Raw genomic sequence first — 56467 nt, 5'->3', positions numbered from 1 at the left:
GGTGGCCGCCGGGCGCTGCGGCAACGCCTTCCTCGCGGCCATCGACGTCGCGCTGGCCATCCACCCCAAGGATCGCCCGCAATCCATTGCCGAGTTCCGGGCCCTGCTCACCGCCGACGACACGCAGACCATCGACCTGCTCGAATTCGGCCTGCCGTCGGGCACCCAGACGCTGCTGATGCCGGACTTCGATCCGTCCCAGCCGACGACGGGCAGCCCCCAGCTCGCGCCGCGCGAGCCGGCACCGCCCAAGACGCAGCCGCAGCCGAAAACCCAGCCGCAGCGCACCGCCCCCGCTCCCTTGGTCCCGACGGCGGTGCAGGCCACGGTCCCGGTGCTGCCCGCTCCGCCGCCTCACACGGCACCTGCCGCGGCGCCTGTGCAAGCGCCCGCGCCAACAGCTGCAGAACTGCCTGCGCAACTGCCTGAGCAGGCGCCTGCGCCGCCCAAGTCGCGCCGCACGCTGGTGTTGGGCCTGGGCGGTTTGGGCGGCCTGGCCGCATTGGCCTGGGGCGGTTATCGCCTGCTCTCTGCGCCGACCCCCTCACCGCTGCCGCCAGCCCCCTTGCCGGCCCCCGCAGCGGGGCCGGCCGCCTCCAGCCCTCAGCCAGCCGCAGCGGCCGCCAGCGTGCCGGTGCAGCCCGCTTCCACGCCCGCGTCCATGCCGGCCGCTGAACCGGCATCTGCGCCAGCACCCGTGCCGGCACCAGCACCAGCACCCGCAGCCTCGGCCCCGGCCGTACTCAAGCCGCGCCCTGCCGTGCCAGCCCCTGCCCCCGCGCAGGCCAGCACGAAAGGCGCGAGATGCAGTGATATTCTGCAAAAGGCCTCGCTGGAACCGCTGACTGCGAGCGAGGCCGCTTACCTGAAGAAGGAATGTCGATGAGTAGCGCTGGCCACACGAATCGCATCAATTTTTCAGTGCAGCTGGCGCGTGCCGCCATGCTGGGCTGCATGGCATTGCTCGCAGGCTGCCTGGAGACGGCGCCCAAGCAGCCCACCGTCTCGACCAACGAGCTGTCCTTCAGCGAGGCCATCGTCGTGGCGACCGACGGCCTGGTGGGCCAGACCCAGAAGCTGCCCGCCTTCCTGGCGAAGATGGAGTCCAAGATCGTCAGGAAGAACGTCGTCGTCGACCCGATGATCGACGCGACCAGCGGCCAGCAGACCCAGACCACGCAACTGCTCGAGCGCCGCATCGGCGACCGCCTCGCGGCGCGCAAGGAGGGCGGCTTCGATCTGCTGCCCTTCAAGACCGAGAACCTGTCCAGGGTCCAGTACCTGCTGACCGGCACGCTGACGCGACTGTTGGGCGTCCCGGGCAAGAAGTCCTTGCAGATCAACCTGGCCCTGGTGGAAATCAAGACGGGCCAGGTGGTGGCCCAGGCCTCGGCGCTGGCGCGCGACGACGGTCTCAACCACACGCCGCTGGCGATCTACCAGGACAGCCCGGTGCTGGTGAAGGACAAGGTGGTGGACGGCTACATCAGCACGGCGTTGACGGCACCGGGCAGCTCGGCCAACAGCCTCTACCTTGAACGCGTCGCGGTGGCCAGCGTCATCAACGAGGCCGGCACCCTCTACAACTCCGAGCGCTACCAGGAATCGCTGGCCAAATACCAGGAGGCCCGCACCCAGGCCGGCGGCGAACAGCTGCGCACCCTCAACGGCATCTACCTCAACAACGTCAAGCTCGGGCGCACTGCCGAGGCCGAGTGGGCCTTTGGCCAGATCGTGGCCTATGGGCTGCGTGCCAACAAGCTGGACGTGAAATTCCTCTTCAACCCCGGCAGCACGGAGTTCTGGTCCGACCCCAAGGTCAGCGGCGCCTATCCGATGTGGATCAGGCAGATCGCCAAGGAGGGCTCCGGTGCCCGGGTCTGCATGGTCATCGTCGGCCACACCAGCCACACCGGCTCGGAGCAGACCAACGACGCGCTGTCGCTGCAACGCGCCACCTTCATCCAGCAGCGGCTGGCGGCGGAGGCTTCGACGCTGAGCCAGCGCGTCAAGGCCAGCGGCATGGGCTGGCGCGAGAACCTGGTGGGCAGTGGCAGCGACAACGCGGTGGACGCCCTGGACCGGCGCGTCGAGTTCCGCGTCGAGCCCTGTAACTAGGTGCCCCTCGTCCAGCCGCACTCCGCTGAACGCGGTGCGTCTGACCGGTCTTGCAGACCGCGCAGTGGGCCGGCCCACTGCTCTTCGGCAGGCACGGCGAGTCCACAGGAGTCACCGTGTCCGGCCTCAGCCCCCGAGGGGACGGCGATGCTCGCGGCATTGAGCCGCAAGCACATCGCCAGCGCGGGCCGGCTAGGGAGCGGCCCGGCGCTCGGCCCGAAAGACGGCATCCCTAACTCCGGCGAGACTCGCGCTGCATAATCGTTTTCGACCTGCAGTCCCCGAGTCCGCACCGATGCTGATCCAGTTCTTCTACACGCTGCGTGCCGCCAAGCTCAAGGTGACGGTGCCCGAGTACCTGACGCTGCTGGAAGCCCTGCAGGCCGGCGTCATCGGCGGCCCCGACAACGGCGGCACGGCCAGCATCGACGACTTCTACCACCTGGCCCGCACCAGCCTCGTCAAGGACGAGACCCAGTACGACAAGTTCGACCGCGTCTTCTCTGCCTACTTCAAGGGCGTGGAGATGCTGACCGACTTCACCGCCGAGGTGCCGCTCGAGTGGCTGCGCAAACAGCTGGAGATCGAGCTCTCGCCCGAGCAGAAGGCCGCCATCGAGAAGATGGGCTGGAACGAGCTGATGGAGACGCTGAAGAAGCGTTTCGAGGAGCAGAAGGAGCGCCACGAGGGCGGCAACCGCTGGATAGGCACCGGCGGCACCAGCCCCTTCGGCAACTCGGGCTACAACCCGCAGGGCATCCGCATCGGCGGCGCCGGCGGCAACAAGAGCGCGGTGAAGGTGTGGGAGCAGCGCGCCTACCGCGACTACGACGACACGCTGGAGCTGGGCACGCGCAACATCAAGGTGGCCCTGCGCCGGCTGCGCCGCTTTGCGCGCGAGGGCTCGGAGCTGGAGCTGGACCTGGACGGCACTATCCACGGCACCGCCGCCAACGCCGGCATGCTGGACATCCGCATGCAGCCCGAGCGCCACAACAAGGTCAAGGTGCTGCTGCTGATGGACGTGGGCGGCACGATGGACGAGCACGTCAGCCGCGTCGAGGAGCTGTTCAGCGCCGCCAAGACCGAGTTCAAGCACCTCGAGTTCTATTACTTCCACAACTGCGTCTACGACTTCGTCTGGAAGAACAACCGGCGCCGCTTCGCCGAGAAGCTCAACACCTTCGACCTGATCCGCAAGTACAACCGCGACTACAAGCTCATCTTCGTCGGCGACGCGACCATGAGCCCCTACGAGATCCTGCAGGCCGGCGGCAGCGTCGAATACAACAACGACGAGCCCGGCGCCGAGTGGATACAGCGGCTCACCCACGCCTTCCCCAAGTACGCGTGGATCAACCCCGAGCCGCAAGGCGTCTGGCAGTACCGGCAGAGCATCGCGCTGATCCAGCAGCTGATGCAGCAGCGCATGTTCCCGCTGACCCTTTCCGGACTCGAAGGCGCGATGCGGCTGCTCAGTAAATGACGCGTCTCCTCGCGTTGCTGCTCGTGGTGGTACTGAGCGGCTGTGCGACACCCGCTCCACCGCAGCCCCCCGCACCCAAGGCCCCGGACATCCCGGCCGACGCGCCCGCCGTCTACAGCCTGGACATCCGCATCGACGGCGACAGCCGCGACGCCGCAGCGCTGCGCACGCTGCTGGCCCAGAACCTGGACATCGCCCGCTACCGCGCCAGCGAGGCGGCGCTGAGCAAGGTCGAGCTGGCCCGCCTGGCCGCGGCAGCGCCGGCCCAGGCCGAGGGCCTGCTGGAGACCGAAGGCTATTTCAACGCCAAGGCCGCCGTGGACCGTGACCCTGCGGACGAGACGCGGCTGCTGCTCGCCGTCAAACCGGGTCCGCTGACGCGGGTCGGCAAGCTGGACATCGAGTTCACGGAAGGCCTCGCCGATGAAGGCGCCCAGCCCTTGCGCGACGCGCTGCGCGGCGCGTGGCCACTGAAGAAGGGGGCCGCCTTCACGCAGGCCCAATGGGCCTCGGGCAAGAGCGACCTGCTGCTGCGCGCCCGCAATGGCGGCTACCCGCTGGCGCGCTGGGCCGAGACGGGGGCGCGCGTCGATCCCGAGGACCAGAGCGCCGAACTCCATCTCGTGCTGGCCAGCGGCAACCGCGCCCGGCTTGGCGCGCTGCGCATCGAAGGCCTCAAGCGCCAGGACCGCGACGCCATCGAGCGACTCGCCGGCTTTGACAAGGGCGACGGCTATACGGAGCAGAAGCTGGCCGAGTTCCAGGAGCGCCTGGCCAAGACCCAGCTCTTCGACGCCGTGCGCGTGCAGCTGCTGCCCGAGGCGCCGGACGCCGATGGCACCCTGCCCGTGCAGGTCACCGTCACCGAGTCGGCCCTGCAGCAGGCCACGGTCGCCGTCGGCTATCACAGCAACACGGGACAGAGCATCAGTGTGGAGCACCTGCACCGCCGGCCCTTCGACCTGCCGGTGCGAGCCCGCACCAAGCTGCAGCTCAGCCGCGACCTGCGCGGCGCCGAGCTTGAGCTCAGCTCCCACCCCCAGCCCGACCTGAAGCGCAATCTCGCCTCGYTGCAGTTCGAACAGGACCGCACCGGCGACACCATCGCCACCAACCTCGGCGTGCGCCTGGGCCGGCTCTATGAATCGACGAAGGACGAGCGCCTCAGCTATGTCGAGCTGCTGCGGGCGCGCGAGACCGCCGGCAGCGAGGTCAACACCAACCTGGCCGTCTCCATCAACCAGCAATGGATACGCCGCCGCCTGGACAGCACCCTGCTGCCCACCGACGGCCATCAGGCCCTGGCCCTGGTCGGCTTTGGCTACGCCAAGGGCGGCGGCAGCGATGACAGCGGGCCTTTCGGCCGCATGCAGTTCAAGCTGGGCGTCTACAAGCCCTTCGGCGGCTGGTTCGCATCGGCGCGTGCCGAGGTGGCCCAGGTGGTCTCGAAAGAGCAGGTCGGCGTACCCGAGAAGCTGCTCTTCCTGGCCGGCGGCGACGAGTCGGTGCGAGGTTATGCCTATCGCAGCCTGGGCCCGGAGAAGAACGGCCTGACCGTCGGCGGCCGCGTGCTGGCCACCGGCAGTCTGGAGATTGCGCACCCCATCATGCCCAGCTTCCCCGCCCTGTGGGGCGCGGTGTTCGTCGACGCCGGCAATGCCGCCCGGCGCTGGCAGGACTACCGCGCCGTCGTCGGCTACGGCGCCGGCGTGCGCTGGCGCAGCCCGGTCGGCCCGCTGCGCGTTGACGTGGCGCGCGCGCAGGAGACGGGCAAGTGGCGGCTGCACTTCAGCGTCGGGATCACGCTGTGAGAAGGTCGCTTCGCATCCTGCGCGCCGGTCTGATCGCGCTGACGCTGGTGCTGGTGCTGATCGTCGGCTTCGTCGCCTGGCTGCTGCAACGCCCATCTGGTGGTGCCTGGCTGATGGCCCATCTGCCAGGCGTGCAGATCGAGGCGCCCGAGGGTTCGCTGATGGGCGAGTTCAGCGCCCGCCGCCTCGTCATCAGCTGGGCCGGCGGCTCGGCCGAGTTGCGCGGCCTGCGCTGGAAGGGGCTGGGTGTCAGCCCCGGCGCCGGCCTGCTGCTGGCGCGCGAGCTGGCCGTGGACGAGGTCGTCATTCGCAGCCAGGCCAGCGACAAGCCCCTCGTCCTTCCGCCGGACCTCACACTGCCGCTCGGTGTGCAGATCGCCAGCCTGCGCATCGCCAAGCTGAGCTGGGCGCCCGATCAGGCGCCGTTGCTCGGCCTGGACGCCCAGCTGGACCTGCCCCGCCGCGGCACCCATCGCATCGAGCTCAAGGCTGCGCGCTGGCAACACCTGACGCTGGCCGGCAAGGCCCGCATCGAGAGCGCCGCGCCGCTGCAGACCGACGCGACGCTGCGCGTGCAGCAGACCGAGGCCACCGACCTGCCGTGGTCGGCCATCGCGGCGGTGACCGGGCCGCTCGCCAAGCTCAAGGCCAAGGCCGAACTGGAAGCTGCGCAGCAAACGCTGAAGGCCGATGGCGAGATCCAGCCCTTCGCGCCCTGGCCCGTCAACGCGCTGCAACTGAAGGCCGACAAGCTCGACCTGGCCGCGCTGATGCCGGGCCTGCCGCGCACGGCGCTCAGCGGCGAGGCCCAGCTGAAAGCACCCGCCCGCGATGCCGAGGCCACGCTGCAGGCCGATTTGCGCAACGGCGCCGCTGGCCGCTGGGACCAGGGCGCACTGCCCGTCAATCGCCTTGTCATTGCACTGGCCGGCCGCCCCGACCAGCCCGCCAGCCTGCGCCTGACCGCCCTGGACGCTGAGCTGCCCGGCGGTGGTCGCGTGCAGGGCAAGGGCCTGCGCGAGGCCGACGGCCGCTGGCAGCTCGACGCCCGCGTGCAAGGCCTGCGCCCCGAGGCGCTGGACGCCCGCGCCACGCCGGCGCGCCTGGACGGCCCGCTCACCCTCGCCGGCAGCAAGGCCGGCCCTTTGAATGCCAAGCTCGACCTCAGCGGCACGATCGAGAACCGCCCGCTGCGCCTGAAAGCCCAACTGCAGGGCCAGGGCACGAAGTGGCAGATCGAAGACGCCCGCCTGGCCAGCGGTGACGCCACGCTGCAGGCCAGCGGCCGCGTCGATACCGCCGGCGCCGCCCAACTGAAAGCCCAGCTGCGCCAGTTCGATCCGCACCTGCTGTGGCGCGGCGCGCCCGGTTCGGCCTGGGCCCGCCTCCCCGGCCCGACGCGGCTCAATGCCGAGGCCGACGTGGACGTGCGTGGCAAGACCCTGGCCACCCTCAGCGGCAACGCCTATGTGCGCCTGCTGCCCGGCCAGTTCGCCGGCCTGCCGCTCGAGGGCCGCATCAAGCTGCAGCGCGAGCGCGCGGCCGACGCGGCGGCCTTCGACATCGACGGGCGCCTGGGCAACAACCGCGTGCAGACCAGCGGCCAGGCCCGGCCCGAGGCCGTCACCGGCACAGCGACGCTCAGGGCCGGCGCGCTGGCCGAACTCAACCCGCTGCTGGCGCTGTTCGACCAGCAGCCCATCGCCGGCCAGGGCGAGGGCGAAGGCAGCTACCAGCTCGTGCGCGGCGCCAAGGGTTGGCAGGCCGGTGGCAGCGGCCGCCTGTCCCTGGCCTCGGCCAAGGCCCTGGGCACCAGCATCGCCAATGTGAAGGCACGCTGGGAACTGCCCCTGCCCGGCGCCGACGGCGACGGTCCTGTCGCGCTGAACCTCGACATCAGCCAGCTGCGCGACCCGCTGGCCCAGCTCGCCAGCGCCAAGGTCGACCTGAAGGGCCGGCGCAGCGCGCATGAGGTCAAGGCCCAGGTCAGCGGCAAGATCACCCGTGAATCGCAAGACCTGGCCCTGAACGCCCAGCTCGAGGCCCGTGGCCGCTGGGACGGCCAGGCCTGGACCGGCCGCGTCGCGCGCCTGGACATCGGGCCACTGCGTCCCAACACGCCACCGCTGCTGGCGGCCAAGGACATTGGCCTGCGCTGGGCCAGCGATGGCCCGGTTCTCTCGGCCGACCCCGGCCGGGCCGAGGTCGGCGGCGCCTTCGTGCGCTGGCAGGCGCTGAGCTGGCGCGGCGGTGACCGCCCCGAAGCCCGCGCCGAGCTGCAGCTGGAAGACCTGGCCGCCGCTCCCTTGATGGCGCGCTGGCAGCCCGACTTCGGCTGGGGCGGCGACCTGCGCGTGACCGGCCATGCCTCGCTGCTGCTGAACGAGCGCCTCACCGCCGAGCTGCTCATCGAACGCCAGAGCGGCGACCTGCGTGTGACCGACGAATTCGGCCAGCGGGCCCTGGGCCTGACCGACCTGCGCCTGGCCCTCAATGTGCGCGACGGCGTCTGGCAGTTCGCCCAGGGCGTGGCGGGCAGCGAACTGGGCAGCTTCGGCGGCGCGCTGACGCTGCGGCCGGCGAAGCTGTGGCCCGATGCGCAGACGCCCGTGGAAGGCGTGCTGCAGGCCAATGTCGCGCAGCTAGGCACCTGGGGCAGCTGGGTGCCCGCGGGTTGGCGGCTGGGGGGCCGCGCGGCCGCCACCGTGCAGCTGAGCGGCCGCCTGGGCGCGCCCGACCTGACCGGCCGCGCCGAGGGCGAGAACCTCGCCTTGCGCCATCTGCTCTACGGCGTGGACGTGACCGAGGGCCGCTTCACACTGGACTTGAAGGGCCAGCATGCCGAGCTGTCCAGGCTGGAGGCACGCGGCGGCGATGGCTGGCTGCGCGCCAGCGGAACGGCCGAACTGGGCGCCGACCCCAAGGCCCACATCCAGATGACGGCCGACAAATTGCGCGTGCTGTCGCGCGTGGACCGCCGCCTCGTCGCCAGCGGCCAGGCCTCGCTGGACCTGGACGCCAAGGGGCTCAAGCTCGACGGCAAGCTGCGCGCCGACGAAGGCCTGTTCGACTTAAGCCGCGGCGATGCGCCCGCACTGGCCGACGACGTCACCGTGTTGCGCGGCCCGCGGCCCGAGAAGGACGGCGCGCCCACAGCGCCACCCGCGCCCAAGGCGGCGCGCGCCAGCAGCGTCAACGTGGCGCTGGACTTCGGCCGCGACTTCAAGGTGCGCGGCCGCGGCCTGGCGACGACGCTGCGCGGCCAGTTGCAGGTCAGCCAGAACAACGGCCCGCTGCGCGTGACGGGCAAGCTCGACGCCGACGGTGGCCAGTACGCCGCCTATGGCCAGAAGCTGGACATCGAGCGCGGCGACATCAGCTTCACCGGCGCCTACGACAACCCTTCGCTGGACCTCCTCGCGGTGCGCCCCAACCTCGATGTGCGCGTGGGCGTCTACGTCGGTGGCACGGCGCTGGCGCCACGCGTGAGCCTGTACTCCTCGCCCGAGATGAGCGACACCGACAAGCTCTCCTGGCTGCTGCTGGGTCGCGGCCCCGACGGGCTCGGCCGCACCGACACGGCCTTGCTGCAGCGCGCCGCACTGGCCCTGCTCAGCGGCGAGGGCGAAGGCCCGACGGGCAAGGTGCTGCGCAACCTCGGCCTGGACGAACTCTCGCTGTCGCAGAGCGACGACGACACCAAGGCCACCATCGTGCGCCTGGGCAAGCAGATCTCGCGGCGTTGGTATGTCGGCTATGAGCGCGGCCTGAACGCGACGACAGGGTCGTGGCAGCTGATCTATCGCATCGCCCAACGCTTCACGCTGCGCGCACAGGGCGGAGACGACAACGCGCTGGACCTCATCTGGCAATGGAAGTGGGATTGACTGGGTGCCCCTCGCCCAGTCCACCCTGCTGAACGCAGGCGGCCCAGTCGGTCCCCCGAGGGGACGGCAATGCCTGCGGCGTTGAGCCATAAGCACATCGCCTGACGCGGGCCGGCTTGGGAGCGGCCCGGCGCTCGGCCCGCAATGATTCGACGGCCAGCGGCGTCCTACAAAGCGACGCGTTGCGTCTCCCATCCGCCATCCCGGCCTGCCTACACATTTCGAATCTCATCGAGACCAAAGTTGTCTCATCAACTCCGTGTTGATCTCGATGGAGGTTCACATGACCCAGATCCAGCTCCAACCCGAAACTGCGCCCACGGCGCTGCCGGTTCCGCAGTCCGCATCCAAGACGACGCTCGCCAACGCCCTGCCGACTGACACCGAGCCCACCCATCTGCTGCACTTCGAGCCGCTGGCCTACCAGGGCTCCGGCCTGGACATCCCCTGCGACCCGCAGGGCCGCGTCGGCCTGGATGCGCTCGGCGACAAGCTGCGCAACGACTATTTCTTCGCGCGCGCGCTGATCGGTCGCCTGTTCGCCAAGCCCACCGTCAAGCAGGCCCTGCCGCTGATGCACGCCTGAGCGATCAGGCCCCGTCCTACAGCCTTGCCCTGGCCTGCCCGACAGCGGGCGCCGGGGCCCTCCCCGAGGATTCCGGCCATGTTCACAGAATCACTCTCCCCGCTGACGGTGCCGCATCTGCCGGTCGAAGCCGATCTGGTCGATGCCGATCTCGACGTCTCCCTCAGCACGCCTTCCACGCTGGTCGTCAACGCCAGCCTGGAATTGCAGACCAGCGAAGCCATGGACCTCTCCCTGGTCATCCCGCGCTCGCGCTGCAACGGCGAGCGTCCACTCGTGGCGGCCCTGCTGGACGCCGCCCAGGCCGCAGTGGCCCGCGCGACGCGCGGCGGTACCCTGCATCAGCCCCGTCGCGTGCTGACGCGCGTCGGCGGCCAGCCCCATCTGGTCACGCAGTTCTAAGCGCTTATTTCGAGCGCCCGTCGAACTCCGTGACGGGCACGGCCTTCAGGTCGATGCCTTCCAGGCAGCGGATGTTGATCGCCGCCATCGCAGAACCGTCCGGCCCCTTGCCTTCGCCATAAGGGTGCATGCCGCAGGTTGGGCAGAAGCGGTGCTGGATGACATGCTTGTTGAAGGTGTAGCTGCTGGCGTTGTCTTCTGGCGTCAACAGCTTCAGCGCGGCGCGCGGCACGAACCACAGCAGCGAACCCTTGCGCTGGCAGATCGAGCAGTTGCAGGACAGGGCCGAGCCGATCTCGCCCTCGACCTCGAACTTGATGCGGCCGCAGTGGCAGCTTCCGGAGTGAGTCATGTCGGGTGTCTCCTTCAGTAGGCGCATGCTGCCAGAAAGCCCGCACGACCCCATGAGAGAATGCGCGCCGCCTGTCCGGTGCCCCTGCCGCATCGACGGTGCTCTCCGTAGTTCAATGGATAGAACGGCCGCCTCCTAAGCGGCAAATGTGGGTTCGATTCCCGCCGGAGGGACCACGCAGTGGCTCTCAAGAACCGCGCGAGAGCGGGCCGAAGCGTTCCATGCGGCCCTGTTCCAGGCGTCGCAGCCGCCGTTCCAGATCGGCGAGATCCCAGGCTTCGCAGAGAAAGCGCTCGTCGTCATCCTGCGCCAATGCGTCCCACAGGCTTTGCAAGCTGGCGCGCCAGCGTGACGCCACGTCGATGACAGCGGATCGCGGGGACAAGGCGGCAGTGCGTCGCATGGTGCTCATCGTGAGGCTCGAAAACGATGAGTCACGATAAGCACCGCCTTCGCCGCTGCAAAGGCACAGCAGGTGCGCAAGTTCACTCGGCTGTATCAACGCCGGCGCCAGCACAACTGGACATCCGGGCCGCCGGACCAGACGACCGGGTTCAATGCATCCAGAGCGGGCGGCCGGGATCCGTCACCGGCTGCGGCTGCAGGGCGCCCCTGACGCGCTCGACCGCGTCCGGGGAATCCTTGTCGTCGACGGCCACGATCAGCCGCAGCCAGCACGCCTTGGCGAGGTCACCCTCCCGCCGCGTCCAGCACCAGACCTGCGCACCGGGTTCGCCAGACCGATCGGTCAAACAGACCTCATCGAAGTCCGCCCCTTGATAGGTGAGCAGCTGAGCCTCGTCTACGTAAGTGTTGAAGTAGTCCGGCATGCTTCAAGTCTAGGCGTTAGGCCGGGGCTGTCGCCAGTGAAGCGCTACGTTGACTGGCCTGTCGCTCAGGCGTAGGCGTTCAGGTCGCGTCCCAGCGAGCCTCCGGTCGCCTGCGTATGCTGCTGAGAGTCCTGGCGATGTCCATCCCGCATGTATCGGAAAACCCGATCAAAGCTTCTGGCCCAGGGTTATATCCACCCGCAAGTCGACCTGCCCGCGCACTTTTCCCTTGCCTCGGCCACCCACATCGCAAGAATCGCGTTTCCCCTTTACCGAGGAATCCTGATGCCCACCTCTGCCCTCCGCGCCTTGGGCGCTGTCCTCCTGCTCTGCACCACGGCTGCCACTTTTGCCGCTGACCAGGTCGTCACCCTGCCGCTGAAGGAGGCCTGGTTCGAGGGCGAGATCGTGCATTACGTCAGCACCGACATCTCCGACCCCGGCATCGCCAAGAAACAGGGCATCAACTACGTGCCGGCCCTGGCCGACACGGTCAAGCCCGGCATGCCCGTCGAAAAGGCCTACAAGTTCCCCGGCGACGAGCAAGCCACGGTACTGCCCTCCATCCCGCGGCCTGTGGGCGGCGCCAATGCAGACGCGAGCTACAGCCCACTGTGGGTGCTCGTCATGGTGCGCTGGAAGCCGGGCATCACGCCGCACACGCTGAAGTCTGAAGAGGCCGTGCTGGCCGCCGAAGAAAAGGGCGAGATCGAGCTGACCCGCACCAAGATCGTCGCGAACTGGCCCGTCGTCAGGGCCCGCGGCGCGGCGCTGCAGGGCGTGCGCTAACGCCCGTGCCGGAGCGCCAACAGCGCTCCGCGCATAAGCATCGCCGCTTTCCTTCGTTCCGCGAGGAAGGCGCTTTCCCTATCGTGCAAGGCATCCACCGAGTCCGGCCGCCATGCACATCACCAGCCTCTCAGCCAGCCCCAGCGAACGCTCGCGTTCGGCCTGGCTCACGCAGTTCGCGCTGACGCGCCTGGAAGGCCGCGGCACGCAGTACGACGACATCCTGGTGCGCCAGTTGCCCGCCGACGCGCTGCTGGCGGCCGATGTGCGGGACGTGGCGATCGCCGCCGCCGTGCAGTCCATCGAACAGGCCGACCTCGTCATCGTCGGCACGCCCATCTACAAGGCGGCTTACAGCGGCCTGCTCAAGGTCTTCCTCGACCTGCTGCCGCCCGATGCGCTGCGCGGCAAGATGGTGCTGCCGCTGGCCACCGGCGGCAGCCCGGCCCATTTCCTGGCGCTGGACTACGCCCTCAAGCCGGTGCTCTCGGCCCTGGGCGCCCGCCATGTGCTGGACGGCGTCTTTGCCACTGACGCCCAGTTGCGCCGTCATGAGGCTGGAGGCTTCGTGCCCGAGCCCGACCTCATCGCCCGCCTGGACCGCGCGCTCGCGCCGCTTGCACCGCGAATGCGGGAGCGGCTGGAGCCGGCGCTCAGCTGTTGAAGCCTGTCCCACCGCACACACCACCGCTTGTCTCCTCGCCTCCCGCACGGGATCGGCGACTTCATCCCGGCGCTCAACGGCGCTGATCGGGTGCGCCCGAGCGCCGGGATCTTTTTGCACAGGACATCACATGCTCTTCCGTTCCTTCCTCCGCTGGACCGCGCCGCTGCTCGTCGCCGCCGTCAGCGTCCATGCTTCCGCACAGTCGAACACGACCTTGCGCATTGGCTTCCAGAAATCCGCCAGCCTGCTGACGCTGCAGAAGTCTTCCGGCTCGCTCGAGAAGAAGCTCGCCCCGCTGGGCGTGAGCGTGAAGTGGGTTGAGTTCCCCGCCGGCCCGCAGCTGCTCGAAGGCCTGAACGTCGGCGCCGTCGACGTCGGCTTTGTCGGTGAGGCGCCGCCCATCTTTGCGCAGGCCGCAGGCGCCCAGTTCGTCTACATCGGTTACGACCCGGCCGCGCCCGAGGCCGAGGCCATCGTCGTGCCCAAGGATTCGCCCATCAGGTCGGTGGCCGATCTCAAGGGCAAGAAGGTCGCGCTGAACAAGGGCAGCAATGTCCACTACCTCATCGTCAAGGCGCTGGAGAAGCAGGGCCTGAAGTTCAACGACGTGCAGGCCGTCTACCTGCCGCCGGCGGATGCTCGCGCTGCTTTCGAGCGCGGCGCCGTCGACGCCTGGGTGATCTGGGACCCCTTCCTCGCCGCCGTCGAGAAGCAGAGCGGCGCGCGGGTGCTGGCCGACGGCCGCGGCATCGTCAACAACTACGCCTACTACCTGGCCGAGCGCGGCTATGCCGAGAAGCAGCCGCAAGTCATCAAGGCGCTGTTCGAGGACACGCAGGCGCAGGCCGCCACGCTGAAGGCCAATGTCAAGGCCGCCGCGGCCGTCATCGCGCCGCTGCAGGGCCTGGAGCCCGAGGTCGTCGAGCGCAGCCTGACGCGCTACCAGTTCGGCGTTAAGCCGCTGACGCCCGCCGTCGCCGCCGAGCAGCAGAAGATCGCCGACACCTTCCACAGCCTGGGCCTGATTCCCAAGCCCATCCGCGTGGCCGATGCCCTGCCCGGCACGGCCAAGCTTGCCGAGGCTGCCAAATGAGCGCGCAGACGACGCGACGCGCCGCCGTCGCCATCCTCGCGACGACGGCCTCCATCTGGACGCGGGCGCAGGCATCGCCCCAGCTTCGCATCGGCTTCCAGAAAGGCTCCTTCAACCTCGCGCTGCTGAAGAGCTATGGCCTGCTGGAGCAGCGCCTGCCCGGCACCCGCATCCAGTGGACCGAGTTCCCCGCCGGCCCACAACTGCTCGAAGCGCTGGCTCTGGGCAGCGTGGAGTTCGGCGCCACCGGTGATGCGCCGCCCGTGTTCGCGCAGGCCGCCGGCAAGGACGTCGTCTATGTCGGCGCCGAACCGCCCAAGCCCGACAGCTCGGCCGTGCTCGTCAAGCCGGATTCACCGCTGAAGACACTGGCCGACCTCAAGGGCCGCCGCATCGCCTTGCAGAAGGGCAGCAGCGCTCATTTCCTGACCGTGCGGGCGGTGAAGAAGGCCGGGCTCGCCTGGAGCGACATCCAGGCCGTCTACCTGCCGCCGGCCGACGCGCGTGCTGCCTTCGAGCGCGGCTCGGTGGACGCCTGGTCCGTGTGGGACCCCTACTACGCCGCCGCCGAAGTCAGCGGCGAACTGCGCGCGCTGGCCACCAGCCGCGGGCTGACGAGCAACAACACCTTCTACCTCGCCTCGCGCGTGCTGAGCCGCGATGCGGCCCTGCTGAACACGCTGTTCCAGGCCCTGACCGACACCGACACGCGCGCCCGCGCCGACCGCCGCGACGCCGTGCAGCGCTATGCCGACTTCGCCGGCCTGCCGCTGGCCACGGTCTACAAGATGGTCGAGCGCCGTGGTGCGGCGCCGGTCGGGCCATTGACGACCGACATTGCCAAGGAGCAGCAGTTGGTGGCCGACTCCTTTGCCGAGCTCGGCCTCATTCCCCGCCCCATCCGCGTGGCCGATGTCATCACCCAGGTGAAAGCATGAAAATCTTCTGGTTCATCCCCACCCACGGCGACAGCCGCTACCTCGGCAGCTCGCGCGGCGCGCGCGTGGCCGACCACGCCTACTTCAAGCAGATCGCCATCGCCGCCGACAGCCTGGGCTACGAGGGCGTGCTGCTGCCCACGGGCCGCAGCTGCGAGGACTCCTGGATCGTCGCGGCCAGCCTCATCGACGCGACGAAGAACCTCAAGTTCCTCGTCGCGCTGCGCCCCGGCCTCGTCGCGCCCTCGCAGAGCGCGCGCATGGCCGCCACGCTGGACCGCCTGTCGGGCGGCCGCCTGCTGGTGAACCTCGTCACCGGTGGCGACCCCGACGAGCTCGCCGGCGACGGCCAGTTCCTTGGCCACGCCGAGCGCTACGAACAGTCGGCCGAGTTCATCCGCATCTGGCGCGAGCTGCTGACCCGCTCACACACCGGCGAGGCTCTGGATCTCGACGGCGAACACCTCAGCGTCAAGGGCGGCAAGGTACTCTACCCGCCCCTCAACAAGCCCTACCCGCCGGTGTTCTTCGGTGGCTCGTCGGGCCCCGCGCACGAACTCGCCGCGGAGCAGGTCGACACCTACCTCACCTGGGGTGAACCGCCGGCCGAGGTCGAGAAGAAGCTGGCCGACGTGCGCGAACGCGCTGCGGCACGCGGCCGCGAGCTGCGCTACGGCATCCGCCTGCACGTCATCGTGCGCGAGACCGAGGACGAAGCCTGGCGCGCCGCCACCGAGCTGCTCTCCGAGCTGGACGAAGCCACCGTCGCGGCGGCCCAGGCGCGCTTCAAGACCATGGACTCGGTGGGCCAGCGCCGCATGGCCGAGCTGCATGGCGGCCAGTTCGACAAGAACAATGTGCGCGCCGGCCTGGAGATCGCGCCCAATCTGTGGGCCGGCGTGGGCCTGGTGCGCGGCGGCGCGGGCACCGCCCTGGTGGGCAGCCCGCAGCAGGTGGCGGACCGCATCAAGGAGTATGCCGACATCGGCCTGGAGTACTTCATCCTCAGCGGCTATCCGCATCTGGACGAAGCGCATCGTTTCGCCGAGCTGGTGTTCCCGCTGCTGCCGCTGAACGTGCGCGAGAAGCTCACGGCGCCGGCCCTGACCGGGCCTTTCGGCGAGGTCGTGGCCAACAGCTACGTGCCCAAGGCCGTGTCGGCCAGCTGAAGCCATGCTGAAGCGCCTCACGCCCTGGCTGCTGCCCGCCGCCATCCTCGTCGCCTGGGAGATCGCCTCGCGCAGCGGCGTGCTGTCGGCGCGCATCCTGCCGGAGCCCGCGGCCGTGCTGGCGGCCTTCTGGAAGCTGCTGCGTTCAGGTGAGCTGGCCCACCACGTCGCCGTCAGCACCGTGCGCGCCTTCTCCGCGCTGGCCCTCGGCGGCGGCCTCGGTCTGCTGCTGGGCCTGCTGACCGGCACCTGGCAACGCGCCGAAGCGCTGCTGGACACCACGCTGCAGATGCTGCGCAACATCCCGGCGCTGGCGTTGATCCCGCTCGTCATCCTGTGGTTCGGCATCGACGAGGCGGCCAAGCTCGTGCTCGTCGCGGTGGGCGTGTTCTTCCCGGTCTACCTGAACACCTTCCACGGCATCCGCAACGTCGACCGCGACCTCATCGAGATGGCGCGCAGCTATGGCCTGTCGGGCTTCCAGCTCTACCGCCAGGTCATCCTGCCCGGCGCCCTGCCCTCCATCCTCGTCGGCCTGCGCTTCTCGCTGGGCCTGATGTGGGTGCTGCTCATCGTGGCCGAGACGCTGTCGGCCGAGGCCGGCATCGGCTACCTGACGATGAACGCCCGCGAGTTCCTGCAGACCGACATCGTCCTCGTCGGCATCCTGCTCTACGCCGTCCTCGGCAAGCTGGCCGATGTCGTTGCGCGTGGCCTGGAGAGGGCCTGGCTGCCCTGGCATCGCGGCTATGCCGCAGAGGTGAAATGACATGTGGGTCACCGAATTCGACACGCCCGTGCTGCCCCGCGAACGCGCCCTGCCGGACGCTCCCCCGCAAGCCGCCTCGCCCGGCCTCGCGCTGACCTTGCGCGGCGTCGCCAAGTCCTTCGGCGCCCGCCATGTGCTCGCGGACCTGGACCTGTCCATCGCGCCCGGTGAATTCGTCGCCCTGGTCGGCCGCAGCGGCTGCGGCAAGAGCACGCTGCTGCGTCTCATCGCCGGCCTGGACACGCCGACCGCCGGCCGCGTCGAAGCGGGCGCGCCGGACGAGCGCCGCCTGATGTTCCAGGATGCGCGCCTGCTGCCCTGGCGGCGCGTGGTCGACAACGTCGCGCTCGGTCTCGAAGGACGCGATGCCAGGGACCGCGCGCTGGAAGCCCTGTCCCAGGTCGGCCTCGCCGGCCGCGGCGACGACTGGCCGGCGACGCTGTCGGGTGGCCAGCGTCAGCGCGTCGCCCTGGCCCGCGCCCTCGTGCACCACCCCCGCCTGCTGCTGCTGGACGAGCCCCTCGGTGCGCTGGACGCGTTGACGAGGCTGGAGATGCACCGCCTCATCGAGCAACTCTGGCGCCGGCACGGCTTCACCGCACTGCTCGTCACCCACGACGTCGCCGAAGCCGTGGCCCTCGCCGACCGCGTGCTGCTGATCGACCGCGGCGGCATCGCGCTGGACGCGACGGTGGCCCTGCCGCGGCCTCGCTCACGCACGGCGGCGGGGTTTGCGGAGCTGGAGGAGCGGGTGCTGCGGCATATCGTCGGCCACCCGGCCTTGGCGTAGGCGAGACAACTCGAGGACTGCCTCAGGACGGCAGCGATCCTGCACGAGCTTCGGACCTTGCGCCGATGGCCTCTGGAGCTCCTGTCGACCGCAGCCCCAGCCGCTGCTTGTCCCGCCCCGGCGGAGCGCCAAACAAGCGGCTGTATTCGCGGCTGAACTGCGAAGGGCTGTCGTAGCCGACGCTGTAGCCGATGGCCGCCACGTCGCCGGCGTCCGCCAGGATGCGCGCCCTTGCCTCCTGGAGCCGGATCAGCTTCTGGTACTGCAGCGGGCTCATGGTCGTCGCGCCGCGGAAGTGGCGGTGGAAAGAGGACTCGCTCATGGCCACCATGTCGGCCAGCATGGGGATGGAGATGGCTTCGGCGTGGTGGCTGCGGATGAAGCGGATGGCCCGCCCGATCTGCGACAGCCGGCTGTCGGCCAGGCCGATCTGCCTCACCATGGCGCCCTGGGCGCCATGCAGCAGCCGCCACACCAGCTCACGCTCCACCAGCGGCCCCAGCACGGCGGCGTCGCGCGGCGAGTCCTTCAGCCTCAGCATGCGCACCACGGTGTCGATGAGGTCTTCCGACGCGTCGCTGACGGCGTAACCGGAGGGTTCCGGGGCCGCCGCCGCGGGCCCCATCTCCAGCAGCAGCGAAGAGATGGTCGACGCGCGCAGCGTCATGCCGGCGCCCAGATAGGGCCTGTCGGGGCTGGCTTCGATGACGCAGCCAGCGATGGGCAGTTCCACGCCCACGACGAGGAACTGCCCCTGGCCGTACTCGAACACCTCGTCGCCCAGCATGGCGCGCTTGGCGCCCTGGGCGACGATGACGAAGGTCGGCTCCATCACATGGTGCACCAGCTCGGTGGGAGCCTCCACCCGGCCGGCAAAAACATCGCCCGCCTGGCGCTCGCCCATGGGGGCGGCATGGCGCTGGATGAGGCGCTGCAATTCTTCCAATGAACCCATGCCGCCACCGTAACCGCTGCGCCCGGCCCGCTCAAGGGGCGGCTGGACGATCCAGCTCGGATTGAGCGAATCGTGCAAGAGCTTGATGGTTTTGGGCTATCGACCCCGGGGCAGCGAGCGCGCTCGTCCGGAGGCGACCGCACGATGGGCGAATCGTGCAATCACATGACCGGATTTGGCTGCTCGAATTGGCCGCCAGCCGATTCAATGCGGGCCTTCGCAAGGAGGTCGCAATGATGATGAAAGGCCACACCCTACTCGTCGCCGGCGGCACGGTCGGCATCGGCCGCGGCCTGGCCGAGTTGCTGTGCCGGCTGGGCAACGAGGTGCTCATCTTTGACGCCCGGCCCGGCGTCGCGCAGGCCGTCGCCCACGACAACCCCGGCATGCGGGCGGTCGACCTGGACCTGGGCAATCCCTGGAGCGTGGCCGGCTTCGCCGAGCAGGTCACGGCAACCTGCCCGGGCCTGAACATGCTCGTCAACATCGCCATCGCCTTCCCGGTGAAGTACCTGCCGGGTATGCAGGTGCTGCTGGACGAGGACGACAGCCACGAGAAGCTGGAAGCCCATCGGCTGGGCGTGCAGCAACTGACTGGCACGCTGCTGCCCCACTTTCACAAGCGCAACCGCAGCGCGATCATCAACGTGGCCGCCGGACCGATGGCCCCGCAGGGGCGAGCCTCGGAAAGGCCCGTCATCGAGGGCGGCTTGCAGGGCTGCACTCTGTCGGTCAGGAAGCGTTGGGCCAGCGCCTGCATCGACGTCATCGACGTCGCCCTGCCGTCACGCGCTGAGCGAATGAGCCCGGACCATGCGCCCCCGCCTCACGGCATCCCACGGGCCGAGTTCATCTCGGGCGTGGCCCATCTGCTTGCCGAAGGCCTGCACGAGACCGCGGCTCTGTCACGGCTGCTGGCGCTCTGGCCCGCGGCCCAGCCAGCGATGCGAAAGACCCGGGATGACGATCTGGTTCCGCAGGCCTGACGACTCCGGGACAAGTGAGGGACCCAATGCTTCGTGAGCCAATGGGCCTAGCGGTAGCCGTCCGCTCAAGAAAGGCGGCTAAGGTTCACTTTTGATCATCTGGCAAGTTACCGACCTTTAGCTTGGTTATCTGCGCTGCTTGGGCCGAAGCGATTGCGGCCCCGACGGCTTCGTAGTTGGCAGATCGATCGGCGAGGACATGCAACTCGACTCTCGGTTGGGCGCTCTTGAGAGACTGCAACTGCTTGGTGAGATCGGCTGATGCAACTGGCTTTCCGGCTAGCGAGTAGGAGCCGTAAGCCGACACCTCGAGTCTGACAACGGGAAATGGCGGTTCCTCGCCGCACCCAAGCAGGAAGCCGAGCAACGGAGCAAACGCCGTAGCCTTGGCGCGAGTCCACACATCTTGGGCCTTCGGGAGTGGACTGACTCGCTCGCATGGCAACTGCACGGGCGCGGGAATCACGTGTTTGCTTGTCTGAGCGCGTTGCATTTGAACGTTGGCCGTTGAAGAGGTTTGGCGCGGATAGCCACGCCGTCGCGATGCTGCCGCATCAAGTCGATTGCAGGATAGCCGTCGCAGACGGATGTCCGCCCCGCAGAGTGGCCCGTCCGGCAGGGCTGCGCATATTGCCGAACCCAGTACGCAACGTCACCCAATTGCGCACGTTCCCGGTCAGGCTTTCTCAAGGGTTCGCGCCCGACATCTCCATGATCAATCGCGTCACCAGATAGAGCCGAGGCGGGATGGAGCGGATGTCGACATACTCGGCATCGTTGGAATGCGCACCAAAGCCCGTCAGGCCCAGGCCCTCGATCACGGGGCCGCGTGCCTGCAGTGCCGCGAAGGCGGCGTCCGTGCCGCCGCCCGTGGCCACCTCGGCCACCTGCATGGGCAGGCCCAGCTCCGCGTAGATGGCCTGGGCGCGCCGGGCCAGCGCACGTGAGGCCTCGGTGGCCTCCAGCGGCGGGCGACGCACCTCGAACTTGAGTTGCACCTTGGCGTCGGCCAGGCGACGCTGCTGCACGCGGCGCTGCAGCTCCTTCTCCAGGCGCTCGAAGTCCGCCACGCGCAAGGCACGCGCATCGGCCTGGGCCGTGGCCTGGGCGGGAATCACGTTGCGGTTGGTGCCGGCCTGGGCCACCGTCCAGTTCAGCTTCAGGCCCGTGGCCGGCTCCGACAGGTCCTGCATCTGCAGCAGTTGATGAGCCAGCTCCGTCAGCGCGTTGATGCCGCCCTCCGGCCTTGCCCCCGCGTGCGATGAGCGGCCTTCCACGCTCAGATAGGCCGAGCCGATGCCGCTCGTCGCCAGGCGCACGCCGCCCTGAGCACCGGCGCCCTCGAAGGACAGCGTCATGTCCTGGCCGGCCGCGGTGCGTGTGATGGTCGCGCGCGAGCCGGGCGAGCTGATCTCCTCGTCGCCATTGATCAGCACCGTCAGCGTGCCGTAGTCGTCAATGCCCGCCTTCTGCAGCAGCGCGATCGCATGCAGGATGGTGGCCACGCCCTGCTTGTCGTCCGCGATGGCCAGGCCGTAGGCCCGGTCGCCGTCGATGCGGAAGGGCTGGTCCTTCAGCATGCCCTTCAGGTAGACGGTGTCCATGTGGGCGATGAGCAGCAGCTTCTTGCTGCCCCGCCCCTTGAACTGCGCCTTCACCATCTGGCCCTGGCGCTCCGGCGTGTCCTCCATGCGGTACACGTCGCCGGGCTCGATCATCGACACCTCGCCGCCCAGGGCCTTGAGCTTGCCGGCGATCAGCCCGGCCACCGCGGCCAGGCCGTCCAGGTCCTTGCTGCCGGACTCGATCTCGACCAGGGACCGCAAGGTTTCCAGCAGCGCGGGCTGCTCCTGCTTCGCCAGGTCCTGCAGTTGCTGGGACGAGGGCGCCGCCTGGGCCAGCGAAGCCGCCAGCAACGTGGCGGCGGCGATCAATGTACGAAGTCGCATGTCGAGGAGAGGTGAAGCTGGGACCGAGCGGACTGTGCCAGCGGCGTGCCACAACGCCCATCGACAAGTTTTCCCTACCCTATGCAGTGATGTAATAGGGCCTGTTCGCACTGCGGCAACGGGTCGCGTTGTGACCAGAAAGGCTGCAGGCAAGTCGCAAACCGCAAGCCGGGTCTTTACCCGGCGAGGATTTGCGACACAGCATCCGGCCTTTCTGGTCACAACCCTTCGGGAAGGCCCGTCGCCAGGGGCCACTCAGCGTTGCATCGCTGGCCCGCACGCGAGTGCGGGCGGCGCGCTGCGCCTTGATTGGCCCCTGGCGGCAGGCCTTCGCGACCCATTGCCGCAGTGTGAACAGGCCCTCGCCATGCGCTTTCGCTCGCCGTCGCTGGCCGAACTCCACGCCTTTGCCGCCGTGGCCGAGCTGGGCAGCTTTTCCGCGGCCGCCCAGGCCTTGTCCGTCACCCAGGGTGCCGTCAGCCGCGCGGTGCAGCGGCTGGAATCGGAGCTGGGCCTGGCGCTGCTGGCGCGTGGCGGCGCGCAGGTCATGCCGACGCCGGATGGCGCCAGCTACCTTGCCCGCATCAAGCCCGCCCTGGACACGCTGGAGCGAGCCGTTCCGCTGACGGCAGCGCCCGCCGGCCAGTCGCTGCGCATGGCACCCGTGCCCTCGCTGTACGCGCGCTGGCTGGTGCCACGGCTGCCGGCCTTGCAGGCCCAGCATCCCCAGCTCAAGGTCGAGTTCCGGCGCTGGCGCCACGACGACCGCTTCGAGCGCGACGATGTCGACTGCTGGGTCAACCCCAAGCCCAGCGCGCACAGCCGCTGGCCCGAAGGCGTCGTCGCGCAATACCTGCTGGGGCGCGAACTGGTGCCCGTGTGTCGTCCCGCGCGCGCTGCCCGGCTGACCCGGCCGCAGGATGTGCTGCAACATCCGCTGCTGCACCACAGCGCCCATCCCGGCGACTGGGCGCTCTGGCTCAAGGCCCAGGGCGTGCAGGCCGGCCCGCCCCAGTTGGCCTCGGGCTTCGACCTGGCCGCCGCGCTGATCGAGGCCGTCGTTGCCGACATGGGCATCGCGGTCGTGCAGCTCTGCCTCATCGAAAGGGAGCTGGCCGGCGGACAGCTGGTCGTGCCGTTCAGCGGCTGGGTGTCGTCGGGCCGCGGCTTCTATCTGTGCCGGCGGGCAAGCCAGGAGGGTTCATCCGACCTCCATGCCTTCGCGCAATGGGTGGTGGCCGAGAGCCGGCGCTGGCGGCGCGAGGCCCTGGCGGCGCTCGACTGACAGCGCACCGGCAAGGGACTTGCCGGCCATGGCACCATGCCGCCCCATGTCCCTTTACGTCGCCTGCCTCTGCGCCGCCTGGTGCCGCACCTGCGAGTCCTACCAGCAAGTCTTTGAAGCCGCCTGTGCCGAACTGCCGCAGGCCGGCCTGCATGTGCGCTGGATCGACATCGAGGACGAGGCCGAGCTGATCGGCGACCTGGACATCGAGACCTTTCCGACGCTGCTGATCGCCGACGACGCCCAGGTGCGTTTCGCCGGCCCTTTGACGCCGCAGCCGGAGACGCTCAAGCGTGTGCTGCGGGCGCATCTGGCGGATGCCAGCGCGGCCCAGGTCGATGCCGACTATCTGACGCTGGCTAAGCGCTTGCGCGCAGAGGCCTAGTCGGGCAGAAGAAGGCCGGCCGCTGAGCGGCAGGCCAAACGGGCCATCACAGCGCAATCCAGGGCTTCCAGACGAGCATTGCCCCCTCAAAGGACGTCGTGTTTCATGATGCGGCAGAGACGTCACTTTTCATGGGGGAGGCGTAGGACTGGGCTGACAGAGACACGCGATACAAGCCGCTGTGATGACAGGGCCTCGACACCCAAAGTCGAAGCATGTCCGCACCGCCTCAACATCCCCCGCACGACCTGACGCCCACGGGCGCTGCACAAGCCTTCGTGAAACTCACCAGCGGCGCCGAGGCGGCCGCGCAACCCGTGCGGGCCGTGCAGTTCGGCGCGGACCGATTCGCCGAGCATGGCCGCAGCCTGGCCGCCGCCCAGCGCGTCGACGACCCGCGCAGCCAGCCCCGTCCCTTTTCGCCGCGGCTGCGCAGCAACCTCGAGGTCTGGGCCGCGGCGCTCGGTGTGCTGTCGGAGGAAGGCCTGCAGGCCGACATCGATCCCGCGCATGCCTGGCTGCTGGACAACGCCCGCATCGTGCAGCAGCAGCTCGACGAGGTGCTGCACGACCTGCCGCGCAGCTATTTCCAGCGCCTGCCGCGCCTGGCGGACGAGCCGCTGCAAGGCCTGCCGCGCGTCTACGGCGTCGCCTGGGCATGGGTGGCCCACGCGGACAGTTCTCTGGACCTGACGCTGCTGCACCACTTCCTGGCCGGCCACCACGAAGTCGAGGCGTTGACGCTGCGCGAGCTCTGGGCCCTGCCGTCCACGCTGCGCGTCGTGCTGGTGGAGAACCTGCGCCGCCTGGCCGAGCGGGCCGCCTGGCGTCATCTGGCTCGCCGCGCTGCCCAGCGCCTGTTCGAGGCCCTGCCCCATCTGGACGCGGCAGCCGTGCGCAATCAGCTGCAGCAATGGCAAGCGGCCTGGCCGCGCGACCCCGCCATCGCAGCCCTGGCCCTGCGCCTGCACGAGCGGCTGACCGACCGGGCCATGGGCCAGGCCGAGCAGGGCGATGCGGACGACTCGTCCTGGGCCGCCGTGCAGGGCTGGCTGGCCGAGGTGCTGCCCGACCCCGCCGCCACCCAGGCCGGCGAACAGGCCGAAAGTGCGGCCGATCACCAGAGCATCCGCAATGCCATCGGCAGCCTGCGCAACCTCGGCGCCGCCAACTGGGCCGGCCTGTTCGAAGCCGTGCACCCGACGCTGCGCGCCCTGGGCCGCATCGACGTCTACCGCCAGGAGCACGAGGCCACGCGCGACATGGCCATGCACGCCATCGAGGCGCTGACCGAGCGCCACAAGGTGCCCGAGGCCGACGTGGCCCAGGTGCTGCGCCTGCTCTGCAACGACCCCGGCTGGGCCGAGGATGCCGAAGAGCGCGCGCCGCTGTACTGGCTGTCCGGCCTGGGCTACGGGCGGCTGCTGGGCGAGTTGCGCCTCAAGCCCACCACCGGCGAGCGCTTCGTCGCCGCGCTGCGTCGCCACCGCGTCGCCCTCTACCTGACCAGCCTGGCCGGGCTGCTCATCCTGGCCGAGCTGACGCTGCTGCTGCTCGGCCTGCCCGCCGGCGCCCGCTGGCCCATGGTGGTGGCTGCCGTGCTGCTGTCGCTGCTGCCCGCCAGCGAGACCGTCGTCGCGCTGGCCAACCGCCTCATCAGCGAATCCGCCTCGCCGGCGCGCTTGCCGCGCCTCACCTGGCCGCAGGGCATCCCGTCCACGGCGCGCAGCCTGGTTGTCATTCCCTGCATGCTGACCCGGGCCAAAGGCATTGCGACGCTGCTGGCCCAACTGGAACGCCACCATCTCGCCAACCTCGAAGACGAGGCGCAGTTTGCGCTGCTCAGCGACTGGACCGATGCCAAGGCCGAGCATCAGCCGCAGGATGCCGCCCTGCTCGCCCAGGCACGCGCCGGCATCGAGGCGCTGAACCAGCGCCACGGCACGGCCAGCGAAGGCCGGCCGCGCTTTCTGCTGCTGCACCGCGAGCGGCGCTGGAGCGAGAGCGAGCAGCGCTGGATAGGCTGGGAGCGCAAACGCGGCAAGACCGAGGCCCTGGCAGCGCTGCTGGCCGGCCAGGCGCCCGAACTGCTGCCAGACCGCTTCGTCGACCTCGGCGAGCTGTCCACGCCGGCGCCCGGCATCCGCCACATCGTCACGCTGGACGCCGACACCGCCCTGCCGCCCGGCGCGCTGCGCGAGATGGTGGCCATCGCCGCCCACCCGCTGAACCGCCCGCGCCTGTTGCGTTCCCCCAGCGGTGCCGTCACCGTCGTGCGCGGCCACGGCATGCTGCAGCCACGCGTCGCCACGCCACTGGCCACCGCCGCCGGCAGCTCCACGGTCCACGGCACCTGGTTCCACAGCCTGTTCGCGGGCCAGCCGGGGCTGGACCCCTACAGCGCCGCCAGCTCCGAGGTCTATCAGGACCTGTTCGACGAAGGCAGCGCCACCGGCAAGGGACTGATCGACGTGGAGGCCGCGGCCGCGGTGCTGGCGCACCGCCTGCCCGAGGGCCAGGTCTTGAGCCACGACCTGCTGGAAGGCTCGCTGATGCGCTGCGCCGGCGTCAGCGACGTCGTGCTGGTGGAACCCGCGCCCATGCACGCCGACGTGGCCGCTTCACGCATCCACCGCTGGACACGCGGCGACTGGCAGCTGCTGCCCTTCCTCGGCAACCGGCGCCGCTGGGGCCTGCGCGGCATCCATGTCTGGAAGATGCTGGACAACCTGCGCCGCTCCCTCGTGGCGCCCGCCGCGCTGCTGCTGCTGGTGGCCTCCTGGGTCGGCGTGGGCCTGACGCCGGCCTGGGCCCTGGGGCTGGTGGCCGCCACCTTCGGCGGCGRACCGTTGATGGGGGCCCTGGCGGCCTGCGCGCCGTCGGGTGAGCGCCTCTCGCTGCCGCGCTTCTACCGGCAGGGCGCCACCGAACTCGGGCGCGCCATCGGCGGCGTGGCCTGGCATATCGCCCTGCTGCCGGCGACGAGCTGGCTCAGCATCGACGCCATCCTGCGCGCGCTGTGGCGCCAGCGGGTCAGCCACCAGCACCTGCTGGAATGGACGACCGCCGACGCCGCCGAGGCCGCGGCGCGCACCGACTGGCGCTCGCTGTGGCGCCAGCACAAGCATGTGACCTTTGCCAGTGGCGCCCTGGCGCTGCTGCTGATGACGCCGGCCCTGATCGGCCGCCCTGTCGACTGGGACCAGGCCTTGCCGCTGCTGCTGGCCTGGGCGTTGACGCCGCTGTGGACAGGCCTGGCCAGCCGCCCGCGCGCCCGTCCGCGCCGCGAGGCCATCAACGACGATGACCGCCAGTACCTGCTCAGCGTGGCGCGCGACACGTGGCGCTGGTTCGAACGCTGGGTCACGGCCGAGGACCACGACCTGCCACCCGACAACGTGCAGTTCGACCCCGACATCGCCGTCGCCCACCGCACCTCGCCGACCAATATCGGCCTGTATCTGCTGTCGGCCTGCTGCGCGCGCGAGTTCGGCTGGCTGCACGACGTCGGCCTGGCCGAGCGCGTCGGCCGCACGCTGGACACGCTGGACCAGCTGCCCCGCCACCGCGGCCACTTCTACAACTGGATCGACACCCAGCGCCTGGCCGTGCTGGAGCCACCCTATGTCTCGGCGGTGGACAGCGGCAACCTGTGCGCCCACCTGCTGGTCGTCGCGGCCGCTTGCGAGGGCTTCGCGCGCGGTGGCGAGGGCATGCCGCCGCCGCCGGCCGTGGCCGAGGCGCTCAACAGCGTCGCGACGCGCGCCCGTGCCATGGCGCTGGCGCATGAATTCGGCTGGCTCTACGACACCCAGCGCCACCTGCTGCACATCGGTGCCGTCGCGGCCGTGGGCTCCGAGCCCGGCACCGAGAGGCTGGACCAGAACCACTACGACCTGCTCGCCTCCGAGGCGCGCCTGGCCAGTCTCGTCGCCATCGCCAAGGGCGACATCCCGCCGGCGCACTGGGGCGCGCTGGGCCGGCCCTTCTTCTCGCGCGGCCGCGTCACCGGGCTGAAGAGCTGGTCGGGTTCGATGTTCGAGATGCTGATGCCCTCGCTGGTGCTGGACGAGCCCACCGGCAGCGCGCTGGCGGACGCCGCACGTGCCGCCGTCATGGAGCAGATCCGTGCCGGTCGCGCGGCCGGCCTGCCCTGGGGCGTGTCCGAGAGCGCCTATGCCAAGCGCGACCACAGCCTGGCCTACCAATACGGCCCGCAGGGCGTGGCCAGCCTGGCACTGCGCGACACGCCTCCCGAGGAGATCGTCATCGCGCCCTACGCCAGCCTGATGGCGACCATGGTGATGCCGCGCGCGGCCGTCGCCAACCTGCGCGCGCTGCAGGCGCTGGGCGCCCGGCATGAAGGCGGCTTCATCGAAGCGCTGGACTACACGGCCAGCCGCCAGCCCGAGGTCCCCGCCGACGCGCCGCAGCCGAAGCAGCGCTTCCAGCGCATCGGCACGGCGATGAGCCATCACCAGGGCATGTCCCTCGTCGCGCTCACCGAAGTGCTGTGCGGCGGCGCGCCGCAGCGCTGGGCCGACGCCGAACCACGGCTGTGCGCGGTGCGCTGGTTGCTGCACGAGCGTGCGCCGCACAAGGTGGCCCCATTGCGCGAACCGCCGCCCCAGCCCACGCGCAGCGCACCCCGCCGCGCCCGCATCTCCCTCGTTGTGCCCGAGCTGCATGGTCGCGCCCTGCCGGCCACCGCCTGGCTGGGGAGCGGCAAGCTGAGCGCGATGGTGCGCGAGCATGGCGGCGGCACCCTGGTCTGGGGCGAGCCGGGCGGCCAGGTGCTGGTGAACCGCTGGCGCGACGACCTGCCGCAGGACCTGCTCGGCCACCATCTGCACCTGCGCGACCTGGACCTGCCCTGGAACGGCGCGCCCGAGTCCAGCCCCTGGCGGTCGCTGACGCTGCGCCCCACGCCGGGCCCGCAGTGGCGCTATGGCTGCCGCCTGCACCCGGCCAGTGCCCAGTTCACCGCCGAGGGTGAGGAACTGCGCGCCCACACCGAGGTCTGGGTGGCGGTGGAAGACGACGTCGAACTGCGCCGCATCACGCTGCGCAACCTCGCCCAGCGGCCGCGCCGCCTGGCCCTGGTGTCCAGCTTCGAGCCGGTGCTGGCGCCGGCCAAGGCCGATCTGGCCCATCCGGCCTTCGGCAAGCTTTTCCTGCAGGCGCGCTGGGAACCGGGCCAGCAGGCCCTGAACTGGCAGCGCCTGCCGCGCAGCCCCAACGAAGCGTCCCTGCATGCCGTGCACGCGCTGGTGGGCGTCGAGCTGGAAGGCGGCGCGCGCCTGGACCGCGTGCGTGCCGGCGCCGACCGCGCCCATTGGCTGGCCCGCGGCGGCCTGCCTGGCCAACCGGGCGGCGTCGTCGCACATGCCGGCGTGCAGGCGCTGCTGGGCACCGACGTGGCCGGGCTCAACACCGCGGCCGGCATGCTGGACACCGGCAACGACCCGATCTCACTGCTGCACCTGGTGCTGCAACTGCCGCCCGGTGCCAGCGTGACGCTGACGCTGGCCACCGCCGCCGCACGCGAACCGCAGACGCTCAGCCATCTGCTGGACAAGCTGCGCCAGCCGGCCCTGGTCGAACGGGCACTGACGCTGGCCCACACCATGGCCGGCGTGCGCACCCAGGGCGCCAGCCTGGCGCCGGGCGCCTGGCGCGCCGGCCTCATGCTGCAGACGCTGCTGACCTCGCAGGCGGCGCGCGAAACCCTGCCCCTGCCCGAGACCGGCTACGAGCGCGACGCGCTGTGGCGCCACGGCATCTCGGGCGACGACCCCATCATCCTGATGCGTGTGGCCGATCCGACCGGTGTCGTCATGGTGCGCGAGCTGTGTGCGCTGCTGCAGGCCCAGGGCAGCCCGCTGCCGGTGGACGTCGTCGTGCTGGACGCCGAGCCGCCGTCCTATCTGGCACCGGTATCGCGCGCGCTGCGTTCGCTGGCCGAGCAGCAGGTCCAGGGGCGCTGCCGCGTGCATGTGCTGTCGGACGAGACCGTGGGGCCGGACACCCGCTTTGCGCTGAACCTGCTGGCACGGGTGCGCTGGTTTGCCGACGGGCGCCCACTGGCCCAGCAGCTCGAACGGCTGGGCATCAATCATGAGCAGGCCGCCAAGGCCAGGCGCGGTGCCGGCGCGACGCTGGTGTCCACCCTCGCCGCCCCGCCAGGCGCCGAGACCCCGGCCAGTGACTTCGACGCCGACAACGGCGCCTGCCGCTTCGAGCTGACCGAGAGCGCCCAGCCGGCGCGTCCCTGGATCAACGTCATTGCCAACGAGGACTTCGGCTGCCAGGTGTCGGAGCGCGGCGCCGGCATGGCCTGGGCCGGCAACAGCCGCCTGCACCAGATCACGCCCTGGTCCAACGACGCGCTGCTGGACTCACCGGGCGAGTGGCTGATGCTGCACTGCCTGTCCAGCGGCAAGGCCTGGCTGCTGGGCCGTGCCAGCGCCAGGCAGGACGTGGCCCATCTGCCCGGTGCCACGGCCATGGCCTTCCAACTGCCCGGCATGGTGGTGCGCCTGCGCTGGACGGTCGACGCGGTGACGTCCGTCAAGCAATGCCAGGTGGAGCTGCATGCGGCGCCCGGCAAGCCGCCGCGGCTGCTGCGCCTGCTGGCGGCCGCGCAGTGGCAGCTGGGTGCGGACAGCAGCGCCCGCCGCAGCGTCGTCACCCGCCTGGAGCCGCCGCAGGGCGATGGCCCGCTGCTGGCCCTGGCCACGCAGGCCGACGGCCTCAACGGCTTTGGCGGCCACACGGCCTGGATGGCCCTGCGCCCGACCCGTGAAGGCGACACCACGGCCGACCAGATCGAGGCCCTCTCGAGCGACCAGGCCCTGTGGCCCTGGCCCGCGGATGCCGGCTTCACGCCCGATCTGAATCGCCCCCGCCCCTGGACGGCCACCATCGAGGCGAGCGGCGACCGCCGCCTGCTGTTCGACGACGAAGGCCGCCTCGTCATGCCGCATGCACTGGACGGCCAGGCCGGCCCCGCCACCGACCCCGCCGCGCTGCTGGCCGTGCCCATCCGGCTGGAGCCCGGCCACGCCTGGCACGGCACCGTGCTGCTGGGCCACGCCACCAGCCTGCCCGCCGCGCGCGAGCAGGCGGCCAGGGCCTGGGCGGCGGACCCGCTGCAGCGCCTCGCGGCCCAGCGCGACGTGTGGCGGCGCCTGAGCGCGCCCGTGCAGGTGGACACGCCCGACCCGTCCTTCGACGCGCTGATCAACCACTGGCTGCCGGCCCAGGTGCTGGGCTGCCGCATCTGGGCCCGTGCGGGCTTCTACCAGGCCGGCGGCGCCTTCGGCTTCCGCGACCAGCTGCAGGACGCGATGTCCCTGGTGCAGCACGCCCCCGAGCGCCTGGCCGCACAGATCCGCCGCCACGCGGCCCACCAGTTCCCGCCCGGGGACGTGCAGCACTGGTGGCACGACCCGGCCGGCGCCGGCGTGCGCACGCATTTCGCCGACGACCGGCTTTGGCTGGCGCTCGCGCTCGCGCTGTATGTCGAGCGCACCGCCGACACTTCGCTGGCCGACGAGATGGTCCCCTTCCTGCAGGGCCGCCCCGTGCCCGAAGGCGCCGAGGACATCTACGAAGTGCCCGCCATCAGTGATGAGCAGGCGAGCATCTACGAGCACGCGGCGCGCGCCATCGACGTCAGCCTGCCCGTTGGCGCGCATGGCCTGCCGCTGTTCGGCACCGGCGACTGGAACGACGGCATGAACCGCGTCGGCGCCGAGGGCCGCGGCGAATCGGTGTGGATGGGCTTCTTCCTGTGCGCCGTCATCGACGCCCTGCACCCGCTGGCCATCGCCCGCGGCGAACAGGCTCGCGCGGCCAGTTGGCGCCAGGCCCGCGACAAGCTCGCCAAGGCGCTGGATGTCGAAGCCTGGGACGGCCGCTGGTATCGCCGCGGCTGGTTCGACGACGGCAGCGTTCTCGGCACTCACACCGACACCGAGTGCCGCATCGACCTCATCGTGCAGGCCTGGGCCGTGCTCACCGGCGCCGCCGAGGCCGACCGCGCGCGCCTGGCCCTGGACAGCGCCTGGCGCGAGCTGCACGACCGCGATGCCCATCTGCTGCGCCTGCTGTGGCCGCCGCTGAAGGACCACCAGCCGCCGGCCGGCTACATCCAGGCCTACCCCGGCGGCGTGCGCGAGAACGGCGGCCAGTACAACCATGCCGCCACCTGGGCCTTGATGGCCAGCGCCAAGCTCGGCCAGGCTGAGCGTGCCTGGGCCGCCTTCACCGCCATCAGCCCGGCCCATCGCGGCGCGCATGGCGCGGCTTACGGACTGGAACCCTTTGCCGTGGCCGGCGACATCGAGGCGGCCGCACCGCATGCCGGCCGCGGGGGCTGGAGCTGGTACACGGGCGCGGCAGGCTGGCTGTTGCGCGCGGCCGTCGAATCGCTGTGCGGCGTGAAGCTGGCGGACGGCCTGCTGCGCGTGCAGCCCTGCCTGCCGCCGCACTGGGCCCAGGCGCGCGTGCGGCTGCTGCACCAGGGCCGGCGCATCGAGGTGATGCTGCAGCGCRCACCGACCGGTGCGGGCACGGCGCCACCGGCCGGCTATCGCATCGTCACGCCGGGCTCGACGCTGGCGCTGGGCGAGGCCGACGGCGACCTGCGGCTGKGGGTGCCGGTCACGGACACCCAGCCCGCCCGCCAGCCGGAACCGGCGGCGGCATTCTGAAAGCCAAAGAAGAAGCGGCCCCGTGGGGCCGCTTCGATGGGGCAGGAAGGGCTCAGACGACCAGGCTCAGGACCGCAGCCATGAAGACGCTGCCCATGACCACCGTCGTGAACAGCCTCTCGCCGATGGCCGAGTCCAGCGCCTCCAGGGAGCTCAGCATGCGCAGGCGGCGGTCCGACAAGGTGCGGCACTGGCGCAAGTGGGCACCGAGGCTTTCCAGGTGCTGACGCAGCAGATGATCGGTAGCGCGCGGCATGATGACCTCCTCTGAAAACAATGTCTCCAACTCTAGACAGGGTCGGGCCTGGTTGCATTCGGACACGATGGCACTCGCATGTAGGGCGAGTCCGACACGGCAGGGACCGCCATGAGGCACCATGAGGGAATGAACATCCGTCGGCAAGTCCTGCTGCTGCTGACCCTGCTGACGGCGTGGGTTGCTGCTGGGGCAAATGGCGTTCCTGGCGCTGCTGGCACGCCAGCGCTGCAAGTGGGCTCCAAGCGTTTCACCGAGAGCTATCTGCTCGGCGAGATCGTCACGCAGACCCTGGCCGCCCAGGGCATTGCCGCCGAGCACCGCCAGGGCCTGGGCAACACGGCCATCCTGGCGGCGGCGCTGCAGCAGGGCCAGATCGACCTCTACCCCGAATACACCGGCACCATCGTCCGCGAGCTGCTCAAGCGCGAGGCCGCGGCCGACGCGCAGGCGCCGTTGGCGCAGATCAACGCGTGGTTGAAGCCGCTCGGCCTGAAGGCCGCCGTGCCGCTGGGCTTCAACAACAGCTATGCGCTGGCCATGCGCGAGGCAGACGCGGCGCGGCTGGGCATCGCAACGATTTCGGAATTGGCCCGCAAGGCGCCCGCGCTCAAGCCCGGCCTGTCGCATGAATTCCTGGCCCGCGCCGATGGCTGGCCGGCCCTGCAGGGCGCCTATGGCCTGAAGCAGCAACCGGGCGCCGGCCTGGACCATGGCCTGGCCTACCAGGCGCTGGCGAACGGCCAGGTCGATCTCATCGACGTCTACACGACCGACGCCCAGTTGGCCCGCCAGGCCGTGCGTGTGCTGCGCGACGACCGCGGCTTCTTTCCGCGCTATGACGCCCTGCTGCTGCTGCGCGCCGGCGTCGACGAGCGGCCGCTGCAGGGCCTGGCCGGTCGCCTGACGGAGGCCGAAATGACCCGCCTGAACGCGGCCGCGGAGCTGGACCGACGCCCGTTTACCGATGTTGCGAAAAGTTTTCTGCAATCGGCGCCGGACACCGCGGCGCGGCAGGGCCTGCTGGACCGCCTGCTGGCGCCCGACCTGATGAAGCTGCTCGTCCAGCATCTGGCCCTGGTGCTGGCCTCGGTGGCGCTGGCCATCGCGGTGGCCGTGCCGCTGGGCATCGCCGCCCACCGCCTGCCACGCCTGGCCGCGCCGGTGATGGCCGTGGCGGGGCTGTTGCAGACCCTGCCCTCGCTGGCGCTGCTGGCCTTCCTGATCGCCTTCGTCGGCCGCATCGGCTTCCTGCCGGCCCTGCTGGCCCTGTTCGTCTATGCGCTGCTGCCCATCGTGCGCAACACGCATGCGGGGCTGCAGGCGGTGCCCAGGGGGCTGAGCGAATCCGCGCTGGCGCTGGGCCTGACGCGCGGGCAGACGCTGCGCGCCATCGAGCTGCCGCTGGCCCTGCCGACCTTGATGGCCGGCGTGAAGACGGCGGCCGTCACCAACGTCGGCACGGCGACGGTGGCGGCCTTTGTCGGCGCCGGCGGCCTGGGCGAGCGCATCGTCGCGGGCCTGGCCGTCAACGACAGCACGCTGATGCTGGCCGGCGCCCTGCCCGCCGCGGCCCTGGCCGTGGCCGTGCAACTGCTGTTCGACGCACTGGAGCGGCAAGTCGCGCACAATGGGCCGAAAGAATCTCGGAACCGAGGGGCATGAACGCAAGGGCGCGATCGGGCTTGTTGCTCTGGGGCTGGCTGGCTGCAGCAGTGGCCCAGGCCGCCTGCACGCGCCCCATCAACGTGCCCATGTCCCCCATCGGCCTGAGCGTCAGCTTCGAGGAGGGCCAGGCCCAGGGCATCTACCCGACGGTGCTGCGCGAGCTGGCTGCGAACGCCCACTGCCGGATCGACATGCACAAGGTGCCGCGGGCCCGGCTGCAGAGCCTGTTCGACGCCGGCCAGGCGGACCTGCTCATCCCGGCCTCGGCCACGCCCGCGCGTGACGCCGCAGGCGAATTCGTGCCGCTGATCCAGGTGCGGGCCAGCCTGCTGACGCTGGACGCCGAGGCAACGGTGCCGCGCTCCCTCGCCGAACTGCTGGCCCAGCCGGACTACAAGCTCGTCGTCGTGCGCGGCTTCTCTTTCGGCCCGACCTACGACGCGGCCATCGCGACGTTGCGCCAACGCCAGCGCCTGGTCGAAGAGGCCGACGCCAGCGGCGTCGCCCGCGCACTGCGCCAGGGCCTGGCCCAGGCCACGGTCATGACGGCGTCCATCCTCGTCGGCACCCTGGTCATCGAGCCCGAGCTGGCGCCACTGCTGAAGCGCCTGCGCGTCGAGCCGCTGGACGAGCTGGGCTGGCACGCCAGCGGCCTCTATCTGTCGCGTCGCGCCCTGAACGAGGCCGACCGGCGCACGCTGCGCCAGGCGCTGGGCCAGGTGGCGCGCAGCGGCCGCGTCTGGCAGCTGTTCAACGAGCTGCACCCGCCCGGCAGCCTGGGCGTCAGCATCCGTCCGCTGACGCCCTGAGCCCATAACGCCCCGCTTCAGCGCACCTGGCTGCTGTAGTCCAGCGGCAGCCACTGCCAGCCCTTGCCGACCTGCCGCAGGCGGCCGACGCCAGGGAAGTTGAAGTGCGTCACCGCGACGAGGCTGCCATCCTTGGCCAGTTCGGCGAACACGCGGGCACGGGTCTTGGCGGCCTGGGGCTCGTCGGTGTCGAAGGCGATGGTGACTTCGGGCGCGGCCAGCTGCACCGACGCGACATGGATGAGGTCGCCGACCAGCACCAGGCGCCTGCCTTCACTTTCGACCGCGTAGACGCTGTGGCCGGCGGTGTGGCCATGGGCCTGCAGCGCGCGGATGCCGGGCAGGATCTCGCCGTCGCGCTCGAAGGGAGCGAAGCGGCCGGCCTGCACATAGGGCGTCAGCGAAGCGGCCGCGCCCTGGAAGAAGCCCTTCTGCTCCTCGCCGGCGACGCCGAGCCGCGCGGCCTGCTGACGGTGACGGCGCCGACGGTCTTCGGCCGCCGCCATGTCGTCGGGGCGCTGGCGAGCTTCCTGCGCCGCTACCCGGACATCGAGGTCGACCTGCATCTGGTCGACCAGATCGTCGACCTGTCCGAACAGCGCATGGACGTAGCTATCCGCATCGGCCTGCTGCCCGACAGCGATCTGCGCGCGACGACGCTGGCGCCGGTGCGCCTGGTCACCTGCGCCAGCCCGGCCTATCTGGCCCGCATGGGCCGGCCGAAGACACCCGAGGACTTGCTGCAACACGACTGCATCACCGTGGCCTCGCCGCCGGCGCCGAGCTTTGTCTGGCGCTACGCGGGCGTGAACCGCAACCAGCCGCTGCCGGTGCGCGGCAAGTTCAGGACGGATGACAAGGACAGCATGCTGCAGGCCGCGCTGCAGGGCCTGGGCGTGCTGCATATCGCGACCTGGGTGGTCTGCGACCCGCTGCGCTGCGGCGACTTGATCGCCCTCTTCCCTGAAGAAGCCCAGGCGCCGGCCTCGCCCGGCATGCCCGGCATCCACGCCGTGCGCCTGCCGGGGCGCAGCCACGCCACCAAGGCCAGGCTCTTCATCGACCATCTGCGCGCCGAGATCGGCGACACGCCCTGGTGGGACCGCATGCTGCAGACCGACGGCGCGTTGGCCACCGCATCCTGCTGATTGGGGATTCGCAGGCGGCGGCGGGCGCATAAGGTCGGCGCTTCCTACTTTCTCCGGGAGCACGCATCATGTGCATTGCCAAGAGCGTCGGGCAGGGTGCCCGCAATGACGTTGCCGACGTTCGCATCATCCAGATCCTGCTCAACATGAACAGCGAGGCCTGGAGTGGTGCGGCGCAGAAGAAGCTGGAGGTGGACGGCCAGATCGGCCCCAACAGCATCGACGCGATCCGCGCCTTCGAGACCCGCGCCATGGGCTTGGCGGAGTCGGATGGCCTCGTGACGCCGGGTGATGCCACCATGGCCCGGCTGCTGGCGGGCCTGCCGCCCGGCGCGACCAAGGAAAAGCTCGAGATCGTCATGCCGCGGGCGATGCAAAAGCGCATCGACCTCTACTTCGATCCGCTGGTGAAGGGCATGACGCGCTACGGCATCGACACGCCGCGGCAGATCGCCCATTTCATCGCCCAGCTCGCTCACGAGTCGGGCTCGCTGCTCTATGCCGAGGAGCTCGCCAGCGGCAGCGCCTACGAGGGCCGCACCGACCTCGGCAACAGCCAGGCCGGCGACGGCGTGCGCTTCAAGGGCCGCGGCCTGATCCAGCTGACCGGCCGCAACAACTACCAGCAGTACAGCAAGTTCACCGGCATCGACTACGTCGGCGACCCCACCAAGGTGGCGCTCGACCCCTTCGCCTGCGTGGATGTGGCCTGCTGGTTCTGGAAGGACCGCAACATCGGCCCGCTCGCCGAAGCCGACGACGCCAAGGCCGTCACCAAGCGCATCAATGGCGGCTACAACGGCCTGGATGACCGCCTGGAGCATCTGGCCCGGGCCAAGGCCTTGCTGGCCCTTTGAGGTCGTTCAGGCTGGGCCTTTGCGCCAAGCGGGCAAGAAAAAAGGACCTGGCTCTCGCCAAGTCCTTTTTCTTTCTTAATTTTGGTGGGCCCTGAGTGACTCGAACACTCGACCTACGGATTAAGAGTCCGCTGCTCTACCAACTGAGCTAAGAGCCCTGATTCAGCTTGATACTGCCTAGCTGAGCCAAAGATTGTAGCGTGGATTCCGTCGAATCACCGCTCTAAATTCTGGTGGGACGTGCAGGATTCGAACCTGCGACCAACGGATTAAAAGTCCGCTGCTCTACCGACTGAGCTAACGTCCCGTGTCAAGCAGAGCCCGCCATTATAGGCAGGTTTTTGAGGGCTCCGCAAGAAGTTCGTGCGCGGTTGTCAAACCGGATTTCGATTCAGGTGCAGGCGCTGCAGTTCGGCGGCAGCGCACAGGCCGAAGGTCGCCGTGACGGTAACGCTGGAACCGTAGCCATGGCAGTTCAGACTGCCATCCACATCACAGGCATCACCCTCGCCCTGCTGCGGCAGGTGCACCGGCTCGCGCGAGTAGACGCAGGCGACATCCATCTTGCCGGCCCGCGGCGCCGCGTGGTGCTTGCGCAGGCGCTGGCGCAGCGAAGCCAGCAGCGGGTCGTGGGTCGTGGCGCTGAGATCGTCGAGTTGCACGCGATGCGGTTCGCGCTTGCCGCCGGCGGCGCCGACGGTGACGAAGGGCAGGCGCTGCTCACGCGCCCAGGCGGCGAGCGTGGCCTTGGCGCGAACCTGGTCGCAGCAGTCGATGAGGCCGTCGAACTCGGCGCCACCGATCAGGCCCGGCCAGTTGTCGGGCTCGACGAACTCCTCGATGACACGCACGGCGCAGCCGGGTTGGATGTCGGCGATGCGCTGGCGCAGCGCCTCGGCCTTGGCCATGCCGACGGTCGAGCCCAGGGCCTGGATCTGGCGGTTGATGTTGGATTCGGAGACCTGGTCCAGGTCGATCAGCGTGAGCTCGGCGACGCCGCTGCGCGCCAGGGCCTCGACGGCCCAGGAGCCGACGCCGCCCAGGCCCACGACCGCGAAACGCGCGGCGCGCAGGCGCTGGTAGGCGGCGTCGCCGTGCAGGCGGCGCAGGCCACCGAAGCGGCGCTCCAGATCAGCGTCGAGCTGATCCACAGTCGTCACTTCAGGGCGTGCAGGCGTTCCTTGCCCGCTTGCGCGGCCTCGGTGCCGGGATAGGCCTTGATGAGGTCTTCGAGGCTGCGGCGCGCACCCTTGTTGTCCTTCAGCTCGATCTGGCAGTTGGCCAGCGCGAGCAGGGCTTCGGCCGCGCGCGGATGGTCGGCGTTGCCGGCGATGAAGGTCTTGAAGGTGGCGATGGCGTCCTTGTAGTCGCGCTTGCCGTACTGGGCATTGCCGAGCCAGAAGCGCACCGAGTCGGTGTAGCCACTGGCGGAGTAACGCTTCAGGAAGGCATTCAACGCGGCCACCGCCTCGGCAAAGTCGCCGCGGCGCACGAGGCCGATGGCGGCTTCGTACTGGTTGCGCTCGTCGGGGTTGACCTGGAACTCGCGGCCATCGAGGCTGACCTTCTGCGGCTCCAGCGGCTTGAAGCGCGCTTCGACGGACTGCGACTGGTCGGTCAGCTTGCGCTGGGTGTCGGCCAGGTCGCGGGCGAGTTGCTCGTTGGCGCCACGCAGCTTGGCGATCTCGGCGCGCAGCGCGTCGATCTGGCCGTTCAGGTCCAGCATGCTGCGGCGCAGCGGCTGGAGCTGATCCTGGACCAGCGAATTCAGCTGCTCGTCCCGCCGCTTGGCGGCATCCTCGTTGGCCTTGACCTGGGCGCGCAGTTCGAGGATGGCCTTGCGGGCTTCGTCATCCTCGAACAGGCCCGCCCGGGCAGGCTGCATGAAGGCCGCGCCCGCGGCCAGAGCCACGAAGGTCAGTCGCAGAGCGCGCATCACTGTCACTTGTCCTTGAGCTCGACGCGGCGGTTCTTGGCCCAGGCTTCTTCACCACCACCTTGAACGGCGGGGCGCTCCTTGCCGAAGCTGACGGCCTCGACCTGGCTGGCTTGGGCGCCGAGCAGCGTCAGCGACTTGGCGACGGCTTCGGCACGACGCTGGCCCAGGGCCAGGTTGTATTCACGACCACCGCGCTCGTCGGTGTGGCCTTCGAGGTTCAGCACGGCCTGGGAACGGGCCTTCAGGCGCTTGGCGTGCAGGTCGATCAGGCCGCGGTACTCTTCCTTGACCACGTCGCTGTCGTAGTCGAAGTAGACGACGCGATTGGCACCCTTGTTGACTTCCTGCGTGTACTGACTGAACAGGTCGACCGTCGGGACAGCGGTCTGCGCGGTCGTCGGCTTCTGCTCAGGAGTCGCCGGGGGCGGCGTGGGCTGGCGCGTCTCGACCGGCGCGGGATCGTCCAGTTTGACGGCGGAGCTGCAGCCAGCCAGAGCGGCGGCGGCAATCAGGGGGAGCGCAAAGCGGGTCAGTTTCATTCGAATAGTCTCCACAACAGACGGGGGCGGGGGGGTGGGGGGCACGGCACCATGCGGCGGCGCGGGCGCTGCATTGTCCAACATGGTGCGAACTGTCAAGTTACTAGCGTGTAAATGGGCCCCAGGTGGGCTCACGAACCTCGGCAAGCGTAACCAGCAGGGGCGTCTTGATCTTGCCGTCCAGCGTCGTCGTCATCAGCACTTCCTTGCCGCCGGCGCGGCTCGCATAGACGATCAGCTTGCCGTTGGGCGCGAAGGCCGGGCTCTCGTCGTCATTGGCCTCGCTGATCTGCTGGGACTGGCCGGTGCCGAGGTCCATCACCGACAGCCGGAAGGCTCCGCCCAGACGGGTGATGTAGGCCAGCGTGCGGCCATCGGGGCTGACGGCCGGGCTGATGTTGTAGTTGCCGCTGAAGGTCACGCGCTCGGCGCTGCCGCCGCTGGCCGGCATGCGGTAGATCTGCGGGCCGCCGCCGCGGTCGCTGACGAAATAGATCTTGCTGCCATCGGGCGAGTAGCAGGCCTCGGTGTCGATGGAGCCACTTTGCGTGAGACGGCGCAGGCCGGAGCCGTCACGGTTGATGACGAAAAGCTGGGTGCCGCCGTCGCGCGACAGGCTGAGCACCAGCTGCTGGCCATCCGGCGACCAGGCCGGCGCGCTGTTGGTGCCCTTGAAGTCGGCCAGCACGCGGCGACCGCCGGTCTGTACGTCCTGGATGCGCACGGTGGCCTTGCGGCTCTCGAAGCTCACATAGGCCAGCTCGCGGCCATTGGGCGCCCAGGCGGGCGAGATGATGGGGTCGGGGCTGGTCAACGCGATCTTGGCGCCCTCGCCATCGGCATCGGCGACGACGAGGCTGTAGCGCGGGCCGGCCTTGGTGACATAGGCCATGCGCGTGGCGAACACACCTTTGTCGCCGATGAGCTTTTCGTAGATGGTGTCGGCGATGCGGTGGGCGGCGAGGCGGGCATCGTCGGGATGGATGGCCTGGGCCTGGCCGACAAGCTCGGTCCCCTTGGCCACATCCCAGAGCTTGAAACGGATGTCCAGCCGCCCGTCGGCCAGGCGCGTGACCGAGCCCGCCGCCAGCGCGTCGGCCTGGCGGGCCTTCCAGTCGGACCAGGCCGGGCTGCTCGTCTCGTTCAGGCCGGCGGGCGCGTCGACGCTGCGGAACAGGCCGCTGCGCTCCAGGTCGGCGCGCACGATGGCGGCAATGGGCTGGGCCGAGGCCTTGGCATCGTCGCGGAAGTCGACGATGGCCACCGGGATGCGGGTGCCGCCGACGCCGGCGATGTCGATGCGTACCTGGGCCAACGCCGAGGCGGCAGGGAAGGCCGCGAGCGCGGCAAGGCTGAGACGGCGAGAGATCATGCGGTGGGCTTTGCAGTGCGGTCCGGAATTCTGCCGCAGCGCCGCGCCACCTCAGAGTAGGACGATGTCGTAATGTTCCGTCTGGTTGGTCGGCTCGGCGGTCAGCGAGATGGGCTTGCCGATGAAATCGGACAGGCCGGCCAGATGGGCGCTCTCCTCGTCGAGCATCATCTCGACGACATTGGCCGCGGCGACGACGCGGAACTCGCGGGGCGAGAACTGGCGCGCCTCGCGCAGGATCTCGCGCAGGATGTCGTAGCAGACCGAGCGCGCCGTCTTCACCTGGCCGCGGCCCTCGCAGGTCGGGCAGGGCTCGCAGAGCATGCGGGCGAGCGACTCGCGCGTGCGCTTCCTCGTCATCTCGACCAGGCCGAGCTGCGTGAAACCACCGACGGTGACCTTGGTGCGGTCGCGACCCAGCTGCTTGCGGAACTCCGCCAGCACGGCGGTCTTGTGCTCCTCGCGCGTCATGTCGATGAAGTCGACGATGATGATGCCGCCCAGGTTGCGCAGCCTCAGCTGGCGCGCGATCGAGCCCGCCGCCTCGAGGTTGGTCTTGAAGATGGTGTCGTCGAAGTTCTTGGCGCCGACGAAGCCGCCGGTGTTGACGTCGATGGTCGTCATCGCCTCGGTCTGGTCGAACACCAGCGAGCCGCCGGACTTCAGCTCCACCTTGCGCGCCAGCGCGCGGGCGATCTCGGCGTCGACATTGCACAGGTCGAAGATGGGCCGCTCGCCGCGGTAGTGCTCCAGCTTGGCCGTCGCGGCCGGCATGAAGGTCTCGCCAAAGCCGCGCAGCACGTCGTACTGCATCTTGGAGTCGATGCGGATGGAGCCGGTGCGCTCACTCGTCAGGTCGCGCAGCACGCGCTCGACCAGGCTCAGGTCCTGATGCAACAGGCTGGCCGGCGGCGTCGTCAGCGCACCCGCGCGGATCTGCTGCCAGGTCTTGCGCAGATAGGCGATGTCGGCGCCCAGTTCCTCGTCCGAGGCATCCTCCGCGTTCGTGCGCAGGATGAAGCCGCCGCCACCGCCCTGCTCCTTGGTGCCCACCAGAGTGACCATGCGCGCCCGCAGCGCCTCGCGCGCCTCGGGCGAGCCGATCTTCTGGCTGATGCCGATGTGCTCGTCCTGCGGCAGATAGACCAGCATGCGCCCGGCAATGCTGATCTGGCTGGACAGGCGCGCCCCCTTGGTGCCGATGGGGTCCTTGATGACCTGCACCGTCAGCGGCTGGCCCTCGAAGACGAGGCGCTCGATGGGTGTGGGCGGCACTTCGGCGCCATGGCCGTTCTGGTGCCGGCCATGGCCGAACTGCGAGGCACTGTGCAAGTCGGCGACATGCAGGAAGGCGGCACGTTCCAGGCCGATGTCGATGAAGGCCGACTGCATGCCGGGCAGCACGCGCACGACCTTGCCGAGGTAGACGTTGCCCACCAGGCCCCGTTCCAACGTGCGCTCGAGGTGCAGCTCCTGCACCGCGCCGTTCTCGACCACGGCCACCCGCGTCTCCTGCGGTGACCAGTTGATCAGGATGTCTTCCATCTCTAGCCTTTGAATGCTGATGCGTGCCGCCGGCCGAGGCGGCACGCATCAAAACTCACCGTCAAAACTCAAAGCCGAATTTGTCCAACAGCTGCGCCGTCTCAAAGAGGGGCAACCCCATGATGCCCGAGTAGCTGCCGGCAATCTTCACGATCCAGGCCGCCGCCTGGCTCTGGATGGCGTAGGCGCCAGCCTTGCCGAAGGGCTCGCGGCTGGCGACGTAGCGGTCGATCTGGGCGGCGGACAGCGGCGCGAAATCCACCTGCGACACATTCAATGCCGCCACGCGGCGCGTGGCATCGGCCACGGCAACGGCGGTGATGACGCGGTGGGTGCGGCCGGACATCAGCGCCAGCATGCGCGCCGCATCGGCATCGTCGGCAGGCTTGCCGAGGATGAGGCCATCGACGGCCACCGTCGTGTCGGCGCACAGGATGGGCGCTGGCGCCAGGCCGCGCACATTGAGCCGGACCAGGGCTGCGTCGAGTTTGGCCGCCGTGACGCGGGCGCAATAGGTCTCCGGCACCTCATCCGCCTGGACTGCCTCCAGCGCCTCCGCATCCTCGTCGGCACCGGGCAGCAGCAGCTCTTGCCGAACACCCAGTTGCTCCAGCAGCTGGCGGCGGCGCGGGCTTTGCGAGGCGAGGTAGATGAACGGTCCGGCGACGGGCCGCCCCGAGCCGGACGCGCCCCCCTGGGGGGCCGACGACGAAGTCGTCTTGGGGGCTGTCATGTCACTCACGGTGATAAGGGTGGCCGGTAGTCACGGTCCAGGCCCGATAAAGGCCTTCGGCCAGCAGCACGCGCGCAAAGGCGTGGGGCAAGGTCAGGTCGGACAGACGCAGCGTCTCGTCGGCCGTGGCCTTCAAGTCGGGATGCAGGCCGTCAGGCCCGCCGATGATGAGGGCGGCGTCGCGGCCCTCGCCCATCCACAGCTTGAGACGCTCGGCCAGTTGCACCGAGGTGCGGCGCTCGCCGCGCTCGTCCAGGATGATGCGGCGCACGCCTCTTCCTGATGACTGCAAAGCCGCCTCGATGCGTGCGGCTTCGGCGGCCATCAGTTGCTCGGCCGTCTTGCTGCCACGCGTCTCGGCCTTGACGGCCTTCAACTCCAGCTTGAGCTCGGGCGGAAAGCGCTTGGCGAAGTCCTCGTAGGCGGTGTCGGCCCAGGCCGGCTGGCGCTGGCCCACGGCGACCAGGAAGAGGCGCATCAGCCCCTCTTCGGAGCTGCCTTCTTGGCCGGGACCTTCTTGGCCGCTGGCTTGGCCGCGGTCTTGGCGGGTGCTGCCTTCTTCACGCCCACCGTGGTCTTGACGGGCGTCTTCTTGGCTGCGGGCTTCTTGCCGGCGGGTTTGGTCGCACCGACCGTCATGGTCTTGGTCGCCGGCGTCTTGGCGTCGACGACATGGCGGGGCGACTTCTTGGCCGCGGGTTTCTTGGCGGCCGGCGCGGCCTTCTTGGCTGCGGCAGCCGGCTTGGCAGGCTTCACGCCCACGGGACCCAGCGGCTTGCCCGGCTTCTTGGCGGTCGTCTTGCCAGGCTTGGCCGACACATCCTCGGACGCCTTCACCAGCTTGACCTCGGCCGAGCCGAGCTTGAGCTTGACCGGCTTGTCGCCCCAGATTTCCTCGAGGTGGTAGTAGTCGCGGATGGCGGGCTGCATCACGTGCACGACGGCGGCGCCGCAGTCCACGATGATCCATTCACCGTTGTCCTCGCCTTCGGTGCGCATGACCTGCATGCCGCGGCCCTTGACGGTCTCGCGCACGCTGGAGGCCAAGGCCTTGGTCTGCCGGTTGCTCGTGCCCGACGCGATGATGACGCGTTCGAACAGTGGCGACAGATGCTCGGTGTTGAACACGACGATGTTCTGGGCCTTCACGTCCTCGAGACCATCGACGATGGCGCGTTGCAGCTTGCGGATGTCCATTCAGTACTTCTTCTCGTAGAGGCGGTGCGAGGCAATATAGCTCGCCACCTCGGCGCCCACCATGGGGCTGATGTCCTCGCCGCGCGCAACAGCGTCGCGCACGGCGGTGGACGAAAGGGGGGTGTCGGGCAGGTCCAACACCTGCAGCCGGTGAGCCGGCAGGCCCGGCGGCGTGACGACGGCCTCGCCGGCGCGCGGCACGACGACCAGTGTCGCCAGCGTCGTGACGGTCTCGACCTGGTACCAGCTCGGCAGGCGCGAGTACTGATCCTGGCCGATCAGGAACATCAGCTCGGCACCGGGGTTCTGGCCAGCGAACTCACGCAGCGTGTCGGCCGTGAAGCTCGGGCCACGGCGATGCAGTTCACGCTCGTCGAGCACGAAGCGCGGTTCGCCGGCGATGAGGCGCTTGATCATGCCGGAGCGGTGCACGGCCGCGGCCATGATCTGGTCGGGCTTCTGCCACTGCCGGCCGGCGGGCAGCCAGACCATGCGCTCGGGCGCCAGCGCGTCCAGCGCAAAGCGGGCAAAGGCCAGGTGGCCAAGATGGGGCGGGTCGAAACTGCCGCCGAAGATGGCCAGCTTCACAGCCATAGCGCCGTCGGGGTTTCGTCGGCCCAGTCACGCGGGCGCAGGAAGTCGCTGTACAGCCGCGCCTCGGGCGTGCCCGCCTCGGGCGTCCAGTCGTAGCGCCACTTCACTTGCGGGGGCATGGACATCAGGATGGATTCGGTGCGGCCACCGGACTGCAACCCGAACAATGTGCCACGGTCCCAGACCAGGTTGAACTCGACATAGCGGCCCCGGCGGTAAGCCTGGAAATCACGCTCGCGCTCGCCGTAGGCATAGCCCTGGCGGCGCTCGACGATGGGCAGATAGGCCTGCAGGAAGGCGTCGCCCACCGAACGGATCAGCGCGAAGCCGGCGTCAAAGCCGCCGTCGGCAAAGTCGTCGAAGAAGATGCCGCCGACGCCGCGCGGCTCATTGCGGTGCTTCAGGAAGAAGTAGTCGTCGCACCAGGCCTTGAACCTGGGATGCAGCTCGGCCCCATGGGCGCTGAGCGCATCGCGGCAGACGCGATGGAAGTGCTGGGCATCGCGCTCATAGCCGTAATAGGGCGTCAGGTCCATGCCGCCACCGAACCAGGTCACGGCAGCTGCGTCGGGCGGCAGCGCGATGAAGGCCCGCACATTCATGTGCACGGTCGGCACGAAGGGGTTGTGCGGGTGCATGACCAGCGACACGCCCATCGCCTCGAAGGGCGCGCCGGCCAGCTCGGGGCGATGCTGGGTGGCCGATGGCGGCAGCACCCGGCCCTTCACATGCGAGAAATTGACGCCGCCGCGCTCGAACACCGCGCCGCCCTCGATGAGGCGCGACAGGCCGTCGCCCTCGAGCCGGCCGCCGGGCTCGCGCGTCCAGCCGTCGCTGACGAAGGCATTGCCGTCGGCCGCCTCCAGCGCGGTGACGATGCGCTGCTGCAGCCCAAGCAGATAGTCGCGAACGGCTTGCGTGTTCATGTGCGCGGGCGGATGGGGCTGGCCAGCTCGGGGCGCTTGCCGACACGCGGGCCGAGGTAGGCGGCGAAGGCCGCGAAGTCGGCGTCGACGTCGCCGGTCAGCTTGACGAAGCGCGTCAGCGACACCACGCGCTGCTGGAAATCGAAATAGCACAGCCCGACCGGCACGCCGGCCTGGACCGCCACCTGGTAGGCCCCGGTGCGCCAGCCGCTCTTCAGCGAGCGCGTGCCCTCGGGCGCCGCGGCCAGCCAGAAGCGCTCGCCGCGCGCCGCGGCCGCCTGCATCTGCTGGACCGTGTCGCCCACGATGCCGTGCCGGCTGCTGCGGTCCACCGCCACGCCACCGATCCAGCGCACCCAGCCGCCCAGCAGCGGCACCTTGAAGAGGCTGTCCTTGCCCCAGAAGCGCAAATGCAGGCCGAGGGCCCATTTGGCCAGCACGCCGATGACGAAGTCCCAGTTGGACGTGTGCGGATAGACGAGGATGACGCCCTGCTCGGCCGGCAGGCCGGGAGATTCCACCGTCCAGCCGAACAGGCGCAGCAGCCCACGCGCCAGGCGGCTCTGGTGGCCGTGGGGGTGCAACGGCCCGGTCAGGACGGTGGGCGCCGTGGTCAACGCTTGAGGGCCCGGTGGCCGATGTCGGAACGGTACTGGCGGCCCGCGAACTGGATGCCCGAGGCCACGTCGTAGGCGCTCTGCGCCGCGGTGCGCACGGATTCACCCAGCGCCGTCACGCAGAGCACGCGGCCGCCGCTGGTGACCAGCGTGCCGTCGACCATCGCCGTGCCGGCGTGGAAGACCATGGCCTCGTCTTCGTCCTGCGGCAGGCCGCTGATGGCGTCGCCCTTGCGCGGGTTCAGCGGATAGCCCTCGGCCGCCAGCACGACGCCGAGCGCGACGCGGCGGTCCCATTGCAATTCGACCTGGTCCAGCGTGCCGTCGGTGGCGTGCATCATCAGCTCGAAGAGGTCGCTCTTCATGCGCATCATGATGGGCTGGGTCTCGGGGTCGCCCATGCGGGTGTTGAACTCGACGGTGCTCGGCTGGCCATGGTCGTCGATCATCAACCCGGCGTACAGGAAGCCGGTGAAGGGATGACCGTCCTTGGCCATGCCGGCGATGGTCGGCTGGATGATCTCGTGCATGACCTTGGCATGCACATTGGGCGTGACGACGGGCGCGGGCGAGTAGGCGCCCATGCCACCGGTGTTGGGGCCGGCATCGCCGTCCAGCAGGCGCTTGTGGTCCTGGCTGGTGGCCAGGGACACGACCTGCTTGCCGTCGCAGACGACGATGAAGCTGGCCTCCTCGCCGGCGAGGAAGTCCTCGATGACGACACGCGCACCACCGGCGTTGTGCGTCACGCCGAGCTTGTTGTCTTCCAGGATCCACGAGATCGCCTCGTGGGCCTCGGCCAGCGTCATCGCGACGACGACGCCCTTGCCCGCCGCCAGGCCGTCGGCCTTGATGACGATGGGGGCGCCGCGGCCGTCCACATAGGCGTGGGCGGCGGCCGGGTCGGTGAAGGTCTCGTAGGCCGCCGTCGGGATGCCGTGGCGCTTCATGAAGTCCTTGGCGAAGGCCTTGGAGCTTTCGAGCTGGGCGGCGGCCTTGGTGGGGCCGAAGATGCGCAGGCCGCGCGCGCGGAACTCGTCGACCACACCGGCCGCCAGCGACGCCTCGGGGCCGACGACGGTCAGCGTGATCTTCTGGTCGACGGCGAAATCGGCCAGGGCCTTCACGTCGGTCATGCCGATCGGCACCGTCTGCAGCCGCTCGTCGCGGGCCGTGCCGCCGTTGCCGGGTGCGACGAACACCTGGCTGACACGTTCACCCTGGGCCAGCTTCCAGGCCAGCGCGTGCTCGCGGCCACCGTTGCCAATGACTAAGACTCGCATCAGTTCAATTCAGCGTTGTGATAGACGGCTTGGGTGTCGTCCAGGTCTTCGATGATGTCCAGCAGCTTCTGCATGCGCTCGGCATCCTCGCCGCTCAACGGAACAGTGTTCTCGGCCCGCATCGTCACTTCGGACAGCTCGGGCACCAGGCCGGCGGCTTCCAGCGCGGCCTTGACGGCTTCGTAGTCGGCGGGCGAGGTCAGCACCTCGATGGCGCCGTCGTCACCGCTGATGACGTCCTCGGCACCGGCTTCCAGCGCCACTTCCATGACCTTGTCTTCCGACGTGCCGGGCGCGAACAGCAGCTGGCCGCAATGCTTGAACTGGAAGGCCACGGAACCATCCGTGCCCATGTTGCCGCCGTACTTGCTGAAGGCGTGACGCACCTCGGCCACGGTGCGGACGCGGTTGTCCGTCATCGTGTCGATCATGATGGCCGCACCGGCGATGCCATAGCCTTCGTAGCGGATTTCTTCGTAGGTCAGGCCATCGATATTGCCGCTGGCCTTGTCGATGTTGTACTTGATGCGGTCGGCCGGCATGTTGGCCGCCTTGGCCTTGTCGACGGCCAGGCGCAGGCGCGGGTTGTCCTTGATGTCCGGGCCACCCTGGCGCGCGGCGACGCTGATTTCACGAATGATGCGGGTCCAGATCTTGCCGCGCTTCTCGTCCTGACGGCCTTTGCGATGCTGAATATTGGCCCACTTGGAATGTCCAGCCATGTGGCTCTAGCTCCTTTGGCAGCACGGCGCAGATGCCATGCAACCCTCGATTCTACGAGGCCGCCTCTGGATGCCACGCTGAACACCCCCCCTACCGTTCGGCGCGGGGCACCGCCCAGGCACCGGACGAACGGCCCCGGCAATTGGCGTGCGCGATGGCGCGCGAAACGTGATTGCCTTGATCGCGCGTCACGCAATCGTCGGCGCCGGCTACCCTAACCGCGGGGTCGCGCGGCATTCGCTGTCCCCCAAGCCCCTAGAAACGTCCCCCTAGGAGACGCCCCCTAGGAGCGGCAGTCGTCCTCTCGTTGAAGGGTGAAGCGCAAAAGGCCGGCGCCTAACTTTGATCGTCCCTGCTCGCCAGGTTCTCGTTCAAAGGAGGTTCTCATGATTCGCTTGCCCACCCACTTCAGATTGGCCGGTTGCCTGGGCGCCGTGCTGCTGGCCACATCCGCCCAGGCCGCTCCGACCTGTTATCACAACTACGGCGCCATCGATTCGATGAAGCCGAACAAGCTCTTCCTCTACTACCCGACGGCCAACGACGCCACCTTCCCGGCCTACGCGACCAACGTCTCGCCAGCGCGCACCTTCGCCATCGGCTCGCTGCCCGGCGCGCCCGCCGGCACCACGGCGCAATTGCGCGACCGCATCTTCGACGTGGTGGCCACCGACTACTGCGAGTTCAACGTGCAGGTGCTGCCACCCACGACGACCAACCCGGACTCGCTGGGGTCACCCCCGGCGCGGCGCAATATGGTTGCCATCGGCGCCGACACCGACCCGTCCCTGTTCGGCATTGCCGAGGCCGTCGACACCGGTGACGCCGATGTCGTCGACCACGCACGCGTATGGGCCGGCTCCTACGGCGTGTTCTGCAGCGCCGAGCTCTCCGGCGCCGGCAACACGCTGGACCGCTGGGCCCTGGGCATCGGCGGCACGACCGCGCACGAGGCCGGGCACAACTACGGGCTGTCGCACAGCGCGGTGGTGCACACCGGCGAGGACCCGTTCACCAACCACATCATGCCCGCGGGGCCCTCCATGCCGTGCACCAGCCGGGTCGGGACGCGGCGCCACTTCAGTGACCAGGACTTCGGCATCCTGGCCAACAACGTCGGCCTGACGCTGCAGTCGCTGGCCAACTGGGACTTCGTCAACCCCAATGCCGCCACGGCCTCGCGACTGCGCATGGAGGTGCTCAGCCACAGCGCCACGCTGACGCCGGTGTCCGTCTACCTCGGCTCGCTGAGCCCCTGGAATACGCCCAGCGTGGTGGCGTCCGGCACGCGCAGCTTCAAGGGCAGCAGCTACAACCGCTTCTTCGTGACCTGGCAGTCCGCCAAGGGCTGGGCCAGCCCCAACCAGCCCGGCAGCATCGCCGGCCAGGTGCGCGGCGCCGAGCAGTTCCACGTCGGCACGCATTTCGCCGAAGCGGACATCCTCAACACCTCGACCCAGGTCATCATTGCCGACGCGACGCTGCTGGATGCCGGCGGGTCGGCACTGCCCCTGCATCCCCGTGTGCCGACCTTCGACACCGGCACCCTGGCGTCGGACGGCAGCTTCACGCTGGGCCTGGCCAACCTCGCGGCGGCCAATCTGATCCTGCGCAACTGGCGCGGCTTCGTGCTGCCACGGCCCGCGCACATCGACAGCATGCTGTTCGACCCCACCGGGGGCGTGAAGCTGTTCGACAACCAGCAGGACCCGATCGTTCCCTGGCGCCAGCTGCAGCTGCCGACGGCGATGGAGCTGCCGGCCGGCTCGACCGACAAGCCCGGCGAGGCCCGCTTCGAGCTCGGCAACCTGCTCAGGGAAGGGCACAACGTGCGCATCAAGTTCCGCGGCCCGGCCGCGGGGGACGCGACGGTCGGCGCCCAGGAAGTCAACCCCGACGTGAAGGGCGCGCTGGCGACAGACCCCTTCCCCGGCGCCTCGGTCTTCCTCATGGGCGACCTGGTCGAGCCCAATGCGCTGCAGTGGGACGCCGAGAAGAAGAGCTTCGTCAACAAGGACCTGGTCACCCACGTCTTCCTTCAGGTGGCCGGCAAGCGCGCCAAGCCCGTGGACGGCATCCTGATCGGCCTGCTGCGCGGCAAGGTGGTCTGCTCCAACCTGAACACGCGGCAGTCGGTCAGCGCGCAGGCCGAGAGCGATGGCAGCTTCGAYTGCGAGAAGGCCGGTCTCGTCTCCCTGCATGGGGAGAGGGTGCAGGTCTCGCAGGTGGGGCTGGTCAACACACAGCTGCCGGCCGTGCAGGTCGGCGGCCTGGACATCGCCAAGGTCACCTGCACCAACCTGCGCTCGCGCCAGTCCGTGTCGTTCAAGCCCGAAGTCAGCACCAATGCGCTCGACTGCGTGAAGGCCGGCCTGGGCGTCGAACAGCAGAGCACGCTGCAGATCACGCAAATCGGCACGGTGCGCTGAAGGCGCCGACCACCCCTCCCCACCCCAGTTGTCTGGAGACCCTGATGAAGCAACTCAAATTCACATTGGCCGCACTGAGCCTGGCGGCATCGACGGCGATGGCCGCCGGCGTCACCAACGGCGACTTCGCCAGCAGCCTGACGGGCTGGACCAAGGCCGGCAATGTCGCCGTCGACACCACCAGCCAGTTCGGCGCTCCACCGGTTGGGTTCGGCGCCCAGGCCGTGCTCGGCACGGCCGACACGTCAGGCTTCCTGTTCGGCGGCAGCGCGGTGGCCGCGGCCTCGCTGGAGACCTTCGTCGGGCTCGCCGCCGGCTCCCTCAGCGGCATGGGCGCCACCGTGGGCTCCGGGCTGAGCACGGACTTCACGGCCGCGGCAGGCGAGCGGCTGGTCTTCCAGTGGAAGTTCATGAGCAACGACCCGCCGGGCACCCCCGCCGACGACACGGCCTACGTGGTGCTGGACAAGACCACCTTCATCAAGCTGACCAGCGTCAACAGCGCGACGTTCAAGGGCGGCTCGGCCTCGCCGCTGTTCGACGAGACCGCCTACCTGACCTTCACCAGCGCCCCGCTGACGGCCGGCGCGCACAGCGTCAGCCTGGGCGTGTTCGACGGCTTTGACACGCTCGGCGCCTCCGCGCTGGCCGTCACCGACGTGCATCTGGCGCCAGTGCCCGAGCCCACGTCGGGCCTGCTGCTGCTGCTGGGCGGCTCGATGCTGCTGGGCCTGGTCAAGCGCCGCTCAAGCTGAGCGCCTGCGGGCGCTGCAGCCTCCGGACAGCGGCTGCGGTGAGTCGAAGCGGTCAAGGCGGACCGCTAGACTCGCCGCAGCCTACCTGCCCCTGATCCGGAGACCCTGCATGCCCGCCGATCCCATCCTGCTGGCTCGCCACGAGCAGACCGAGTGCCTGCTGCTGCCCGCGCTGGCCAACCGCCACGGCCTTATCACCGGCGCCACCGGCACCGGCAAGACCATCAGCCTGCAAAAACTCGCCGAGAGCTTTTCCAAGCTCGGCGTGCCCGTCTTCATGGCCGACGTGAAGGGCGACCTGACCGGCATCAGCCAGGCCGGCAACCCGAGCGAGAAGCTGCTCGGCGTGCTGAAGGAGCGCGGCCTGGACGCGCCCGAGAAGCTGGCCTGCCCCACCACGCTGTGGGACGTCTTCGGCGAACAGGGCCACCCGGTGCGCGCCACCGTGTCCGACATGGGCCCGCTGCTGCTGGCCCGCATGCTGGCCCTGAACGAAACCCAGGCCGGYGTGCTGCAGATGGTGTTCAAGATCGCCGACGACAACGGCCTGCTGCTGCTGGACCTGAAGGACCTGCGCGCCATGCTGCAGCATGTCGGCGACAACGCGAGTCAGTTCACGACGCAGTACGGCAATGTCTCGGCCGCCAGCGTCGGCGCCATCCAGCGTGGCCTGCTGCAGATCGAGGCCCAGGGCGGCGACAAGTTCTTCGGCGAGCCCATGCTCAACATCGCCGACTTCATGCAGACCGAAGCGGGCCTCGGCGTCATCAACGTGCTGGCCGCCGACAAGCTGATGAACGCGCCGCGGCTGTATGCGACCTTCCTGCTGTGGATGCTCTCCGAGCTGTTCGAAACCCTGCCCGAGGTGGGCGACCTGGAGAGACCGAAGCTGGTGTTCTTCTTCGACGAGGCCCACCTGCTGTTCAAGGACGCGCCGGATGCGCTGGTCGAGCGCATCGAGTTGGTCGTGCGCCTGGTGCGCTCCAAGGGCATCGGCGTCTATTTCGTGACGCAGAACCCGCTGGACATCCCTGACGCCGTGCTCGGCCAGCTCGGCAACCGCGTGCAGCATGCGCTGCGCGCCTTCACGCCGCGCGACCAGAAGGCCGTCAAGAGCGCGGCCGACACCATGCGCGCCAAGCCGGGGCTGGACATTGCCACCGCCATCATGGAACTGGCCGTCGGCGAGGCCCTGGTCAGCCTGCTCGACGAGAAAGGCCGGCCCAGCATCACCGAGCGCGTCTTCGTGCTGCYGCCGGGCAGCCAGATCGGGCCGATCAATCCGCAGCAGCGCCAGGCCCTGGTCGCCAACTCGCTGGTGGCCGGCGTCTACGAGAAGCAGCTGGACCGCGAGTCCGCCTACGAGAAGCTCAGCGGCAAGGCCGCCGCGGCCACCACAACGGCGGCGCCGTCCGCGGGCGGCAAGGCCGCGCCCGCACCGGCTGAAGAAGGTGGCGGCATGCTGGGCGGCCTGAAGGACGTGCTCTTCGGCACCACTGGCCCGCGCGGCGCCCACCACGCCGGTCTGGCCGAGACCGCCGCCAAGTCGGCCGTGCGCAGCATCGGCTCGGCCGTCGGCCGCGAGATCATCCGCGGCGTGCTGGGCAGCATCCTGGGTGGCGGTGGCAGCCGGCGGCGCTGATCCAGGCGCCCCTCGCGCCGCGGCGGCCCCGCTCGTCGCAAGCCCATGGCATGGCCGCGCGGGCGGCATGATGCTGGCGCCATGACGCCCACGACCTCCCAGCACGACTGGCCGACCCATATCGGCGGCACGGTCGCGATCTGCTTCGTCGTCGGCCTGCTGAACTATCTGATGCGCGGCGGGGGCTTCGGCCTGGCCATGCTGTATTCCTTCACCGTCGGCGCGCAGATCTCGCTCTACATCCAGCTGCTGATGGCCGGCGTCGCCTGGCTGCTGCGGCGCTGGCGCGGCGACCTGCCCGAGCTGCGCCAGGGCTGGATAGGCTGGGGCTGGATGCTGCCTTGTCTGCTGCTGGGCTCGCTGGTGGGCTACAGCGGCGGCCTGTGGCTGGGTGACCTGATCAGCGGCCAGCACGCCACCCAGCCCTGGGACATGCCCGGCGGCCGCGCGGCGCTGGCCCTCGGCTTCGTGCTGCTCGTGTCGGTGCTCGGCACGCTGTTCTTCTTCTCGCTGTTCCGCCTGCACTCGGCCAGGCTGGAGCAGGCTCAGGCGCAGCGCCAGGCAGCCGAAGCGCGGCTGACCCTGCTGCAGAGCCAGCTCGAACCGCACATGCTGTTCAACACGCTGGCCCATCTGCGCGTGCTGATCAAGCTGCGGCCCGACGAGGCCCAGCGCATGTTGGACCAGCTGATCGACTATCTGCGCGCCACGCTGCAGGCCAGCCGCGCCACCGAACACCCGCTGGCCGAGGAGTTCGAGCGCCTGTCGGACTACCTCGCGCTGATGCAGCTGCGCATGGGCGAACGGCTGCGCGTGAAGCTGGAGCTGCCGGCCGAACTGAGCGGCACCGCCATCCCGCCACTGCTGCTGCAGCCGCTGGTGGAGAACGCCATCAAGCATGGACTGGAGCCGCATGTGGAAGGCGGCGAACTGCGCGTGACGGCGGCGCGCGACGGCCAACGCCTCGTGCTCGAGGTGGCCGACAGCGGCACCGGCTTGATTGGCGCGACTGAGCTGGCGAGCACCGGCACCGGTTTCGGCCTGAGCCAGGTCCGCGAGCGCCTCGCCCAGCGCTATGGCGACGCCGCCCGCTTCGAGCTCAAACCCCAACCGGGCGGCGGCAGCGTCGCTCGCATCGAAATTCCAGCATGACGACAGCCCTGATCGCCGAAGACGAGCCCCTGCTGGCCGAGAACCTGCGCGCCGAGCTGGCCACGGCCTGGCCCGCACTGCAGGTCGTCGCCCAGGCCGGCAGCGGCACCGCAGCCGTCGAGCTGGCGCTGCAGCGCCGCCCCCAGGTCTGCTTCCTCGACATCCGCATGCCCGGCATGACGGGGCTGGAGGCGGCCCAGGCCATCACGGAGGACTGGCCCGAGGACGCGGGCGCCCTGCCCTTGTTCGTCTTCGTGACGGCCTATGACCAGTACGCGCTGCAGGCCTTCGAGACCGCGGCGGCCGACTACCTGCTCAAGCCCGTCACGCCTGAGCGCCTGGCCCAGAGCGTCGCCCGGCTGCAGGCCCGCCTGGCGCAACCGAGCACGGGCGACGCGACGCTGGCCTCGCTGCGCCAGCTGCTGACCCAGGCCGTGGCACCCGCACCGCGGCTCCGCCATCTGCAGGCCGCCGTCGGCGATGCCATCGAGCTGGTGCGGCTGGACGACATCGTCTACCTGGAAGCCGCCGACAAATACGTGCGCGCCGTGACGGCCGAACGCGACTACTGGGTGCGGGTGTCGCTGCGCGAGCTGCTGCCGCAGCTCGACCCCGAGCGCTTCTGGCAGGTGCACCGCTCCACCGTCGTCCACATCGACGCCGTCGCGCGCGCGCTGCGCCAGGAGAACGGCACCGTGCTGCTGGAGCTGCGCCAGCGGCCCGAGAAGCTGACCGTCAGCCGCGTGCACGCAAATCGTTTCAAGGCCCTTTAGCGCGCGATAGCGGGAAAACGATGGAAACCGTATAAACGGTTTTCATCGTCATGTCACACAAACCCACTCCACCCGAACGCGCCAAGCTCGTGCGCGACGGATTCACCATGCCCGAGGCCGACTACGCGCTGCTGAAGGAGCTGAAGAACCGGCTCCACGACGTGAAGCGCGAGGCCAAGAAGAGCGAGCTGCTGCGTGCCGGCCTGCAGGCACTCGCCTTGCTGGACGCCAAGCAACTTGCCGCAGCGCTGGACCGGCTGGCGCCGGTAAAGACGGGACGCCCACCCAAGCTATGAGCCCCTCGTCCAAGGACTACCTTGGCCGGGACCGCTCTGCGGCCAGCGGCCGCAGAGCTTCGGCAGGCACAGCGCGCCCACCGGGCGCACTGTGTCCGGCCTCAGCCCCCGAGGGGACGGCGATGTTTGCTGGTTCGACCGGCAAACACATCGCCGGAACGGGCCGACTAGGGAGCGGCCCGTCGCTCGGCCCGCAGATGTGCACAAGGCATGACAGAAGGAGAGCGCCATGACCGACGCAACGATCTGGTGGCAGCTGCTCTGCGCCATCGCCGGCCTGAACCTCATCGCCTGGACGGCCTCGACCGCCTGGCTGCACCGCCACCGCCCCGACGGCACCACCTGGCCCCACCAGCGGCTGCAGCTGCTGCTGTCGGCCCTCTATGTGCTGGGTTGCGGCTACCGCTCCTTGCTGCCGGTCTTCGACGTGCCGCGCGTCGTCATGGTGGATTCCTGGGCCTCCAGCGTGCTGGTCGGCCGCACGGTCGCCACCATCGCCGAGCTGAGCTTTGCCGCGCAATGGGCCCTGCTGCTGCGCGGCGGCGCGATCACGACAGGGCATCGCTTCAGCCTGTGGGTGTCGGGCGCCATCGTGCCGCTGATCGGCATTGCCGAAGTCAACTCCTGGTATGCCGTGCTGACGACGCGCAACATCGGCCATGTCCTGGAGGAGTCGCTCTGGGGCACGGCCGCCGTCCTCAGCGTGTTGGCCATGCTGGCCATGTGGACCCAGGCCAATGCCCGCGGTCGCCGCTGGCTGCTCCTCGCCATCACCGCCGGCGGGCTCTATGCCGCCTATATGTTTGCCGTCGACGTGCCCATGTACTGGGCGCGCTGGCTGGCCGACGAGGCCGCCGGGCGGGCCTACACGACGGTGGCGGCCGGCGTCGCGGACGTGTCCAGCCGCTGGACCGTGTCCCACGATTGGGCTCATTGGCGCAGCGAGGTCGTCTGGATGACGCTCTACTTCAGCGTGGCGGTCTGGATCAGCATTGGATTGGCCCACGTGAGGCTGCCGCTGAGGGCTGAGCGGCCCCGTCCTTAGAATCGTCGCCATCGCGGGCCTGAAAAAGCGGCCCGCTTCCATTTCCAGAGCCGACGATGAGCAACCCCGCTGTACCCGCTGTGCCCGCCGCCCCCGCGACGAACTTCCTGCGCCAGCGCATCGAGAACGACCTCGAAGCCGGCACCTTCAGCGGCCGCCATTTTGCCGGCACCCCAGGCGACGCCGCCCATCACGCGGCTGGCCC

General features: G+C 69.7%; 51 protein-coding genes and 3 tRNA genes (2 of these 54 running past the window's edge). 31 read left to right on the top strand and 23 right to left on the bottom strand.

Annotated elements, in window-relative coordinates; all coding sequences use genetic code 11:
* From AC1DW3_RS13405 to AC1DW3_RS13375, 7 genes are all read left to right on the top strand, one after another.
* Nucleotides 1-886, top strand: partial view of a serine/threonine protein kinase gene (locus AC1DW3_RS13405; protein WP_477931812.1) — the 3' portion only. 836 nt of this gene lie to the left of the window's left edge; the window shows 886 of its 1722 coding nt (coding positions 837-1722); its start codon lies beyond the left edge, outside the window; it ends in the stop codon at nucleotides 884-886.
* Nucleotides 883-2118: an OmpA family protein gene (locus AC1DW3_RS13400; protein ID WP_477931811.1), complete on the top strand. Its 1236-nt coding sequence runs from the start codon at nucleotides 883-885 to the stop codon at nucleotides 2116-2118. The genes AC1DW3_RS13405 and AC1DW3_RS13400 overlap by 4 nt, the downstream gene beginning before the upstream one ends.
* 295 nt (nucleotides 2119-2413) lie before the next feature.
* A complete protein-coding gene (locus AC1DW3_RS13395; protein ID WP_477931810.1) occupies nucleotides 2414-3604 on the top strand; it encodes a vWA domain-containing protein in 1191 nt (396 codons plus the stop codon).
* Nucleotides 3601-5415 carry an autotransporter assembly complex protein TamA gene (locus AC1DW3_RS13390; protein WP_477931809.1) on the top strand — a complete coding sequence of 605 codons (1815 nt, stop codon included), beginning with the start codon at nucleotides 3601-3603 and terminating at the stop codon, nucleotides 5413-5415. The genes AC1DW3_RS13395 and AC1DW3_RS13390 overlap by 4 nt, the downstream gene beginning before the upstream one ends.
* The gene (locus tag AC1DW3_RS13385) at nucleotides 5412-9302 is read left to right on the top strand and encodes a translocation/assembly module TamB domain-containing protein (protein ID WP_477931808.1); all 3891 of its coding nucleotides are present in this window, start codon (nucleotides 5412-5414) and stop codon (nucleotides 9300-9302) included. The genes AC1DW3_RS13390 and AC1DW3_RS13385 overlap by 4 nt, the downstream gene beginning before the upstream one ends.
* Before the next feature lie 283 nt (nucleotides 9303-9585).
* Nucleotides 9586-9888 (top strand): hypothetical protein, encoded by a 303-nt coding sequence (locus tag AC1DW3_RS13380; protein ID WP_477931807.1) that lies wholly within the window; start codon nucleotides 9586-9588, stop codon nucleotides 9886-9888.
* A gap of 78 nt (nucleotides 9889-9966) precedes the next feature.
* Complete coding sequence (locus tag AC1DW3_RS13375) at nucleotides 9967-10290, top strand: hypothetical protein (RefSeq protein WP_477931806.1); 324 nt, start codon at nucleotides 9967-9969, stop codon at nucleotides 10288-10290.
* 4 nt (nucleotides 10291-10294) lie between these two features.
* On the opposite strand, the gene AC1DW3_RS13370 is transcribed toward AC1DW3_RS13375, so the two are convergent.
* Nucleotides 10295-10642: a GFA family protein gene (locus tag AC1DW3_RS13370; protein ID WP_477931805.1), complete on the bottom strand. Its 348-nt coding sequence runs from the start codon at nucleotides 10640-10642 to the stop codon at nucleotides 10295-10297.
* Nucleotides 10643-10743: 101 nt separating this feature from the next.
* On the opposite strand from AC1DW3_RS13370, the gene AC1DW3_RS13365 reads away from it, so the two are divergent.
* Nucleotides 10744-10818, top strand: a tRNA-Arg gene (locus tag AC1DW3_RS13365).
* A gap of 11 nt (nucleotides 10819-10829) precedes the next feature.
* Here AC1DW3_RS13365 and AC1DW3_RS13360 read toward each other — a convergent pair.
* Together AC1DW3_RS13360 and AC1DW3_RS13355 are read right to left on the bottom strand one after the other, a co-directional pair.
* Entirely contained in the window at nucleotides 10830-11054 is a 225-nt protein-coding gene (locus tag AC1DW3_RS13360) for a hypothetical protein (protein WP_477931804.1), read from the bottom strand.
* 142 nt (nucleotides 11055-11196) lie between these two features.
* Nucleotides 11197-11472: a hypothetical protein gene (locus AC1DW3_RS13355; protein ID WP_477931803.1), complete on the bottom strand. Its 276-nt coding sequence runs from the start codon at nucleotides 11470-11472 to the stop codon at nucleotides 11197-11199.
* Nucleotides 11473-11757: 285 nt separating this feature from the next.
* Here AC1DW3_RS13355 and AC1DW3_RS13350 point away from each other — a divergent pair, with 285 nt between their 5' ends.
* From AC1DW3_RS13350 to AC1DW3_RS13320, 7 genes are all read left to right on the top strand, one after another.
* A complete protein-coding gene (locus tag AC1DW3_RS13350) occupies nucleotides 11758-12261 on the top strand; it encodes a DUF7482 domain-containing protein (RefSeq protein WP_477931802.1) in 504 nt (167 codons plus the stop codon).
* Nucleotides 12262-12373: 112 nt separating this feature from the next.
* A complete protein-coding gene (gene ssuE / locus AC1DW3_RS13345; RefSeq protein ID WP_477931801.1) occupies nucleotides 12374-12925 on the top strand; it encodes an NADPH-dependent FMN reductase in 552 nt (183 codons plus the stop codon).
* A gap of 130 nt (nucleotides 12926-13055) precedes the next feature.
* Nucleotides 13056-14021 carry a sulfonate ABC transporter substrate-binding protein gene (locus tag AC1DW3_RS13340; RefSeq protein ID WP_477931800.1) on the top strand — a complete coding sequence of 322 codons (966 nt, stop codon included), beginning with the start codon at nucleotides 13056-13058 and terminating at the stop codon, nucleotides 14019-14021.
* Entirely contained in the window at nucleotides 14018-14959 is a 942-nt protein-coding gene (locus tag AC1DW3_RS13335) for an aliphatic sulfonate ABC transporter substrate-binding protein (RefSeq protein WP_477931799.1), read from the top strand. The genes AC1DW3_RS13340 and AC1DW3_RS13335 overlap by 4 nt, the downstream gene beginning before the upstream one ends.
* A complete protein-coding gene (gene ssuD, locus AC1DW3_RS13330) occupies nucleotides 14956-16128 on the top strand; it encodes an FMNH2-dependent alkanesulfonate monooxygenase (protein ID WP_477931798.1) in 1173 nt (390 codons plus the stop codon). The genes AC1DW3_RS13335 and ssuD overlap by 4 nt, the downstream gene beginning before the upstream one ends.
* Before the next feature lie 4 nt (nucleotides 16129-16132).
* A complete protein-coding gene (gene ssuC / locus AC1DW3_RS13325; RefSeq protein WP_477931797.1) occupies nucleotides 16133-16897 on the top strand; it encodes an aliphatic sulfonate ABC transporter permease SsuC in 765 nt (254 codons plus the stop codon).
* A gap of 1 nt (nucleotide 16898) precedes the next feature.
* Complete coding sequence (locus AC1DW3_RS13320; protein ID WP_477931796.1) at nucleotides 16899-17687, top strand: ATP-binding cassette domain-containing protein; 789 nt, start codon at nucleotides 16899-16901, stop codon at nucleotides 17685-17687.
* A 22-nt stretch (nucleotides 17688-17709) separates the two neighbouring features.
* On the opposite strand, the gene AC1DW3_RS13315 is transcribed toward AC1DW3_RS13320, so the two are convergent.
* Entirely contained in the window at nucleotides 17710-18642 is a 933-nt protein-coding gene (locus tag AC1DW3_RS13315) for an AraC family transcriptional regulator (RefSeq protein ID WP_477931795.1), read from the bottom strand.
* 233 nt (nucleotides 18643-18875) lie between these two features.
* On the opposite strand from AC1DW3_RS13315, the gene AC1DW3_RS13310 reads away from it, so the two are divergent.
* A complete protein-coding gene (locus AC1DW3_RS13310) occupies nucleotides 18876-19628 on the top strand; it encodes an SDR family NAD(P)-dependent oxidoreductase (protein WP_477931794.1) in 753 nt (250 codons plus the stop codon).
* Between the two features lie 85 nt (nucleotides 19629-19713).
* Here the strand turns inward: AC1DW3_RS13310 and AC1DW3_RS13305 are convergent, their stop codons facing one another.
* Nucleotides 19714-20121 (bottom strand): ExbD/TolR family protein, encoded by a 408-nt coding sequence (locus AC1DW3_RS13305; RefSeq protein WP_477931793.1) that lies wholly within the window; start codon nucleotides 20119-20121, stop codon nucleotides 19714-19716.
* A 193-nt stretch (nucleotides 20122-20314) separates the two neighbouring features.
* Complete coding sequence (locus tag AC1DW3_RS13300; RefSeq protein ID WP_477931792.1) at nucleotides 20315-21577, bottom strand: M20/M25/M40 family metallo-hydrolase; 1263 nt, start codon at nucleotides 21575-21577, stop codon at nucleotides 20315-20317.
* 367 nt (nucleotides 21578-21944) lie between these two features.
* Here AC1DW3_RS13300 and AC1DW3_RS13295 point away from each other — a divergent pair, with 367 nt between their 5' ends.
* From AC1DW3_RS13295 to AC1DW3_RS13285, 3 genes are all read left to right on the top strand, one after another.
* Nucleotides 21945-22862, top strand: coding sequence for a LysR substrate-binding domain-containing protein (locus tag AC1DW3_RS13295; protein ID WP_477931791.1), 918 nt, complete (start codon nucleotides 21945-21947; stop codon nucleotides 22860-22862).
* 46 nt (nucleotides 22863-22908) lie between these two features.
* A complete protein-coding gene (locus tag AC1DW3_RS13290) occupies nucleotides 22909-23247 on the top strand; it encodes a thioredoxin family protein (protein ID WP_477931790.1) in 339 nt (112 codons plus the stop codon).
* A gap of 278 nt (nucleotides 23248-23525) precedes the next feature.
* Complete coding sequence (locus AC1DW3_RS13285; protein ID WP_477931789.1) at nucleotides 23526-31964, top strand: GH36-type glycosyl hydrolase domain-containing protein; 8439 nt, start codon at nucleotides 23526-23528, stop codon at nucleotides 31962-31964.
* A 52-nt stretch (nucleotides 31965-32016) separates the two neighbouring features.
* On the opposite strand, the gene AC1DW3_RS13280 is transcribed toward AC1DW3_RS13285, so the two are convergent.
* Entirely contained in the window at nucleotides 32017-32220 is a 204-nt protein-coding gene (locus AC1DW3_RS13280) for a hypothetical protein (protein ID WP_477931788.1), read from the bottom strand.
* Between the two features lie 129 nt (nucleotides 32221-32349).
* Between AC1DW3_RS13280 and AC1DW3_RS13275 the strand changes: the two genes are divergently transcribed.
* Complete coding sequence (locus AC1DW3_RS13275; RefSeq protein WP_477931787.1) at nucleotides 32350-33885, top strand: glycine betaine ABC transporter substrate-binding protein; 1536 nt, start codon at nucleotides 32350-32352, stop codon at nucleotides 33883-33885.
* Nucleotides 33882-34697, top strand: coding sequence for a substrate-binding periplasmic protein (locus AC1DW3_RS13270; RefSeq protein ID WP_477931786.1), 816 nt, complete (start codon nucleotides 33882-33884; stop codon nucleotides 34695-34697). Before AC1DW3_RS13275 ends, AC1DW3_RS13270 begins: the two co-directional genes overlap by 4 nt.
* Nucleotides 34698-34714: 17 nt before the next feature.
* On the opposite strand, the gene AC1DW3_RS13265 is transcribed toward AC1DW3_RS13270, so the two are convergent.
* The gene (locus tag AC1DW3_RS13265; protein WP_477931785.1) at nucleotides 34715-35203 is read right to left on the bottom strand and encodes an MBL fold metallo-hydrolase; all 489 of its coding nucleotides are present in this window, start codon (nucleotides 35201-35203) and stop codon (nucleotides 34715-34717) included.
* On the opposite strand from AC1DW3_RS13265, the gene AC1DW3_RS13260 reads away from it, so the two are divergent.
* Both AC1DW3_RS13260 and AC1DW3_RS13255 read left to right on the top strand, forming a co-directional pair.
* The gene (locus AC1DW3_RS13260; protein ID WP_477931784.1) at nucleotides 35171-35845 is read left to right on the top strand and encodes a substrate binding domain-containing protein; all 675 of its coding nucleotides are present in this window, start codon (nucleotides 35171-35173) and stop codon (nucleotides 35843-35845) included. The two genes, AC1DW3_RS13265 and AC1DW3_RS13260, sit on opposite strands and share 33 nt — an antisense overlap.
* A 68-nt stretch (nucleotides 35846-35913) precedes the next feature.
* A complete protein-coding gene (locus AC1DW3_RS13255) occupies nucleotides 35914-36702 on the top strand; it encodes a glycoside hydrolase family 19 protein (protein WP_477931783.1) in 789 nt (262 codons plus the stop codon).
* Between the two features lie 82 nt (nucleotides 36703-36784).
* On the opposite strand, the gene AC1DW3_RS13250 is transcribed toward AC1DW3_RS13255, so the two are convergent.
* The 15 genes from AC1DW3_RS13250 to AC1DW3_RS13180 form a co-directional block, all read right to left on the bottom strand.
* Nucleotides 36785-36860: transfer RNA gene (locus AC1DW3_RS13250), tRNA-Lys, on the bottom strand.
* A gap of 73 nt (nucleotides 36861-36933) precedes the next feature.
* Nucleotides 36934-37009 (bottom strand) — tRNA-Lys (locus AC1DW3_RS13245).
* A 67-nt stretch (nucleotides 37010-37076) separates the two neighbouring features.
* Nucleotides 37077-37862, bottom strand: a complete 786-nt coding sequence (locus AC1DW3_RS13240) for a tRNA threonylcarbamoyladenosine dehydratase (RefSeq protein ID WP_477931782.1) — start codon at nucleotides 37860-37862, stop codon at nucleotides 37077-37079.
* On the bottom strand, nucleotides 37859-38638 hold the full coding sequence (gene ybgF, locus AC1DW3_RS13235; RefSeq protein WP_477931781.1) for a tol-pal system protein YbgF: 780 nt from the start codon (nucleotides 38636-38638) through the stop codon (nucleotides 37859-37861). The genes AC1DW3_RS13240 and ybgF overlap by 4 nt, the downstream gene beginning before the upstream one ends.
* Nucleotides 38639-38643: 5 nt before the next feature.
* Nucleotides 38644-39180 carry a peptidoglycan-associated lipoprotein Pal gene (gene pal / locus AC1DW3_RS13230; RefSeq protein ID WP_477931780.1) on the bottom strand — a complete coding sequence of 179 codons (537 nt, stop codon included), beginning with the start codon at nucleotides 39178-39180 and terminating at the stop codon, nucleotides 38644-38646.
* A gap of 103 nt (nucleotides 39181-39283) precedes the next feature.
* A complete protein-coding gene (gene tolB, locus AC1DW3_RS13225) occupies nucleotides 39284-40552 on the bottom strand; it encodes a Tol-Pal system beta propeller repeat protein TolB (RefSeq protein ID WP_477931779.1) in 1269 nt (422 codons plus the stop codon).
* Between the two features lie 51 nt (nucleotides 40553-40603).
* A complete protein-coding gene (gene rng, locus AC1DW3_RS13220; RefSeq protein WP_477931778.1) occupies nucleotides 40604-42097 on the bottom strand; it encodes a ribonuclease G in 1494 nt (497 codons plus the stop codon).
* 61 nt (nucleotides 42098-42158) lie between these two features.
* The gene (locus AC1DW3_RS13215; RefSeq protein ID WP_477931777.1) at nucleotides 42159-42830 is read right to left on the bottom strand and encodes a Maf family protein; all 672 of its coding nucleotides are present in this window, start codon (nucleotides 42828-42830) and stop codon (nucleotides 42159-42161) included.
* A 1-nt stretch (nucleotide 42831) separates the two neighbouring features.
* Nucleotides 42832-43308 carry a 23S rRNA (pseudouridine(1915)-N(3))-methyltransferase RlmH gene (gene rlmH / locus AC1DW3_RS13210; protein WP_477931776.1) on the bottom strand — a complete coding sequence of 159 codons (477 nt, stop codon included), beginning with the start codon at nucleotides 43306-43308 and terminating at the stop codon, nucleotides 42832-42834.
* Complete coding sequence (rsfS, locus tag AC1DW3_RS13205; protein WP_477931775.1) at nucleotides 43308-44027, bottom strand: ribosome silencing factor; 720 nt, start codon at nucleotides 44025-44027, stop codon at nucleotides 43308-43310. Before rsfS ends, rlmH begins: the two co-directional genes overlap by 1 nt.
* The gene (gene nadD / locus AC1DW3_RS13200; RefSeq protein ID WP_477931774.1) at nucleotides 44028-44621 is read right to left on the bottom strand and encodes a nicotinate-nucleotide adenylyltransferase; all 594 of its coding nucleotides are present in this window, start codon (nucleotides 44619-44621) and stop codon (nucleotides 44028-44030) included.
* Nucleotides 44612-45547: an oxygen-dependent coproporphyrinogen oxidase gene (hemF, locus tag AC1DW3_RS13195; protein WP_477931773.1), complete on the bottom strand. Its 936-nt coding sequence runs from the start codon at nucleotides 45545-45547 to the stop codon at nucleotides 44612-44614. Before hemF ends, nadD begins: the two co-directional genes overlap by 10 nt.
* Entirely contained in the window at nucleotides 45544-46164 is a 621-nt protein-coding gene (locus tag AC1DW3_RS13190; protein WP_477931772.1) for a 1-acyl-sn-glycerol-3-phosphate acyltransferase, read from the bottom strand. The genes hemF and AC1DW3_RS13190 overlap by 4 nt, the downstream gene beginning before the upstream one ends.
* Nucleotides 46161-47447, bottom strand: coding sequence for a phosphoribosylamine--glycine ligase (purD, locus tag AC1DW3_RS13185; RefSeq protein WP_477931771.1), 1287 nt, complete (start codon nucleotides 47445-47447; stop codon nucleotides 46161-46163). The genes AC1DW3_RS13190 and purD overlap by 4 nt, the downstream gene beginning before the upstream one ends.
* The gene (locus tag AC1DW3_RS13180; RefSeq protein ID WP_477931770.1) at nucleotides 47447-48169 is read right to left on the bottom strand and encodes a YebC/PmpR family DNA-binding transcriptional regulator; all 723 of its coding nucleotides are present in this window, start codon (nucleotides 48167-48169) and stop codon (nucleotides 47447-47449) included. Before AC1DW3_RS13180 ends, purD begins: the two co-directional genes overlap by 1 nt.
* Nucleotides 48170-48556: 387 nt before the next feature.
* Between AC1DW3_RS13180 and AC1DW3_RS13175 the strand changes: the two genes are divergently transcribed.
* The 8 genes from AC1DW3_RS13175 to AC1DW3_RS13140 form a co-directional block, all read left to right on the top strand.
* Complete coding sequence (locus AC1DW3_RS13175) at nucleotides 48557-50599, top strand: hypothetical protein (protein ID WP_477931769.1); 2043 nt, start codon at nucleotides 48557-48559, stop codon at nucleotides 50597-50599.
* Between the two features lie 44 nt (nucleotides 50600-50643).
* On the top strand, nucleotides 50644-51354 hold the full coding sequence (locus AC1DW3_RS13170) for a PEP-CTERM sorting domain-containing protein (protein WP_477931768.1): 711 nt from the start codon (nucleotides 50644-50646) through the stop codon (nucleotides 51352-51354).
* A 109-nt stretch (nucleotides 51355-51463) separates the two neighbouring features.
* Entirely contained in the window at nucleotides 51464-52996 is a 1533-nt protein-coding gene (locus AC1DW3_RS13165) for a helicase HerA-like domain-containing protein (RefSeq protein WP_477931767.1), read from the top strand.
* Nucleotides 52997-53077: 81 nt separating this feature from the next.
* Complete coding sequence (locus AC1DW3_RS13160) at nucleotides 53078-54148, top strand: sensor histidine kinase (protein WP_477931766.1); 1071 nt, start codon at nucleotides 53078-53080, stop codon at nucleotides 54146-54148.
* Nucleotides 54145-54921, top strand: a complete 777-nt coding sequence (locus AC1DW3_RS13155; protein WP_477931765.1) for a LytR/AlgR family response regulator transcription factor — start codon at nucleotides 54145-54147, stop codon at nucleotides 54919-54921. The genes AC1DW3_RS13160 and AC1DW3_RS13155 overlap by 4 nt, the downstream gene beginning before the upstream one ends.
* Nucleotides 54922-54971: 50 nt before the next feature.
* On the top strand, nucleotides 54972-55217 hold the full coding sequence (locus AC1DW3_RS13150; protein WP_477931764.1) for a hypothetical protein: 246 nt from the start codon (nucleotides 54972-54974) through the stop codon (nucleotides 55215-55217).
* Between the two features lie 229 nt (nucleotides 55218-55446).
* A complete protein-coding gene (locus AC1DW3_RS13145) occupies nucleotides 55447-56262 on the top strand; it encodes a hypothetical protein (RefSeq protein WP_477931763.1) in 816 nt (271 codons plus the stop codon).
* Between the two features lie 56 nt (nucleotides 56263-56318).
* Nucleotides 56319-56467, top strand: partial view of a glutamine--tRNA ligase/YqeY domain fusion protein gene (locus tag AC1DW3_RS13140; RefSeq protein ID WP_477931762.1) — the beginning only. Its footprint extends 1630 nt past the window's final position; only the first 149 of its 1779 coding nucleotides appear in the window; the start codon lies at nucleotides 56319-56321; its stop codon lies off the right edge, out of view.

The sequence above is a fragment of the Roseateles sp. P2_H4 genome, from assembly GCF_056403315.1.
The sequence above is the reverse complement of the archived record's forward strand: the minus strand, read 5'-3'. Positions and strand labels throughout refer to the sequence as shown.

Coding starts and splice junctions, on each gene's coding strand:
- AC1DW3_RS13170 (WP_477931768.1), top strand. CDS start 50,644: ATGAAGCAACTCAAATTCACATTGGCCGCACTGAGCCTGGCGGCATCG.
- AC1DW3_RS13150 (WP_477931764.1), top strand. CDS start 54,972: ATGTCACACAAACCCACTCCACCCGAACGCGCCAAGCTCGTGCGCGAC.
- AC1DW3_RS13320 (WP_477931796.1), top strand. CDS start 16,899: ATGTGGGTCACCGAATTCGACACGCCCGTGCTGCCCCGCGAACGCGCC.
- AC1DW3_RS13145 (WP_477931763.1), top strand. CDS start 55,447: ATGACCGACGCAACGATCTGGTGGCAGCTGCTCTGCGCCATCGCCGGC.
- rsfS (WP_477931775.1), bottom strand. CDS start 44,027: ATGGACATCCGCAAGCTGCAACGCGCCATCGTCGATGGTCTCGAGGAC.
- rlmH (WP_477931776.1), bottom strand. CDS start 43,308: ATGCGCCTCTTCCTGGTCGCCGTGGGCCAGCGCCAGCCGGCCTGGGCC.
- ssuE (WP_477931801.1), top strand. CDS start 12,374: ATGCACATCACCAGCCTCTCAGCCAGCCCCAGCGAACGCTCGCGTTCG.
- AC1DW3_RS13255 (WP_477931783.1), top strand. CDS start 35,914: ATGTGCATTGCCAAGAGCGTCGGGCAGGGTGCCCGCAATGACGTTGCC.
- AC1DW3_RS13380 (WP_477931807.1), top strand. CDS start 9,586: ATGACCCAGATCCAGCTCCAACCCGAAACTGCGCCCACGGCGCTGCCG.
- nadD (WP_477931774.1), bottom strand. CDS start 44,621: ATGGCTGTGAAGCTGGCCATCTTCGGCGGCAGTTTCGACCCGCCCCAT.
- tolB (WP_477931779.1), bottom strand. CDS start 40,552: ATGATCTCTCGCCGTCTCAGCCTTGCCGCGCTCGCGGCCTTCCCTGCC.
- AC1DW3_RS13265 (WP_477931785.1), bottom strand. CDS start 35,203: ATGGCGGCGGCCGAAGACCGTCGGCGCCGTCACCGTCAGCAGGCCGCG.
- AC1DW3_RS13295 (WP_477931791.1), top strand. CDS start 21,945: ATGCGCTTTCGCTCGCCGTCGCTGGCCGAACTCCACGCCTTTGCCGCC.
- AC1DW3_RS13375 (WP_477931806.1), top strand. CDS start 9,967: ATGTTCACAGAATCACTCTCCCCGCTGACGGTGCCGCATCTGCCGGTC.
- AC1DW3_RS13215 (WP_477931777.1), bottom strand. CDS start 42,830: ATGACAGCCCCCAAGACGACTTCGTCGTCGGCCCCCCAGGGGGGCGCG.
- ssuC (WP_477931797.1), top strand. CDS start 16,133: ATGCTGAAGCGCCTCACGCCCTGGCTGCTGCCCGCCGCCATCCTCGTC.
- AC1DW3_RS13360 (WP_477931804.1), bottom strand. CDS start 11,054: ATGAGCACCATGCGACGCACTGCCGCCTTGTCCCCGCGATCCGCTGTC.
- ssuD (WP_477931798.1), top strand. CDS start 14,956: ATGAAAATCTTCTGGTTCATCCCCACCCACGGCGACAGCCGCTACCTC.
- purD (WP_477931771.1), bottom strand. CDS start 47,447: ATGCGAGTCTTAGTCATTGGCAACGGTGGCCGCGAGCACGCGCTGGCC.
- AC1DW3_RS13270 (WP_477931786.1), top strand. CDS start 33,882: ATGAACGCAAGGGCGCGATCGGGCTTGTTGCTCTGGGGCTGGCTGGCT.
- AC1DW3_RS13395 (WP_477931810.1), top strand. CDS start 2,414: ATGCTGATCCAGTTCTTCTACACGCTGCGTGCCGCCAAGCTCAAGGTG.
- AC1DW3_RS13315 (WP_477931795.1), bottom strand. CDS start 18,642: ATGGGTTCATTGGAAGAATTGCAGCGCCTCATCCAGCGCCATGCCGCC.
- AC1DW3_RS13290 (WP_477931790.1), top strand. CDS start 22,909: ATGTCCCTTTACGTCGCCTGCCTCTGCGCCGCCTGGTGCCGCACCTGC.
- AC1DW3_RS13335 (WP_477931799.1), top strand. CDS start 14,018: ATGAGCGCGCAGACGACGCGACGCGCCGCCGTCGCCATCCTCGCGACG.
- AC1DW3_RS13280 (WP_477931788.1), bottom strand. CDS start 32,220: ATGCCGCGCGCTACCGATCATCTGCTGCGTCAGCACCTGGAAAGCCTC.
- AC1DW3_RS13340 (WP_477931800.1), top strand. CDS start 13,056: ATGCTCTTCCGTTCCTTCCTCCGCTGGACCGCGCCGCTGCTCGTCGCC.
- AC1DW3_RS13300 (WP_477931792.1), bottom strand. CDS start 21,577: ATGCGACTTCGTACATTGATCGCCGCCGCCACGTTGCTGGCGGCTTCG.
- AC1DW3_RS13310 (WP_477931794.1), top strand. CDS start 18,876: ATGATGATGAAAGGCCACACCCTACTCGTCGCCGGCGGCACGGTCGGC.
- AC1DW3_RS13400 (WP_477931811.1), top strand. CDS start 883: ATGAGTAGCGCTGGCCACACGAATCGCATCAATTTTTCAGTGCAGCTG.
- AC1DW3_RS13180 (WP_477931770.1), bottom strand. CDS start 48,169: ATGGCTGGACATTCCAAGTGGGCCAATATTCAGCATCGCAAAGGCCGT.
- AC1DW3_RS13160 (WP_477931766.1), top strand. CDS start 53,078: ATGACGCCCACGACCTCCCAGCACGACTGGCCGACCCATATCGGCGGC.
- AC1DW3_RS13370 (WP_477931805.1), bottom strand. CDS start 10,642: ATGACTCACTCCGGAAGCTGCCACTGCGGCCGCATCAAGTTCGAGGTC.
- AC1DW3_RS13350 (WP_477931802.1), top strand. CDS start 11,758: ATGCCCACCTCTGCCCTCCGCGCCTTGGGCGCTGTCCTCCTGCTCTGC.
- AC1DW3_RS13275 (WP_477931787.1), top strand. CDS start 32,350: ATGAACATCCGTCGGCAAGTCCTGCTGCTGCTGACCCTGCTGACGGCG.
- AC1DW3_RS13355 (WP_477931803.1), bottom strand. CDS start 11,472: ATGCCGGACTACTTCAACACTTACGTAGACGAGGCTCAGCTGCTCACC.
- AC1DW3_RS13305 (WP_477931793.1), bottom strand. CDS start 20,121: ATGCAACGCGCTCAGACAAGCAAACACGTGATTCCCGCGCCCGTGCAG.
- hemF (WP_477931773.1), bottom strand. CDS start 45,547: ATGAACACGCAAGCCGTTCGCGACTATCTGCTTGGGCTGCAGCAGCGC.
- AC1DW3_RS13155 (WP_477931765.1), top strand. CDS start 54,145: ATGACGACAGCCCTGATCGCCGAAGACGAGCCCCTGCTGGCCGAGAAC.
- ybgF (WP_477931781.1), bottom strand. CDS start 38,638: ATGCGCGCTCTGCGACTGACCTTCGTGGCTCTGGCCGCGGGCGCGGCC.
- rng (WP_477931778.1), bottom strand. CDS start 42,097: ATGGAAGACATCCTGATCAACTGGTCACCGCAGGAGACGCGGGTGGCC.
- pal (WP_477931780.1), bottom strand. CDS start 39,180: ATGAAACTGACCCGCTTTGCGCTCCCCCTGATTGCCGCCGCCGCTCTG.